Origin of the sequence: Pseudomonas sp. NFX5 (assembly GCF_049132125.1) — a bacterium.
GTDB classification, from domain to species: domain Bacteria; phylum Pseudomonadota; class Gammaproteobacteria; order Pseudomonadales; family Pseudomonadaceae; genus Aquipseudomonas; species Aquipseudomonas marginalis.
Window position 1 is genome coordinate 1 of the sequence record NZ_JAFMZG010000015.1, and the last position, 54363, is coordinate 54363.

Annotated in this window: 66 protein-coding genes (1 of these 66 only partly in view); 15 read left to right on the forward strand and 51 right to left on the reverse strand. The window is 60.3% G+C overall.

Features of this window, described 5'->3' with window-relative positions; genetic code table 11:
• Window positions 1-220: 220 nt before the first annotated feature.
• Window positions 221-2113, forward strand: a complete 1893-nt coding sequence (locus tag J1N02_RS09920) for a TonB-dependent receptor domain-containing protein (protein WP_421147331.1) — start codon at window positions 221-223, stop codon at window positions 2111-2113.
• Window positions 2114-2131: 18 nt separating this feature from the next.
• Here J1N02_RS09920 and J1N02_RS09925 read toward each other — a convergent pair whose 3' ends face one another.
• The 11 genes from J1N02_RS09925 to nrdR all read right to left on the reverse strand — a co-directional run bounded on the left by J1N02_RS09925 (window position 2132) and on the right by nrdR (window position 10339).
• Window positions 2132-2920 (reverse strand): cobalamin-binding protein, encoded by a 789-nt coding sequence (locus J1N02_RS09925; RefSeq protein WP_421147332.1) that lies wholly within the window; start codon window positions 2918-2920, stop codon window positions 2132-2134.
• Window positions 2917-3336 carry a hypothetical protein gene (locus tag J1N02_RS09930; RefSeq protein ID WP_027605198.1) on the reverse strand — a complete coding sequence of 140 codons (420 nt, stop codon included), beginning with the start codon at window positions 3334-3336 and terminating at the stop codon, window positions 2917-2919. Before J1N02_RS09930 ends, J1N02_RS09925 begins: the two co-directional genes overlap by 4 nt.
• Window positions 3333-3950 (reverse strand): GTP cyclohydrolase II, encoded by a 618-nt coding sequence (gene ribA, locus J1N02_RS09935; protein ID WP_027605197.1) that lies wholly within the window; start codon window positions 3948-3950, stop codon window positions 3333-3335. Before ribA ends, J1N02_RS09930 begins: the two co-directional genes overlap by 4 nt.
• A gap of 129 nt (window positions 3951-4079) precedes the next feature.
• On the reverse strand, window positions 4080-4808 hold the full coding sequence (locus tag J1N02_RS09940; protein WP_421147333.1) for a substrate-binding periplasmic protein: 729 nt from the start codon (window positions 4806-4808) through the stop codon (window positions 4080-4082).
• A 64-nt stretch (window positions 4809-4872) separates the two neighbouring features.
• Window positions 4873-5838, reverse strand: a complete 966-nt coding sequence (gene thiL, locus J1N02_RS09945; protein WP_027605195.1) for a thiamine-phosphate kinase — start codon at window positions 5836-5838, stop codon at window positions 4873-4875.
• Window positions 5839-5856: 18 nt separating this feature from the next.
• Entirely contained in the window at window positions 5857-6357 is a 501-nt protein-coding gene (gene nusB / locus J1N02_RS09950) for a transcription antitermination factor NusB (protein ID WP_027605194.1), read from the reverse strand.
• Window positions 6354-6830: a 6,7-dimethyl-8-ribityllumazine synthase gene (ribE, locus tag J1N02_RS09955; RefSeq protein ID WP_003176356.1), complete on the reverse strand. Its 477-nt coding sequence runs from the start codon at window positions 6828-6830 to the stop codon at window positions 6354-6356. Before ribE ends, nusB begins: the two co-directional genes overlap by 4 nt.
• Window positions 6831-6918: 88 nt before the next feature.
• Window positions 6919-8010 carry a bifunctional 3,4-dihydroxy-2-butanone-4-phosphate synthase/GTP cyclohydrolase II gene (ribBA, locus tag J1N02_RS09960; RefSeq protein ID WP_027605193.1) on the reverse strand — a complete coding sequence of 364 codons (1092 nt, stop codon included), beginning with the start codon at window positions 8008-8010 and terminating at the stop codon, window positions 6919-6921.
• Between the two features lie 15 nt (window positions 8011-8025).
• The gene (locus J1N02_RS09965; RefSeq protein WP_065946586.1) at window positions 8026-8688 is read right to left on the reverse strand and encodes a riboflavin synthase; all 663 of its coding nucleotides are present in this window, start codon (window positions 8686-8688) and stop codon (window positions 8026-8028) included.
• Window positions 8689-8735: 47 nt separating this feature from the next.
• Complete coding sequence (gene ribD / locus J1N02_RS09970) at window positions 8736-9872, reverse strand: bifunctional diaminohydroxyphosphoribosylaminopyrimidine deaminase/5-amino-6-(5-phosphoribosylamino)uracil reductase RibD (protein ID WP_065942243.1); 1137 nt, start codon at window positions 9870-9872, stop codon at window positions 8736-8738.
• A complete protein-coding gene (gene nrdR, locus J1N02_RS09975) occupies window positions 9869-10339 on the reverse strand; it encodes a transcriptional regulator NrdR (protein ID WP_027605190.1) in 471 nt (156 codons plus the stop codon). The genes ribD and nrdR overlap by 4 nt, the downstream gene beginning before the upstream one ends.
• A gap of 140 nt (window positions 10340-10479) precedes the next feature.
• Here nrdR and J1N02_RS09980 point away from each other — a divergent pair, with 140 nt between their 5' ends.
• Genes J1N02_RS09980 through trxA form a run of 3 tightly spaced genes read left to right on the forward strand, consistent with a single transcriptional unit; the run spans window position 10480 to window position 12499 of the window.
• Window positions 10480-10935 (forward strand): YbaY family lipoprotein, encoded by a 456-nt coding sequence (locus tag J1N02_RS09980; RefSeq protein ID WP_027605189.1) that lies wholly within the window; start codon window positions 10480-10482, stop codon window positions 10933-10935.
• Window positions 10932-11594, forward strand: a complete 663-nt coding sequence (locus J1N02_RS09985) for a class I SAM-dependent methyltransferase (protein WP_421147334.1) — start codon at window positions 10932-10934, stop codon at window positions 11592-11594. The genes J1N02_RS09980 and J1N02_RS09985 overlap by 4 nt, the downstream gene beginning before the upstream one ends.
• Before the next feature lie 32 nt (window positions 11595-11626).
• Window positions 11627-12499, forward strand: a complete 873-nt coding sequence (gene trxA, locus J1N02_RS09990; RefSeq protein ID WP_421147335.1) for a thioredoxin — start codon at window positions 11627-11629, stop codon at window positions 12497-12499.
• Here the strand turns inward: trxA and J1N02_RS09995 are convergent.
• Entirely contained in the window at window positions 12496-12843 is a 348-nt protein-coding gene (locus tag J1N02_RS09995) for a hypothetical protein (RefSeq protein WP_108574238.1), read from the reverse strand. The genes trxA and J1N02_RS09995 overlap by 4 nt on opposite strands.
• A gap of 131 nt (window positions 12844-12974) precedes the next feature.
• Between J1N02_RS09995 and J1N02_RS10000 the strand changes: the two genes are divergently transcribed.
• The 5 genes from J1N02_RS10000 to J1N02_RS10020 all read left to right on the forward strand — a co-directional run bounded on the left by J1N02_RS10000 (window position 12975) and on the right by J1N02_RS10020 (window position 16884).
• Window positions 12975-13574 carry a DUF2796 domain-containing protein gene (locus tag J1N02_RS10000; protein ID WP_092358196.1) on the forward strand — a complete coding sequence of 200 codons (600 nt, stop codon included), beginning with the start codon at window positions 12975-12977 and terminating at the stop codon, window positions 13572-13574.
• A gap of 6 nt (window positions 13575-13580) precedes the next feature.
• A complete protein-coding gene (locus J1N02_RS10005; protein ID WP_027605184.1) occupies window positions 13581-14291 on the forward strand; it encodes an ABC transporter ATP-binding protein in 711 nt (236 codons plus the stop codon).
• Between the two features lies 1 nt (window position 14292).
• Window positions 14293-15558, forward strand: coding sequence for an ABC transporter permease (locus J1N02_RS10010; RefSeq protein ID WP_092358194.1), 1266 nt, complete (start codon window positions 14293-14295; stop codon window positions 15556-15558).
• 11 nt (window positions 15559-15569) lie between these two features.
• Window positions 15570-16091 (forward strand): DUF3299 domain-containing protein, encoded by a 522-nt coding sequence (locus J1N02_RS10015; protein ID WP_074847751.1) that lies wholly within the window; start codon window positions 15570-15572, stop codon window positions 16089-16091.
• A gap of 94 nt (window positions 16092-16185) precedes the next feature.
• Complete coding sequence (locus J1N02_RS10020) at window positions 16186-16884, forward strand: OmpW/AlkL family protein (protein WP_027605181.1); 699 nt, start codon at window positions 16186-16188, stop codon at window positions 16882-16884.
• 99 nt (window positions 16885-16983) lie between these two features.
• Here J1N02_RS10020 and J1N02_RS10025 read toward each other — a convergent pair whose 3' ends face one another.
• Entirely contained in the window at window positions 16984-17868 is an 885-nt protein-coding gene (locus tag J1N02_RS10025; protein ID WP_027605180.1) for a sugar nucleotide-binding protein, read from the reverse strand.
• A gap of 166 nt (window positions 17869-18034) precedes the next feature.
• Here J1N02_RS10025 and J1N02_RS10030 point away from each other — a divergent pair, with 166 nt between their 5' ends.
• Window positions 18035-22282, forward strand: a complete 4248-nt coding sequence (locus J1N02_RS10030; RefSeq protein ID WP_421147336.1) for an Lhr family helicase — start codon at window positions 18035-18037, stop codon at window positions 22280-22282.
• Between the two features lie 11 nt (window positions 22283-22293).
• Here J1N02_RS10030 and J1N02_RS10035 read toward each other — a convergent pair whose 3' ends face one another.
• Window positions 22294-24399 (reverse strand): mechanosensitive ion channel family protein, encoded by a 2106-nt coding sequence (locus tag J1N02_RS10035; protein WP_027605178.1) that lies wholly within the window; start codon window positions 24397-24399, stop codon window positions 22294-22296.
• Window positions 24400-24587: 188 nt separating this feature from the next.
• On the opposite strand from J1N02_RS10035, the gene J1N02_RS10040 reads away from it, so the two are divergent.
• The 3 genes from J1N02_RS10040 to J1N02_RS10050 are packed head-to-tail and all read left to right on the forward strand — an operon-like array spanning window position 24588 to window position 27572.
• Complete coding sequence (locus tag J1N02_RS10040; RefSeq protein ID WP_421147337.1) at window positions 24588-25367, forward strand: endonuclease/exonuclease/phosphatase family protein; 780 nt, start codon at window positions 24588-24590, stop codon at window positions 25365-25367.
• A complete protein-coding gene (gene clsB, locus J1N02_RS10045) occupies window positions 25364-26626 on the forward strand; it encodes a cardiolipin synthase ClsB (RefSeq protein ID WP_092358188.1) in 1263 nt (420 codons plus the stop codon). The genes J1N02_RS10040 and clsB overlap by 4 nt, the downstream gene beginning before the upstream one ends.
• The gene (locus J1N02_RS10050; RefSeq protein WP_027605174.1) at window positions 26616-27572 is read left to right on the forward strand and encodes a lysylphosphatidylglycerol synthase domain-containing protein; all 957 of its coding nucleotides are present in this window, start codon (window positions 26616-26618) and stop codon (window positions 27570-27572) included. Before clsB ends, J1N02_RS10050 begins: the two co-directional genes overlap by 11 nt.
• 5 nt (window positions 27573-27577) lie before the next feature.
• On the opposite strand, the gene J1N02_RS10055 is transcribed toward J1N02_RS10050, so the two are convergent.
• The 3 genes from J1N02_RS10055 to J1N02_RS10065 form a co-directional block, all read right to left on the reverse strand.
• The gene (locus J1N02_RS10055) at window positions 27578-28333 is read right to left on the reverse strand and encodes an alpha/beta hydrolase family protein (protein WP_027605173.1); all 756 of its coding nucleotides are present in this window, start codon (window positions 28331-28333) and stop codon (window positions 27578-27580) included.
• Entirely contained in the window at window positions 28323-29432 is a 1110-nt protein-coding gene (locus J1N02_RS10060; RefSeq protein ID WP_421147338.1) for a DUF3182 family protein, read from the reverse strand. Before J1N02_RS10060 ends, J1N02_RS10055 begins: the two co-directional genes overlap by 11 nt.
• A 171-nt stretch (window positions 29433-29603) precedes the next feature.
• The gene (locus J1N02_RS10065; protein ID WP_108574233.1) at window positions 29604-30563 is read right to left on the reverse strand and encodes a GlxA family transcriptional regulator; all 960 of its coding nucleotides are present in this window, start codon (window positions 30561-30563) and stop codon (window positions 29604-29606) included.
• Between the two features lie 96 nt (window positions 30564-30659).
• Here J1N02_RS10065 and J1N02_RS10070 point away from each other — a divergent pair, with 96 nt between their 5' ends.
• On the forward strand, window positions 30660-31223 hold the full coding sequence (locus tag J1N02_RS10070) for a cysteine hydrolase family protein (protein ID WP_027605170.1): 564 nt from the start codon (window positions 30660-30662) through the stop codon (window positions 31221-31223).
• 21 nt (window positions 31224-31244) lie between these two features.
• Here J1N02_RS10070 and tam read toward each other — a convergent pair whose 3' ends face one another.
• From tam to J1N02_RS10085, 3 genes are all read right to left on the reverse strand, one after another.
• Window positions 31245-32006: a trans-aconitate 2-methyltransferase gene (gene tam, locus J1N02_RS10075; RefSeq protein WP_169899861.1), complete on the reverse strand. Its 762-nt coding sequence runs from the start codon at window positions 32004-32006 to the stop codon at window positions 31245-31247.
• Window positions 32007-32210: 204 nt separating this feature from the next.
• Window positions 32211-32726 carry a single-stranded DNA-binding protein gene (locus J1N02_RS10080; protein WP_003232445.1) on the reverse strand — a complete coding sequence of 172 codons (516 nt, stop codon included), beginning with the start codon at window positions 32724-32726 and terminating at the stop codon, window positions 32211-32213.
• Between the two features lie 9 nt (window positions 32727-32735).
• Entirely contained in the window at window positions 32736-34130 is a 1395-nt protein-coding gene (locus J1N02_RS10085) for an MFS transporter (protein WP_421147339.1), read from the reverse strand.
• A gap of 178 nt (window positions 34131-34308) precedes the next feature.
• Between J1N02_RS10085 and uvrA the strand changes: the two genes are divergently transcribed.
• Window positions 34309-37143: an excinuclease ABC subunit UvrA gene (uvrA, locus tag J1N02_RS10090; protein WP_421147340.1), complete on the forward strand. Its 2835-nt coding sequence runs from the start codon at window positions 34309-34311 to the stop codon at window positions 37141-37143.
• Window positions 37144-37206: 63 nt separating this feature from the next.
• On the opposite strand, the gene bfr is transcribed toward uvrA, so the two are convergent.
• The 31 genes from bfr to tuf form a co-directional block, all read right to left on the reverse strand.
• Window positions 37207-37671, reverse strand: coding sequence for a bacterioferritin (gene bfr / locus J1N02_RS10095; protein WP_017525959.1), 465 nt, complete (start codon window positions 37669-37671; stop codon window positions 37207-37209).
• A gap of 155 nt (window positions 37672-37826) precedes the next feature.
• On the reverse strand, window positions 37827-39275 hold the full coding sequence (locus J1N02_RS10100; protein ID WP_146477732.1) for a catalase: 1449 nt from the start codon (window positions 39273-39275) through the stop codon (window positions 37827-37829).
• Between the two features lie 237 nt (window positions 39276-39512).
• Entirely contained in the window at window positions 39513-39899 is a 387-nt protein-coding gene (gene rplQ / locus J1N02_RS10105) for a 50S ribosomal protein L17 (RefSeq protein WP_003176402.1), read from the reverse strand.
• 41 nt (window positions 39900-39940) lie between these two features.
• Window positions 39941-40942, reverse strand: a complete 1002-nt coding sequence (locus tag J1N02_RS10110; RefSeq protein ID WP_003176403.1) for a DNA-directed RNA polymerase subunit alpha — start codon at window positions 40940-40942, stop codon at window positions 39941-39943.
• Window positions 40943-40964: 22 nt separating this feature from the next.
• Complete coding sequence (gene rpsD / locus J1N02_RS10115; protein ID WP_003176404.1) at window positions 40965-41585, reverse strand: 30S ribosomal protein S4; 621 nt, start codon at window positions 41583-41585, stop codon at window positions 40965-40967.
• A gap of 18 nt (window positions 41586-41603) precedes the next feature.
• A complete protein-coding gene (rpsK, locus tag J1N02_RS10120; RefSeq protein ID WP_002555466.1) occupies window positions 41604-41993 on the reverse strand; it encodes a 30S ribosomal protein S11 in 390 nt (129 codons plus the stop codon).
• 30 nt (window positions 41994-42023) lie between these two features.
• A complete protein-coding gene (gene rpsM, locus J1N02_RS10125; protein ID WP_024077676.1) occupies window positions 42024-42380 on the reverse strand; it encodes a 30S ribosomal protein S13 in 357 nt (118 codons plus the stop codon).
• A 129-nt stretch (window positions 42381-42509) separates the two neighbouring features.
• Window positions 42510-42626 carry a 50S ribosomal protein L36 gene (gene rpmJ, locus J1N02_RS10130; RefSeq protein WP_002555468.1) on the reverse strand — a complete coding sequence of 39 codons (117 nt, stop codon included), beginning with the start codon at window positions 42624-42626 and terminating at the stop codon, window positions 42510-42512.
• Window positions 42627-42653: 27 nt separating this feature from the next.
• Window positions 42654-43982, reverse strand: a complete 1329-nt coding sequence (gene secY / locus J1N02_RS10135) for a preprotein translocase subunit SecY (RefSeq protein WP_003176406.1) — start codon at window positions 43980-43982, stop codon at window positions 42654-42656.
• On the reverse strand, window positions 43983-44420 hold the full coding sequence (rplO, locus tag J1N02_RS10140; protein WP_003176407.1) for a 50S ribosomal protein L15: 438 nt from the start codon (window positions 44418-44420) through the stop codon (window positions 43983-43985).
• A gap of 3 nt (window positions 44421-44423) precedes the next feature.
• Window positions 44424-44600 (reverse strand): 50S ribosomal protein L30, encoded by a 177-nt coding sequence (gene rpmD, locus J1N02_RS10145; protein ID WP_003176408.1) that lies wholly within the window; start codon window positions 44598-44600, stop codon window positions 44424-44426.
• A 2-nt stretch (window positions 44601-44602) separates the two neighbouring features.
• Window positions 44603-45103 (reverse strand): 30S ribosomal protein S5, encoded by a 501-nt coding sequence (rpsE, locus tag J1N02_RS10150; RefSeq protein WP_003186035.1) that lies wholly within the window; start codon window positions 45101-45103, stop codon window positions 44603-44605.
• Between the two features lie 3 nt (window positions 45104-45106).
• Entirely contained in the window at window positions 45107-45457 is a 351-nt protein-coding gene (gene rplR / locus J1N02_RS10155; RefSeq protein ID WP_003186037.1) for a 50S ribosomal protein L18, read from the reverse strand.
• Between the two features lie 10 nt (window positions 45458-45467).
• Window positions 45468-46001, reverse strand: coding sequence for a 50S ribosomal protein L6 (gene rplF, locus J1N02_RS10160; protein ID WP_003176412.1), 534 nt, complete (start codon window positions 45999-46001; stop codon window positions 45468-45470).
• 12 nt (window positions 46002-46013) lie between these two features.
• Window positions 46014-46406, reverse strand: a complete 393-nt coding sequence (rpsH, locus tag J1N02_RS10165) for a 30S ribosomal protein S8 (protein ID WP_003176413.1) — start codon at window positions 46404-46406, stop codon at window positions 46014-46016.
• 206 nt (window positions 46407-46612) lie between these two features.
• A complete protein-coding gene (gene rpsN, locus J1N02_RS10170; RefSeq protein WP_003176414.1) occupies window positions 46613-46918 on the reverse strand; it encodes a 30S ribosomal protein S14 in 306 nt (101 codons plus the stop codon).
• Between the two features lie 13 nt (window positions 46919-46931).
• Window positions 46932-47471 carry a 50S ribosomal protein L5 gene (rplE, locus tag J1N02_RS10175; RefSeq protein ID WP_003194642.1) on the reverse strand — a complete coding sequence of 180 codons (540 nt, stop codon included), beginning with the start codon at window positions 47469-47471 and terminating at the stop codon, window positions 46932-46934.
• A gap of 22 nt (window positions 47472-47493) precedes the next feature.
• Window positions 47494-47808: a 50S ribosomal protein L24 gene (gene rplX / locus J1N02_RS10180; RefSeq protein WP_003176416.1), complete on the reverse strand. Its 315-nt coding sequence runs from the start codon at window positions 47806-47808 to the stop codon at window positions 47494-47496.
• 11 nt (window positions 47809-47819) lie between these two features.
• Window positions 47820-48188, reverse strand: a complete 369-nt coding sequence (gene rplN / locus J1N02_RS10185) for a 50S ribosomal protein L14 (RefSeq protein ID WP_002555479.1) — start codon at window positions 48186-48188, stop codon at window positions 47820-47822.
• A 23-nt stretch (window positions 48189-48211) separates the two neighbouring features.
• Window positions 48212-48478: a 30S ribosomal protein S17 gene (gene rpsQ / locus J1N02_RS10190; RefSeq protein ID WP_003176419.1), complete on the reverse strand. Its 267-nt coding sequence runs from the start codon at window positions 48476-48478 to the stop codon at window positions 48212-48214.
• Window positions 48479-48480: 2 nt separating this feature from the next.
• The gene (gene rpmC, locus J1N02_RS10195; protein ID WP_002555481.1) at window positions 48481-48672 is read right to left on the reverse strand and encodes a 50S ribosomal protein L29; all 192 of its coding nucleotides are present in this window, start codon (window positions 48670-48672) and stop codon (window positions 48481-48483) included.
• Window positions 48672-49085 carry a 50S ribosomal protein L16 gene (gene rplP / locus J1N02_RS10200; RefSeq protein ID WP_003232424.1) on the reverse strand — a complete coding sequence of 138 codons (414 nt, stop codon included), beginning with the start codon at window positions 49083-49085 and terminating at the stop codon, window positions 48672-48674. Before rplP ends, rpmC begins: the two co-directional genes overlap by 1 nt.
• A gap of 12 nt (window positions 49086-49097) precedes the next feature.
• Entirely contained in the window at window positions 49098-49784 is a 687-nt protein-coding gene (gene rpsC, locus J1N02_RS10205) for a 30S ribosomal protein S3 (RefSeq protein WP_003176422.1), read from the reverse strand.
• A 13-nt stretch (window positions 49785-49797) separates the two neighbouring features.
• Entirely contained in the window at window positions 49798-50130 is a 333-nt protein-coding gene (gene rplV, locus J1N02_RS10210) for a 50S ribosomal protein L22 (protein ID WP_003103908.1), read from the reverse strand.
• Between the two features lie 11 nt (window positions 50131-50141).
• Window positions 50142-50417, reverse strand: coding sequence for a 30S ribosomal protein S19 (gene rpsS / locus J1N02_RS10215; protein WP_003232420.1), 276 nt, complete (start codon window positions 50415-50417; stop codon window positions 50142-50144).
• Window positions 50418-50433: 16 nt separating this feature from the next.
• On the reverse strand, window positions 50434-51258 hold the full coding sequence (gene rplB, locus J1N02_RS10220) for a 50S ribosomal protein L2 (protein ID WP_003210080.1): 825 nt from the start codon (window positions 51256-51258) through the stop codon (window positions 50434-50436).
• A gap of 14 nt (window positions 51259-51272) precedes the next feature.
• Window positions 51273-51572 (reverse strand): 50S ribosomal protein L23, encoded by a 300-nt coding sequence (gene rplW / locus J1N02_RS10225; protein ID WP_002555488.1) that lies wholly within the window; start codon window positions 51570-51572, stop codon window positions 51273-51275.
• Window positions 51569-52171, reverse strand: a complete 603-nt coding sequence (gene rplD / locus J1N02_RS10230; protein ID WP_003176424.1) for a 50S ribosomal protein L4 — start codon at window positions 52169-52171, stop codon at window positions 51569-51571. Before rplD ends, rplW begins: the two co-directional genes overlap by 4 nt.
• A 12-nt stretch (window positions 52172-52183) precedes the next feature.
• On the reverse strand, window positions 52184-52819 hold the full coding sequence (gene rplC / locus J1N02_RS10235) for a 50S ribosomal protein L3 (RefSeq protein ID WP_007253310.1): 636 nt from the start codon (window positions 52817-52819) through the stop codon (window positions 52184-52186).
• 81 nt (window positions 52820-52900) lie between these two features.
• Complete coding sequence (gene rpsJ / locus J1N02_RS10240; protein WP_003186070.1) at window positions 52901-53212, reverse strand: 30S ribosomal protein S10; 312 nt, start codon at window positions 53210-53212, stop codon at window positions 52901-52903.
• 157 nt (window positions 53213-53369) lie between these two features.
• On the reverse strand, window positions 53370-54363 hold the 3' portion of the coding sequence (gene tuf, locus J1N02_RS10245) for an elongation factor Tu (RefSeq protein ID WP_027605166.1). Its footprint extends 200 nt past the window's final position; 994 of the gene's 1194 nt are visible here — the last part of the coding sequence; the start codon falls outside the window, past its right edge; the stop codon is at window positions 53370-53372.

Genomic DNA, 54363 nt, shown 5'->3' on the forward strand with positions numbered 1-54363 from the left:
CCTGTGTGATTATCCCTTGGGGAGGCTTGGACGAGGTATGACCCGCGTCCAGGCCTCAAATGTGTAAACGATGTCCCCGGTTTCAGATGTAAACGATGTCTACGGTTCTACACCCCGATAGCGGTGGATCAGTTACAGCTACTGAGACTGACACACTGCAATCGGGGGCAAGCCCCCTCCCACATTTGATTGTGCCATCTTCAAACGCTATGGACAGCCCATGAAACACCTGTACCTTGCCCTGCCGCTTCTTTTGCCCTCCCCTGAATTGCTCGCCGACACCCGCGACAACGCCCTGAAACTCCCCGACGTCGTCATCAGCGCCAACCGCCAGGTCCAGGCACGCAACGACAGCAGCGCCGCCAACACCGTGTTCACCCGCGACGACATCGACCGCCTGCAACCCACCAGCCTCACCGACCTGCTCAGCCGTGTGCCCGGCGTACAAGTCGCCCCCTCCGGTGGCCGTGGCAGTTTGCCGGGCATCTACCTGCGGGGCACCAAGTCCGCCCAAAGCCTGGTGTTGGTCGACGGCCAGCGCATCGCCAACACCACCTCCGGCGACAGCGGCCTGCAATACCTCAGCGTCGACCAGATTGAGCGGGTGGAAGTGCTGCGCGGCTCGCGCTCGGTGATCTACGGCAGCGACGCGATCGGCGGCGTGATCCAGGTATTCACCCGGCGCAATGCCGCGCAAGGCGTGCAACCGCGGGTGAAACTCGGGTTCGGCAGCCACAACACCTGGGAGCGCAGCCTTGGCCTTTCGGGCGGTGACACACAGACGCGCTTCAACCTGGGCGCGAGCCTGGATGACACGGCCGGCATCAACTCAACCCGCCAGTCGTTCCCCAGCGACGGCGACCATGATGCTTATCGCAACCAGTCCGTGAGCCTGAACCTCAGCCACTCCTTCAGCGATGAACTGGAGGTGGGCTTCAATCTGTTGGATAACCGTGGCAAGTCGGAGTACGACAACAGCTTCGGCCGCTACGCCGCCGCCACCGGGCAAACCGTCGGCCAGAAACCCTACACCGACTACGCCGTGAGCAGCGCCAGCGGCTATGTCGACGCCACGCTCAATGAGCACTGGCAATCGCGCCTGGAGCTGGGCCACAGCGAGAATCGCGACACCAAGCGCGACACCCTCAGCGATGATTTCAGCGTATTCAACACCTACCGCGACTCGGTCAACTGGCAGAACGACCTGACCCTGGACGATCAAAACAACCTGATCCTCGGCGGCGACTGGTACGAAGACCGCTTCCACGGCTCCACCACCTTTACCGAAAACAGCCGCTGGAACCGCGCCGCCTTTGTGCAGCATCGCTTTCACAGCGCGTGGTTTTCCACCGAACTGGGCCTGCGTCACGACCAGAACCAGCAGTTCGGCGGGCAGAACAGCTGGAGCGGCACCCTGACCTTGCCGGTCAACCCCGACAATGACCTGCTGCTGAGCTACAGCGAAAGCTTCCGCGCGCCGACCTTCAACGACCTCTATTATCCGGACACGAAGTACAGCAACCCCCACCTGCAGCCCGAAACATCAAAGAGCTACGAACTGCAGTGGCGCAGCCAGTTGAGTGACAGCACGCGCCTGGAAGCTTCGCTGTACCGCACCGATTTGAGCGATGCGATCATTCTCGACCAAACCGGCAAGCCGCAGAATGTGGCGTCGGCACGCATCAACGGTGTTGAGACGGCGCTCAAGCAGGACCTGTTCGGCTGGCAAGGCAACCTCGGGCTGTCGATCATCGACCCCCGCGACCGCGACAGTGGCCACACCCTGGCCCGCCGGGCGCGGCGGACGTTGAGCCTGGACCTCGACCGGCAATTCGACCAGGTGGGCGTGGGCGCCAGTTGGCAGGCGATCAGCCACAGCTATGACGATGAAGCCAACACCCAGCGCCTGGGCGGCTATGGGTTACTCGGGCTGCGCGGCAGTTGGGCGGTGACACGGGAAGTGGGGCTGTCGCTGAAGGTCGACAACCTGCTGGACAAGTCTTATGCGCGGGCGCGCTACAGCTACAACGATCCGGCATTCGTCAACAATCACGATTACCGTGAAGAAGGCCGGATGTGGATGTTTGGCGTGACCTGGACACCTGAAATCTGATTGTGGCCTGGACCGGCCTCAGCGGCTCGGAGCAATCACCTGACACAGCCGCGCCAGCGCTTCCAGCATCTGCCCGCTGGGCCGTTCCAGGCCTTTATCCGGAACCAGCCGTACCCGCACCGCCATGGTTGGCCAGACCGTCCAGGCTTCCTTCTGAGCCTGATCGCCCACCAGGATCATCTCGGGATTGCGCTGCAATACCGCCTCGATGCTGACCTGCGGCGCGGGCAGCTTCAGGTCGTCAAACACATTGCGCGCACCGCACACGCTCAGCGCGTCGCTGATGATCTGGCCGCCGCCCACGGTGTACAGCGGCTGGTTCCACACCTGGTAGAACACCCGCAACGGTTCGGCCCGCTGATAACGCTGACGCAACTGCGCCAGGCGCTGGCGCAGGTGCGCGGCCAATTGCCGGCCGGCGTCGGCACGGCCCAATTGCTCCGCGATGGCCTGGACCTGGGTGGTGAGTTGTTCGAGGCTATGGGGTTCGGCGACGTACACCGGGATATTCAGGCGCTGCAGCTGCTCGCGCTGGGCGGGGCCGACGCTGCCGGGCCAGAGCAGGATCAGGTCGGGCTTGAGGCTCAGCAGGCGCTCCATGTCCAACTGCCCATAACGCCCAACCGACGGCACGTCCGCCAGTGCCACCGGCCGGTCGCCGCCATCGAGCACGCCCACCAGCAGGTCGGCAGCACCCAGCTCAGCCACGATTTCAGAAAGTGAAGGCGCCAGACTGACGACACGTTCGACCGCCAGGCCCTGGGCACTGAATGCCAGCAGCAGCATCGCCAGCCAGCGGCGCATCATCCCAACTGACGCGGGATGCGGTAGAGGTAAAACAACACCGTCGTCGACAGCGCCAACAGGAAAAGCGGCACCGCTTCCAGCCCGACGAACACCGCCAGTGCGCCCACCCAGGCCGGCACGGCCGCCACCATCAAGGCCGTGCGCCGACGCGCCGCCAGGGTGATCCAGGCAGCCGGTTCTTCAGCGGTATCGAGGGCTTTGGAGGTGGCGATCAGGGCGTGTTTATAGCCGTTGAAGTAGCGCAGGCTGAGGAACATCGACGCCACGCCGGCGATAAAGAACGGCATGGCCAGCACTGGCAGCAAGGGCTCGGCCTGGCCAAACACCAGGTTGATCACGAACAGCGGGAGCAGCGCCAGGGCCAGATACTGCCACCAGCTGAAGGACAGTCGCCGTTTCACCTGGCCACGGGTCACGCGCGGTCGACCTCGCCTTGATGCTCATTGCCCATCATGTGGTCGAGCTTGCTGGCCTTGGTCGCCAGGTAGAGTTTGTTATGCGGGTTATGCCCGGTGTGCAGCGGTACGCGCTCGGCCACGGCGATGCCCATCTCGGTCAAGGCCTTGACCTTGCGCGGGTTGTTGGTCATCAGGCGCAGGGACTTCACGCCCAGGTGTTCCAGCATCGGCAGGCAGATCGCGTAGTCACGCTGGTCGGCGGCGAAGCCCAGGCGCTCATTGGCCTCGACGGTATCGGCGCCGCCGTCTTGCAGCTCGTAGGCGCGAATCTTGTTCAGCAGGCCAATGCCACGGCCTTCCTGACGCAAGTACAACAGCACACCACGGCCTTCACGGGCGATGGCGCGCATCGCGGCTTCCAATTGCGAGCCGCAGTCACAGCGCTGGCTGAACAGCGCATCGCCGGTCAGGCACTCGGAGTGCACGCGACCGAGAACCGGTGCGCCATCGGCGATATCGCCGAGGCTGAGCACAACGTGCTCGCGCCCGGTGGCTTCTTCGAGAAAGCCGCTCATGGTGAACGTGGCAAAAGGGGTAGGCAGCTTGGAAGCAGCGACGAAAACGACGGGCACCGTGTGCTCCTGATTTCAGATTTCACAGAGGCGGGCATTGTAACAGCAGGTTCCTACAGACGCTTAAGCTGAATTATCGCTGATAAAGATCAATCGGTTTGATTGGCCTTCGTCCCGGTTCTATGCAGGTCAGAACGGATACGGCAGTTTCCAGCGCAGGAAAATCGGCTTCAGTTCGCCGCTTTTCACCAGGACCGCCATGCGCTGGTCAAACACGGTGCGTAATGCCCGCCCACGCTCGGTATCGGCAAACCCCACGTCGAGCGGCAGGTCGATGATGTGGGTGAGCCGGAACTGGGACGGGGCGTCCGCCTGACTGAGAACGTATCGGGCTTCGGTGAGCGCATCAATGTAGAAGTCGGCACGACCATGCTGCAGCATCGGCAAGATGCCATCGCGCCGCTGGATCTGATTGAAACGGCGCACATGGGGCAAATACGCCTCGTACTTGTAGCCCCGCACCCAGGCCAGGCGATAATCCCCCAGCGTCGCGGCGCTCGGTATCGGCGAGGTCGCCAGCCCAAGGGCGTAGATGGGGTCGGAATCGAAGTTCCAGTGCGGGTAGAGCACACCCTTGACTTCATCGCGGTAGGAACCGACCCAGCCATCCACTTCACCGCGCTGGGCCAGGCCGACCGAGCGGGTATAGGGCTCAATGCGGGTTTGCAGGGTGATCCCGACCGGTTCGAAGACGTGCCGCAACACATCCCAGGCCAGGCCGCTGCCGTCGGCATTGGTGTAGTCGTCCCAGGCCTCGCTGGCCAGCATGACCTTGCCGGGCACCACCGGCACCTCCTGCGCCTGGGCCCATGCCGGAAGGACACACAGCAGCATCAGCAGCCAGCGGCGTACATCCATGGCGATGATCTCCTGCAAATCCAGCATCCAGAACGACGTAATAGAGCGTAGCGCAGCACGCGATTCAGGGTGCCGGACAAAAATGTTGATAGCCACGGATGGCCGGGGTGATGTCTTGCCCGAGAGCGTCAAGCAGCGTTACGCCCTGCCCCGCCTGGACCTGGCCGATAACATGCACCGGCCAACCGTCAGCCAGCAACGGCGCCAACTCGACGGGCGGCAGGGTGAACACCAGCACGTAGTCATCGCCGCCGCTCAATGCGGCGACCCGCGCCTCGTCATCACCGACAAACGCCAGCAACGCGTTGGACAGCGGCAGCTTCTGGCGCTCGATCAACAGGCTGACAGCCGAGGCCTTGGCGATATGCCCGCAATCGGCCAGAAGACCGTCAGAAATATCCATCGCCGATGTGGCCTTGCCCCGTAGAGCCAGGCCCAGGGCCAACTGCGGTTGTGGCGACCAGTAATGGGCCAGCAGCGGGTCGGCAATCGCAGCATCGGCGCTGCGCTGCCCCAATACCAGCGGCAAGGCACCGGCGGCATTACCCAACTCGCCGCCGACACACAAGAGATCGCCCGGCTGTGCGCCGCTGCGGGTCAACGCTTGACCGGCCGGGACACGTCCAAACACGGTCAGGGTCAGGCTCAGCGGACCGCGCGTGGTGTCGCCGCCCACCAGGCCCACACCGCAGTTTTGCGCCATGGCGTTCAACCCCTGGGCATAGCGTTGCAGCCAATCGGCATCGACGGTCGGCGTAGTGAGTGCGAGGGTAAACGCGAGGGGGTGGGCGCCCATGGCGGCCAGGTCGCTGACCGCCACGGCCAGCGAGCGCTGGCCGAGCAGGAACGGGTCACAGGGGTCGGCAAAGTGCACGCCGGCCACCAAGGTATCGGTGGAAATTGCCAGCTGCTCCCCGGCGGGGAGCGCCAGCAGGGCACAGTCGTCGCCGATCCCCAGGGCAATGCCCTCGCCGCCCTGTGCGCACGGCGCGGCGGCGAAGTACTGGTGGATCAGCTCGAACTCGCCCATTCAGGACTCAAGCGCAGGTTAGCGCTTGTACGCCTTCACTTCGGCTTCACGCAGGCGCGGGGCCAGCTTGTCGAGCACACCGTTGACGAACTTGTGACCGTCGGTCGAACCGTAGACTTTCGCCAGTTCGATGCCTTCGTTGATCACCACGCGGTACGGCACGTCGACGCGCTTGAGCAGCTCCCAGGTGGACAGGCGCAGTACGGCCAGTTCAACCGGGTCCAGCTCTTCGAGGGTCAGGTCCAGGCACGGCGTCAATGCCGCATCGATCTCGGCCAGGTTGGCCGGAACGCCGTGCAGGATGTCGTGGAAGTAGCTCTGGTCGGCAAACGTGAAGTCGTTATCGACGCGAAACTGCGCTTCGATCTCGTTCAGCGAGGTGCCAGCCATGTGACGCTGGTACAGCGCCTGGGTGGCGAGCTGGCGGGCAGCACGGCGCTTTTCGCTTTTCGAAGGCTTGCCGGCGTCCGCTGGACGCTCGTCGCGCGGGTTGAAGCAATCGCTCTCGTCGGAAATCACTTGGCCTCCAACTGCGACAGCAGGCTGACCATTTCCAGGGCGGACAAGGCAGCTTCAGCGCCTTTGTTGCCGGCCTTGGTGCCGGAACGCTCGATGGCTTGCTCGATGGAATCCACGGTCAGTACGCCGAAAGCGACTGGCACGCCGAACTCCATGGACACCTGGGCCAGGCCCTTGGTGCATTCGCCGGCCACGTATTCGAAGTGCGGAGTACCGCCACGAATGACCGCGCCCAGGGCGATGATCGCCGCGTATTCACCCTGCTGAGCAACTTTTTGCGCAACCAGTGGAATTTCGAAGGCGCCAGGGGCGCGGATGATAGTGATGTCGCTCTCGCTCACACCGTGGCGAACCAGGGCATCCACGGCACCGCTTACCAGGCTTTCAACCACGAAGCTGTTGAAGCGGCCAACCACCAGGGCATAGCGGCCTTTGGGGGCGATGAAGGTACCTTCGATGGTCTTCAGGGTCATTCGACAAATCTCTTAAAGAGCCGGGACGCGAAAAGTGCGTCCCTCAGTGATGATTTAACCGCGAACAAGGGGCAAAAAGCGCCGGCCTTTATTCGGAGGGCACGTATTCTACAACTTCCAGATCGAATCCGGATATCGCATTAAATTTCATCGGTGCGCTCATCAGGCGCATTTTGCGCACACCGAGGTCACGCAGGATCTGCGAACCGGCACCGACGATGCTGTAGGTGGTCGGCGTTTTCACCTGGGTCTGCTCGGCGGTTTCGCGAATATGCGCGAGCAGCACGTCGCCATCCACCGGGTTACCCAGCAGCAGCACCACACCGCTGCCGGCCTCGGACACCGCAGCCATGGCGGCGCGCAGGCTCCAGCGGCCCGGTTGCTTGACCATCAGCAGGTCGCGCAGCGGGTCCATGTTGTGCACGCGCACCAGGGTCGGCTCGTCGGCGCAGATGGTGCCCAGGGTCAGGGCCATGTGCACGTCGCCTTCCACCGAATCACGGTAGGTCACCAAATTGAATTGGCCCAGTTCGCTGTCCAGTGGCTGCTCGGCAATCCGCTGAACGGTACGTTCGTGGATCATCCGGTAGTGAATCAGGTCGGCAATGGTGCCGACCTTGATGTTGTGTTCGGCGGCAAAGGCTTCGAGTTCGGCGCGGCGGGCCATGGTGCCGTCGTCGTTCATCACTTCGCAGATCACGCCACAGGGCTCGAAACCGGCCATGCGCGCCAGGTCGCAGGCGGCTTCGGTGTGGCCGGCGCGAGCGAGGGTGCCGCCCGGTTGAGCCATCAACGGGAAGATGTGGCCGGGGCTGACGATGTCTTCGGCCTTGGCGTCCTTGGCGGCAGCGGCTTGCACGGTGCGGGCACGGTCGGCGGCGGAAATGCCGGTGGTGACGCCGGTGGTCGCTTCAATCGATACGGTGAACTTGGTACCAAACCCTGAACCATTGCGCGGCGCCATCAACGGCAGCTTGAGCAGCTCGCAGCGCTCGCGGCTCATGGGCATGCAGATCAAGCCACGGGCGTGCTTGGCCATGAAGTTGATGTGCTCAGGCTTGCAGGCCTCGGCGGCCATGATGATATCGCCTTCGTTTTCGCGGTCTTCGTCATCCATCAGGATGACCATCTTGCCTTGGCGGATGTCTTCAACCAGTTCTTCGATGCTATTGAGCGCCACAGGGCACCCCCTTGGTCAGGATTTCAGGTAGCCGTTAGCGGCCAGAAAACTTTCGGTGATGTTACCGGCGGCAGGCTCTGCGGCCTTATCGCCCATAAGCAGGCGCTCCAGGTAACGGGCAAGCAAGTCGACCTCCAGGTTCACCCGGCGACCAGGCTGGTACGACGCCATGATGGTCTCGCTCAGGGTGTGGGGAATGATGGTCAGTTCGAATTCGGCGCCATTCACGGCGTTCACGGTCAGGCTGGTGCCGTCGACGGTGATCGAGCCTTTGTGGGCAATGTACTTGGCCAGCTCCTTGGGCGCGCGGATGCGGAATTCCACGGCGCGCGCATTTTCGCTGCGGGCCACCACTTCGCCGACGCCGTCGACGTGGCCACTGACCAGGTGGCCGCCCAGGCGAGTGGTCGGGGTCAGGGCTTTTTCCAGGTTGACCGGGCTGCCGGCCTTGAGGTCGTTCATCGCGGTGCAGTCCAGGGTTTCCCGGCTGACGTCGGCGGCAAAGCCGTTGCCCGGCAGTTCGACGACGGTCAGGCACACGCCGCTGACAGCGATGCTGTCCCCCAGCTTGACGTCGCCGAGGTCGAGCTTGCCGGTTTCAACCAGCAGGCGCACGTCGCCGCCCTTGGGGGTCATGGCGCGGATGCTGCCGATGGATTCGATAATGCCGGTGAACATGGCCTTCTCCTGGAAAACGGTGCGGGCACTTGAGCGCCCGGTCAGAATTATACGCTCGCTGCTGGCACAGGGATGGCAGTGACTCGCCAGTCGTCGCCTACAGCGCGCATTTCAGTGATCTTGAGTTGGGGAGCGTCGGCCAGCTTCTCAAGTGGCCAGTCCAGCAAAGGCCGGGCAGCGGAGCCGAGGAACTTGCCGGCGACGAAAATCACGTATTCGTCCACCAGGCCCTGCTGGGCAAACGCGCCCGCCAGGCTAGGGCCGGCTTCCACCAAGACGTCGTTGACGCCACGGGCGGCCAGCGCCACCAGCGCCGAGCGCAGGTCGACCTGGCCGTCCACGCCCGGCACCACCAGGCATTCGGGGCCACGGGGGAACTGGTTTTCCGCGGTGACGCAGGTGATGACCAGCGCCGGGCCGGCCTTGAAGAACGGTGCGTTGAGCGGCACGCGCAAACGGCCGTCGATCAGCACACGCAGCGGCGGGCGCGACATGGCCAGGGCCGTGGTGGCGTCGTCCAGGCCGAGTTCGGCGGCGCGGACGGTCAGGCGTGCGCCGTCGGCCAATACGGTGTCGGCACCGGTCAGCACCACGCTGGCCTCGGCGCGCAGGCGCTGCACGGCGGCGCGGGCGGCGGGGCCGGTGATCCATTGGCTTTCGCCGCTGGCCATGGCAGTGCGGCCGTCCAAACTCATCGCCAGCTTGACCCGCACAAACGGCAGGCCATGCTCCATACGCTTGAGGAAGCCCTTATTCAGGGCCCTGGCTTCACCTTCCAGCACGCCGCTGCGCACCTCGATTCCGGCCTGGGCCAGGCGCTGCATGCCGCGCCCGGCGACTTCCGGGTTGGGGTCCTGCATCGCTGCGACCACCCGCGCCAGCCCGGCACTCACCAGCGCATCGGCGCACGGCGGGGTGTGGCCGTAGTGGCTGCAGGGCTCGAGGGTTACGTACGCCGTGGCGCCGCGCGCCTTGTCACCGGCAGCCCGCAAGGCATGCACTTCCGCATGGGGCTCGCCGGTGCGCACATGCCAGCCTTCGCCGACAATCTGCCCAGCGCGGACAATCACGCAGCCCACACGCGGGTTGGGGTGGGTGGTGTACAGGCCGTTGCGCGCCAGTTCGAGGGCGCGGGCCATGTAATGGGCGTCCAGCACAGCCTGTTCAGCAGAAAGTGGGTTCATTCTTTGACCGGCTCACGGGCCAGGCGGTCGATCTCTTCGCGGAACTCGTTGAGGTCCTGGAAGCGTCGATACACCGAGGCGAAACGGATATAGGCGACTTCGTCGAGCTTTTGCAGCTCGCCCATCACCAGCTCTCCCACCACCAGGCTCTTGACCTCGCGTTCGCCGGTGGCGCGCAGCTTGTGCTTGATATGCGCCAGCGCCGCCTCCAGCCGCTCGACACTCACCGGGCGTTTTTCCAGGGCGCGCTGCATACCGGCGCGCAGTTTTTCTTCGTCGAAGGGCTGGCGGCTGCCGTCGGACTTGATCAGGCGCGGCAATACCAGTTCGGCGGTTTCGAAGGTGGTGAAACGTTCACCGCAGCCAGAGGCCAGGCATTCGCGCCGGCGACGCACTTGATCGCCCTCGGCGACCAGACGCGAGTCAATGACCTTGGTGTCGTTGGCACCGCAGAAGGGACAGTGCATGGTGGCAGGCAACAAAAAAAGGGAGGGCCATGGTAGCGCATCCCTGTGGCAAGACAAGCCATAGCCTTTACGGTATATAGGCAGGCCTATATGTTTCTTATATTTCAAGCCACGGATTTTGTCCTTTTCTGGAGCCGTACATGCAGTTACGACCACTTGTTTTGCTCACCGTGTTCAGTGTCCTGGTCGCCTGCAGCAGCGAAGCCCCCAAGCCGGCCGCCCCTCAACCGACGCCTGCACAAGAGAAAAAAGTCCCCGGCATTGAAGACCTCGGTCCCCTGCCCGCCTATCAACGCGAAATCAGCGGCAGCCTCACCAACGTACCGGCCGGCGCCGAAGTCGAGATGGCGCTGCTGGTGATCGATGACCGTTCGCGCCCGCAACAACTGTTGGCGAGCAGCGTCTTGACCGGCAACGGCAAGCCCCTGGCCTTCCGCCTGCGCTACAACCCCGAGGCGTTCCCAGCCGGTGCGCGGGTTGAATTGCGTGGCCGTGCCAGCCAATCCGGCCAGTTGATCCTGCACCTGCCTGCCGTGCGCATCACCCAGGCGATCACCCAGACCACCGGCCCTCTGGAACTCGTCAAGGCGCCATGACGCCGCCGCTGGACTTGCAGCGCGCCCTGAGCGCGCTGATCGGCGACGCCCAACTGGTGCCCTGCCCGCTGCCGGGTACTGCGCTTTCATTGTGGCTGCTGGATGCGGACAACATGGACCGCGCCTTCAGCCCCGAGGAAACCCGACGCATCCTGCATGAACCGCCCTACTGGAGTTTTTGCTGGGCCAGCGGCTTGGCGCTGGCGCGGTATCTGGCGGCGAACCCGCAATGGGTGAAAGGCAAGCGCGTGCTGGATTTCGGCGCGGGCTCCGGTGTGGCCGGGATTGCCGCGGTCAAAGCCGGCGCGCTGGAAGTGGTGGCCTGCGACCTGGACCCGCTGGCGTTAGCGTCCTGCCGGGCGAATGCCGAACTCAACGGTGTGGAACTGAGTTACTCGGCGGACTTTTTCGCCGAAGCCGACCGCTTCGACCTGATCCTGGTCGCCGACGTGCTCTACGACCGCGCCAACCTGCCGTTGCTCGACCACTTCCTCAGCCGAGGCCGCGAAGCGCTGGTGGCGGACTCGCGCGTGCGGGACTTCCAGCACCCCGCTTATCGGCGGCTGGAGATACTCGATGCACTGACGTTGCCGGACTTGGCCGAGCCTTGGGAGTTTCGCAAGGTGAGCCTGTACCATTCGCGGCGCCAGCCCTTATAGTTGCCCCATTCCCGCTTTATTCGAGACGCCCCATGAGTGAACCCACGCCGTACATCTTCGACGTCACCAGCGCCAATTTCGACCAGGCCGTGATCCAGAACTCCTTCGAAAAACCCGTGCTCGTGGATTTCTGGGCCGAATGGTGCGCGCCGTGCAAGGCGTTGATGCCGATGCTGGCGCAGATTGCCCAGAGTTATCAGGGTGAGCTGCTGCTGGCCAAGGTCGATTGCGAGGCGGAGCAGGACATCGTCGCGCGCTTTGGCATTCAAAGCCTGCCGACGGTGGTGCTGTTCAAGGATGGCCAGCCGGTGGATGGGTTTGCCGGGGCGCAGCCGGAGTCGGCGGTGCGGGCGCTGCTGGAGCCTCACGTGAAGATGCCACCACCGGCGGCGGCTGACCCGCTGGAGCAGGCCCAGGCGCTGTTTGCCGATGGCCGCATCAGCGACGCCGAGGCCGTGCTGGTGGCGCTGCTGGGTGAAGACAACACCAACGCCACCGCGTTGATTCTGTACGCCCGTTGCCTGGCCGAACGCGGTGAGTTGGGTGAAGCCCAAACCGTGCTCGATGCGGTGAAGAGCGATGACCACAAAGCAGCGCTCGCCGGCGCCAAGGCGCAAATCACCTTCCTGCGCCAGGCCGCCGACCTGCCGGACGCCGCCGAGCTGAAAAGCCGCCTGGCGCAAAACCCGCAGGATGACGAAGCCGCCTATCAACTGGCGATTCAGCAACTGGCGCGCCAGCAGTACGACGCGGCGCTGGAAGGCTTGCTCAAGCTGTTTATCCGCAACCGCAGCTACAGCGAAGGCCTGCCGCACAAGACCTTGCTGCAGGTATTCGAACTGTTGGGCAATGATCACCCGCTGGTGACCGTGTACCGCCGCAAGTTGTTCGCCGCGCTGTACTAATCGCCGATCCAACTGTACAGCGGCGTATCCCCGCCGCTGGCCACCTTGACCTTGGCGCTATGGCGCAGGCGCACCAACAGGCGCTTGCCCGCCGCGGCATCCCCCGCCAAACCTTCCAGTCGATCAAGCAGTTCCAGGCCACTGAGTTGCCCGGCGTTGCGCAACAGGTCCTGGGCGTTCTGCCACAGATCATCGTTCGGCTTGACCGGCGCTGCCGGCGCGGCGGGCGCACTTGCCATGGGCGTTGCCTGCAACTGCGCGCCGAGTCGTGCCCAATCGCCGTCGTCCAGCTCCAGGGTCAAGTCCACCGGCAGGTCGCCGATGGTTCCACGAATTCGCAACATCGTCCTTACTCCTGCATTTTTTCTGACGAGCATGCTCCCATGCGGCTTGCGCAACGCCAAGCGGGCGGGCAAACTCTCGGCACTATTGTTATAAGATCACATAACAAAACTTTCATCTCTGGAGCTTTCCCATGCGCCGTCTGTTGCTTGCTTTGCCGTTTGCCCTGTTGCCACTCGCCATCGCTCAAGCTGCCGACGAGCATGACCACGATCACGAACACGGCAGCCTCGGCGCCCACGAACATGGCGTCGGCCGCCTTAACGCGGTACTCGACGGCCAGGCCCTGGAGCTTGAACTGGACAGCCCGGCGATGAACCTGGTGGGCTTCGAACACCTCGCCACCAGCGCAGCCGACAAAGCCAAGGTCGCCGCTGCACGCAAACAACTGGAGAACCCACTGGCGCTGTTCAACCTGCCCAAGGCCGCCGGTTGCGTGATCAGCTCCCAGGAACTCAACAGCCCGCTGTTCGGCGACAAACCGGAAGCCGACCACGACGACGATGATGACCACGACGCCAAAGACGGCGCCCACGAGCATCATCACGATCACAGTGAAATCCACGCCCACTACCAATTCACCTGTGCCACGCCGACCGCCCTGGGCAACCTGGACCTGACCCAGGTGTTCAAGACCTTCCCCGCCACCCAGAAAATTCAGGTACAACTGATCGGCCCGAGCGGCCAGCAAGGTGTTGAAGCGACCGCCACCGCAGCCACCCTGAAGTTCTGAGTGCCCATGACCCACCCATTGATCGAACTGTCTGACCTGGGCTTCAACTGGCCCGGTCACCCACAGTTGCTGGACATCCCCGCGTTCCGCCTGGAAGCGGGGGAAACCCTGTTTCTCAAGGGGCCGAGCGGCAGTGGCAAAACCACCTTGCTCGGCCTGCTCGGCGGTGTGCAGAAGCCCAGCCAGGGCAGCATCCGCCTGCTCGGCCAGGAGTTGACCGAACTCTCGGCCGGCGCCCGGGACCGCTTTCGCGTTGACCACACCGGCTATATCTTCCAGCAGTTCAACCTGCTGCCGTTCCTGTCGGTGCGCGAGAACGTCGAGCTGCCCTGTCACTTTTCCAAGCTGCGCGCGCAACGGGCGATCCAACGCCACGGCAGCGTCGACCAGGCCGCCGCGACCTTGCTGGCGCACCTGGGTTTGAAGGACAAAGACCTGCTGGAGCGCCGTGCCGACTCGTTGTCCATCGGCCAACAGCAACGGGTGGCCGCCGCCCGTGCACTGATCGGCCAACCGGAGTTGGTGATCGCCGACGAGCCCACTTCCGCCCTGGACTACGACGCCCGCGAAGCCTTCATTCGACTGCTGTTCGCCGAATGCCGCGAAGCCGGCGCCAGCCTGTTGTTTGTCAGCCATGACCAGAGCCTGGCGCCGCTGTTCGACCGCAACCTGTCGCTGGCCGAACTCAATCGCGCCGCCACGCCCGCAGAGGTTTGAGATGTATCTGTTTCGTCTAGCCATGGCCAGCCTGGCTAACCGCCGCTTTACCGCGATCCTCACCGCCTTCGCCATCGCCTTGTCGGTGTGCCTGCTGCTGGCGGTGGAACGCGTGCGCGTTGAGGCCCGCAACAGTTTCGCCAGCACCATCAGCGGCACCGACCTGATCGTCGGCGCGCGCTCCGGTTCGGTCAACCTGCTGCTGTACTCGGTGTTCCGCATCGGCAACGCCACCAACAACATTCGGTGGGACAGCTACGAGCACTTCGCCGCCAACCCCCAGGTGAAATGGGCCATCCCGATTTCCCTCGGCGACTCCCATCGCGGTTACCGGGTGATGGGCACCAACGAGTCGTACTTCGAGCACTACCAGTACGGGCGCAAACAGAACCTGGAACTGGCCAGCGGCCGCGCCTTCGCCACCGACCCGTTCGAAGTGGTGCTCGGCGCCGAAGTCGCCGATGCCCTGCACTACAAGCTCGGCGACAAGCTGGTGCTGGCCCACGGCGTGGCGGTGGTCAGCCTGGTAAAACACGATGACAAACCGTTCACCGTGGTCGGTATTCTCAAGCGCACCGGCACGCCGGTGGACCGCACGCTGCATATCAGCCTCGGCGGCATGGAGGCGATCCATATCGACTGGCACAACGGCGTACCGGCCCAGGGCAAAGGCCGCATCAGTGCCGACCAGGCGCGCAACATGGACCTCACCCCGCAAGCCATCACGGCCTTTATGCTCGGCCTGAACAACAAGATTTCCACCTTCGCCCTGCAGCGGGAGATCAACGAATTCCGTGGCGAACCGATGCTGGCGATCCTGCCCGGCGTGGCGCTGCAAGAGCTGTGGAGCATGATGGGCACCGCCGAAAAAGCCTTGTTCGTGATCTCGCTGTTCGTGGTGCTGACCGGTTTGATCGGCATGCTCACCGCGATCCTCACCAGCCTCAACGAACGCCGCCGCGAAATGGCGATCCTGCGCTCGGTGGGCGCGCGGCCGTGGCATATCGCAACCTTGCTGATTTTCGAAGCCTTCGCCCTGGCCCTGTCCGGGGTGATCGCAGGCGTGGGCTTGCTGTATGTGTGCATCGCCGCATCGCGCGGGTATTTGCAGGCCAATTACGGCCTCGACCTGCCGATGTCGTGGCCCAGCGAATATGAATGGACCCTGCTCGCCGGTATCCTGGCGGCAGCGCTATTGATGGGCAGCGTGCCCGCCTGGCGCGCCTACCGACAATCCCTGGCCGATGGGCTGTCCATACGTTTATGAGGAAGGCTTCGATGCGTCGCGCTCTGTTTGCGTTATTGCTGCTGGTGGCCGTGCCGGCCTGGGCGGAGGACCAGCCCAGGGATTTGTCCTGGCAGGAGATGATCCCGCCGGACGCGCCGCCGGAAATCCCCAACATGAAACCGCTGCACGACCTGTCGAACATGGCCGATGCCTTGTCCGTCGAAGCGGCGCCAGCAGCCAAGCAGGATCTGCCCAATGCGCCGGTGGTGCAGAGTCTCGATGGCCAGCACATCCGCCTGCCCGGGTATATCGTGCCGCTGGAAGTCAGTGAAGAAGGGCGCACCACCGAGTTCCTGCTGGTGCCGTATTTCGGCGCGTGCATCCATGTGCCGCCGCCGCCATCGAATCAGATCGTGCACGTGAAAAGCGAACTCGGCGTGAAGCTCGATGAGCTCTACCAGCCGTACTGGATCGAGGGGGCGATGCAGGTCAAACCGTCCACCAGTGAACTGGCCGACGCCGGCTACCAGATGGATGCCGAGAAAATTTATATCTACGAACTGCCGGAATAACGCTGATCGCCCTTTCATTGAGCTGAGTCAAAAGACCGGACGGAACGATCTTTACCATTGGACGTACAACTTCTAAACGTCCTCTGGAGCTCCCATGAACAAGTCTCTGCTCGGCGCGTCCCTCTTCGCCCTCGCACTCGCCGCCCCTGCCGTCCACGCTCACGAAGCGGGCGACATTCTGATTCGTGCCGGTGCAATCACCGTGAACCCGAAGGCAGACAGCAGCACCGTCAAAGTTGACCAGGGCCCACTGGCCGGCGCCAACCTGGGCGGCAAGGCGACCATGAGCAGCGACACCCAGCTGGGCTTGAACTTCGCCTACATGCTCACCAGCCATGTCGGTATCGAACTGCTGGCGGCCACGCCGTTCGAGCATGACGTGAAGATCAAGGGCACCGCCCTCGGCGCCGCCAACGGCAAGCTCGGTACGCTGAAACACCTGCCGCCGACCCTGAGCGTCGTGTACTACCCGCTGGACAATAAATCCCCGTTCCAGCCGTATGTAGGCGCCGGTATCAACTACACCTGGATCTACGACGAACACGTCGGCAGCCGCGCCTCCGAAGCCGGCTTCAGCAACTTCAAGGCCGAGAACTCCTGGGGTTGGGCTGCGCAGATCGGCGCGGACTACATGATCAACGACAAGTGGATGATCAACGCCCAGGCCCGCTACATCGACATCAGCACCAAGGCCACCGTGGAAAACAACGCCGTGGCGCCTGGCACCCGGGCCAAGGTCAATGTGGACGTGGACCCGATGGTTTACATGGTGGGTATCGGCTACAAGTTCTAAGCAACACTGCATAACCAATGTGGGAGGGGGGTTGCTGTGGTGAGGGACAAGTCCCCATCACCACAGCAACCCCCCTCCCACATTTTGCTTTGTGTCGTGTCAGCTATGGCGGTAGAACCGGTCCAGCAACGCCGGTAACCCCGCTCGCCACGCCCGCGGCTTGATGCCGAAGGTGTGGAGGATTTTCTTGCAGGCCAGCACCGCATGCTGCGGTTCGTCTGCCGCATCCGGCCGTGCCGCGTGGGCCTGGGCGGTGGGCGCTTCAATGGCCAGCGCGTGGTAGCTGCGCGCTTCGGTGAGGATCGCCTGGCCCAGCGCCAGCGGCGTGGTCGCCTCATGCCCGGCGTAGTGGTAAGTGCCCCACAGCGGCGCCGCGCAATCGAGTTGCTTGAGCACCGAGATGATCACCCGCGCGGCATCGTCCACCGGCGTCGGGTTGCCGCGACGGTCGTCGGCCATCAGCAATTCATCCGGTTTCTCGGCCCGGGCCAGGAAGCGCCCGAGGGTGCCGTCGACGCTGTCATCCAGCAGCCAGCCAAAACGCAACAGCACATGTTGCGGACACGTCGCGCGCACGCTCTGTTCGATCCGCCATAACGCCTGGCCCCGCAGGCCCAGGGGCACCGGCTCGTCCTTTTCGCTGTAGGCGGTGGCGCGGGAGCCATCGAACACGCGGTAGCTGGACGGTTGCAGCAAGGTAATGTTGTGGTGCTGGCACAGTTCGGCCAGGCGCTCGATGGCGAACTCCTGGGCGGCCAGGCGGGTTTCGCTGACGGCTTCGGCCTGGAACCAGTCGAAATAGTAGGCGAGGTTGATCAACGCATCGGGACGGGTGTCGTCGAGCAATTGGGTGAGGCTTGCGGCATCCCAGCCGTCTTGGGGCGGTTTGGGTGCGAGGAAACCAATGTCTTCCTCTGCACCGAGGCGAATCAGCGCCTGCCCGAGGGCATTCCCGCCGCCCAGTAACATAAGGCGCATTCGCATAGATTGAGCAGGCCCGGTCTGTTTGGAACGATGGTTATGGTCGGCAAGCCCGTGAGGCGTGCCGTAGGTTTATTCCAGAATCGTTGCATTTTGCGGGTTTGTAGCGCAACCGTCACGGATAAAGTGCGGGGTTGCAACTTGTTGGAGCGGGCCGCATAACTTAGGCATGAACCTTCCTGAATCAACCGACACGGTATTGAACGGCTTCCACCCCGCCGTCAGCACCTGGTTCCGCCACACCTTCCCTTCGGTGACCAGCGCCCAGGCCCAGGCGTGGCCGCTGATCCGCCAGCGCCGCTCGACGCTGATCGCAGCGCCCACCGGCTCCGGCAAGACGCTGACGGCGTTCCTCGCGGTGCTCGATGACCTGGTTCACCAGGGCCTGGCCAACGGCGGGCAACTGCCGGACGAGACGCTGGTGGTGTATGTGTCGCCGCTCAAGGCGCTGTCCAACGATATCCAGATCAACCTGCAAACCCCGCTGGCCGGGATCACCGAGCATTTGCAGCGCCTGGGCCTGCCGCCACTGGTGATCCGCACCGCCGTGCGCACCGGCGATACCCCGCAGAAAGACCGCGCACAGATGCGCAAGCGCCCGCCGCATATCCTGGTGACCACACCGGAATCGCTCTACGTGCTGCTGGGCTCGGACTCCGGCCGGCAGATGCTGGCCAGCGCGCGCACGGTGATCGTCGATGAAATCCACGCCATCGCCGCCAGCAAACGCGGCAGCCACCTGGCCCTGAGCCTGGAGCGTCTGCAAGGCTTGTGCGCCGAGCCGCTGACCCGCATCGGTCTGTCGGCCACGCAAAAACCCATTGAAGCCGTGTCGCGCTTTCTGGTGGGCACTGAGCGAACGTGCGACATCGTCGACATCGGCCATGCCCGCCCCCGCGACCTGGATATCGAAGTTCCGCCGGTGCCGCTGTCGGCGGTGATGGCCAACGATGTCTGGGAGCTGGTCTACGACCGCCTCGCCGCCCTTGCCCGTGAGCACCGCACCACGCTGATCTTCGTCAACACCCGGCGCCTGGCCGAACGCCTGGCTCGGCACCTGAGCGAGCGCCTGGGCAAGAGCGCCGTGGCCGCCCACCACGGCAGCCTGGCCAAGGAAATGCGCCTGGATGCCGAGCAACGGCTCAAGGCCGGCGAGTTGCAAGTGCTGATCGCCACCGCGTCACTGGAGCTGGGGATTGATATCGGCGATGTCGATTTGGTGTGCCAGATCGGTTCGCCGGGCTCCATCAACGGCTTTCTGCAACGGGTGGGCCGCTCCGGGCACCAGGTCGGCGGCACGCCCAAGGGGCGCCTGTTCGCCACCACCCGCGACGATCTGATCGAATGCGCCGCCCTGCTCGATTGTGTGCGGCGGGGAGAACTGGACACCTTGCAGATCCCGGTGGCGCCCCTGGACGTGCTGGCCCAGCAGATCATCGCCGAGGTCAGTGCCCAGGAGTGGCCGGAGCAGGCCCTGCTTGACCTGATCCACCGCGCCGCGCCCTACGCCACCCTGGATGAACGCCACTACCAGGCGCTGCTGCAGATGCTCGCCGACGGCTACAACGGGCGCCAGGGTATCCGCAGCGCGTACCTGCACCGCGATGCCCTGACCCGCACCCTGCGCGGTCGCCGTGGCGCCAGGCTGACCGCCGTGACCAGCGGCGGCACCATCCCCGACAACGCCGACTACAGTGTGTTGCTCGAACCCCAGAGCCTGAACATCGGCAGCGTCAACGAAGACTTCGCGGTGGAAAGCATCGCCGGGGATATCTTCCAGCTCGGTAATACGTCCTACAGGATCCTGCGGGTCGAAGCCGGCAAAGTGCGGGTCGAAGACGCCCATGGCCAGCCGCCGACCATTCCGTTCTGGCTCGGCGAAGCGCCGGGGCGCAGCAATGAGTTATCCGCCGCGGTCGCGCGTTTGCAGGGGCAACTCGACACCCTGCTCAGCGCCAGCCCCGGCGACCTGCAACCGGCGCAAGAGTGGCTCACCGGCACCCTTGGCCTGAACCGCGCCAGCACCGAACAGATCCTCGATTACCTGGCCCGCGCGCGCCTGGCCCTCGGCGCGTTGCCGTCCCGGGACACGTTGATCATGGAGCGGTTTTTCGACGAATCCGGCGGCACCCAGTTGATCATCCACACGCCGTTCGGCAGCCGCATCAACCGGGCCTGGGGCCTGGCCTTGCGCAAGCGTTTTTGCCGCACCTTCAATTTCGAATTGCAGGCGGCAGCCAGCGAAAATGCGATCGTGCTGTCGCTATCCACCAGCCACAGTTTCGAGCTGGATGAGGTGTGGCGTTACCTCAACAGCCACAGTGCTGAACACCTGCTGATCCAGGCGGTGCTGGATGCGCCGCTGTTCGGCGTGCGCTGGCGCTGGAACGCCGGCGTGGCCCTGGCGCTGCCGCGCTTTACCGGCGGACGCAAAGTGGCGCCGCAGCTGCAGCGTATGAAGAGCGAAGACCTGATCGCCAGTGTGTTCCCCGACCAGATCGCCTGCCTGGAAAACCTCGCCGGCGAACGCGAAGTGCCCGAGCACCCGCTGGTGGAACAAACCCTCGATGACTGCCTGCACGAAGCCATGGACAGCGACGCCTGGCTTGCCTTGCTGCGGCGCATGGAGCGCGGCGAAGTGCGCTTGATCAGCCGCGACCTGCCGGCGCCCTCGCCCATGGCCGCCGAAATCCTCAGCGCGCGCCCCTACACCTTTCTCGACGATGCACCGCTGGAAGAACGCCGCACCCAGGCCGTGCTCAACCGCCGTTGGAGCGACCCGCAGAGCACCGACGACCTCGGCGCACTGGATGCGGACGCCATCGCCGGCGTGCGCGAAGAGGCCTGGCCGGCGCCCCATGGCGTGGATGAAATGCATGAGGCGCTGATGAGCCTGGCGTGCATCGCCAGTCACGAAGTCACGGTGCCATGGGCCGAGTGGCTGAACGCCTTGGCCAAGGCTGGCCGCGCCTTTCAATTGTCCAATGGCCTGTGGGTCGCGGTGGAGCGCCTGGGGTGTTTGCAGGCGATCTACCCCAACAATTTGCCGTTGCTCCCCGGCTTCGATGAGCCCTGGACCTTTGACGACGCGCTGGTGGAACTGCTGCGTGCGCGCCTGGGTGGCTTCGGCCCGCAGAGCATTATCGAGATCGCCGCGCCACTGGCCCTCCCGCTGGCCGACGTTACCCAGGCGCTGGCCCGCCTGGAGCAGGAAGGCTACGTGCTGCGCGGTCGCTTCAGCCCCGGCGCACTCGAGGAACAATGGTGCGAACGGCATCTGCTCGCCCGCATTCATCGCTACACGGTCAAGCGCCTGCGCCGGGAAATCGAGCCGGTGGCTCTGCAGGATTTCATGCGCTTCCTGTTCGATTGGCAGCATCTGTCCGACAGCACGCGGGGCCAGGGCAACGCGATGCTGCCGCAGATTGTAGGCCAGTTCGAAGGCTACGCCGCCGCCACGTCGGCCTGGGACAGTGACCTGCTCAGTGCACGGCTCAAGGATTACTCATCGACCTGGCTCGACGAGCTGTGCCGCAGCGGCAGGCTGGTGTGGACGCGCTTGAGCAACAAGTCCGGCGCCATCGCCCTGCGCAGTACGCCGGTGGTGCTGTTGCCGCGCAGCCAGGTGGCATTGTGGAGCGGGCTCACCGAACCCACCGACAGCACGACGCTGTCGCCCAAGGCGCAGAAAGTCCACCTGGCCTTGCGCGAACACGGCGCGCTGTTTTTCGATGAGCTGGTGCACGAAGCCCATCTGCTGCGCAGCGAACTGGAAACCGCCTTGCAGGAACTGGTCGGCGCCGGCCTGGTGAATGCCGACAGTTTTGCCGGGTTGCGCGCACTGACCACCCCGGCCAGCAAGCGCCAGGCGCGCAGCAGTCGGCGCGGGCGTGGGGCGTTTATCGGCGGCATGGACGATGCCGGGCGCTGGGCGCTGATTCGCCGCCCCTCGACCGCCGCCGGCCCGCACTCGGCCGAAACCCTGGAACATGTGGCGATGACCTTGCTGCGCCGTTATGGCGTGGTGTTCTGGCGCTTGCTGGAGCGCGAGGCGGATTGGTTGCCGAGTTGGCGCGAACTGCTGCGCACATTCCATCGGCTGGAAGCCCGGGGTGAGATTCGCGGTGGGCGGTTTGTCAGCGGGCTGGCGGGTGAGCAGTTTGCGTTGCCGGAGGCGATCCCGTTGCTGCGCGAGGTGCGGCGCCGCCCCCATGACGGGAGTTTGATCGCCGTGTGCGGGGCTGACCCGCTGAACCTGGTGGGCACATTGTTACCGGGCAGCAAGGTGCCGGCGGTGAGTGGGAATCGGGTTGTGTATCGGGATGGGTTGCCGGCGGCGGTGATGGTCGCCGGCAAGCAGCAGGTGTTGCTGGAGGTGGATCAGCAGGCGGTGCAGGAGAAGTTGATCAGGCATTGAATTTGAGGGCCTCATTGAGGCCTGGGCTGCTCCGTCAACACCACCGACGCCGGCACCTCTTCATCCGGCTCATCCACCTGGGATGTACGCTTGGGCAACAAAACCTGCTGTGGATAAGTCTGCGCGAAGTGCACCGCATCACAGTTATCCACAAGCTTTTTCAAACGCTGGTTGAACGCACGGCTCACCGCGTATTGCCCACCCGACACAGTACGAAACTGCGCCGTGAGCACCACGCCATTGAGGTCCATCTTGTCGACGCCAAACACCTCCAGCGGCCCTTGCAGGTTGTACTTGAGGAACACATCGTCGCGGATCGACTGCCCGGCCTCGCGGATCAGCTCCACGGCCTTGTCCACATCGGTGTCGTAGGTGAACTGCACCGAGAAGAACGCATAGGCAAATTGCCGCGACTGGTTGGTGACCGCCTTGATCTGCCCGAACGGCACCGAATGCACGAACCCCTTGCCATCGCGCAGGCGCAGGGTGCGGATGGTCAGGCCTTCGACGGTGCCGGCGTGGCCGGAATCAAGCACCACCCAGTCGCCGATGGACAAGGTGTCTTCGATGATGATGAACAGGCCGGTGATCACGTCCTGCACCAATTGCTGGGAGCCGAAACCAATCGCCAGGCCGACCACACCGGCCCCCGCCAGCAACGGCGCGACGTTGATGCCGAGGTTGGCCATGGTGGTAATTGCGCAGATCACCACCAGGATGATTTTGATCGCATTGCGCAGCAGCGGCAGGATGGTCTTCACCCTTGTGCTGGGCTGGCGATTGGAGCGTTTGTTCACCGGCGGTTTCAGCGCTTCCTGGATCGCCGTGTCGAGTACGACCCAGAACAACCAGGTCATCAACAGGATCAGGCCGATGCTGCTGAGGGAGTCGCTGATCGCACGGCCTACCGAGTTGCGCTGGGCAAATTCGAACAGCGATACGCCCCAGATGCGCCCGAGGATCTCGATAAAGGCGATGGCCATGACGATACGCAGGATCGCGTGCAAGAGGCTGAGAAAACGCTCCTTGTAGGCACTGCTGCGCTGGATCGCCACTTGGCTGCGGGACTTGAACAGGTGTTGCAGCACCGTGCTCAGGAATACCGTGCCGATCAACAGAATCGTGGTGAACAGCGCGCAGCGCAGGGCTTTCTGGTTGTCGTCGCCGGCGCCGATCAGGTTGATCGCCGAGACCAGCACCATCAACAGGATGGGCCAGTACCAAAGGCCGGAAAATACCCGCAGCGACTGCTGCAACGCCGGGTGTTTCAGGCGCTGGGCCAGCGGTCGATTACGGATCAGGTGGGCCACCGGGCGGCGCAGGCGCACCACCAGCACGCCAAAGATCACCGCCGCGAACAGGCCGGTAAACACCGCGATACTGCTGGTGATATTGCCGCCGAGCTGGCGGGCGATCTGTGGACTGGTCAGGGCGTCGCTGAGGGCGGCGAGGAAGCCGATCAGAAACAGCGGCTTGGGGCAGTAGTCGCGAATGATCTGCACCGCCGGCCGCTTATGGCCGACGTTGAACATCACAATCACGCACAGCAGCATCGACGTGGAGAAGATGCCGCTGCTGGTCGCATAGGCAAAGCACAGCGCCAGGGCGCGGCCTATGGACGTGGGCAGGAAGTGACTGACATAGAGCGTCAGCGGCAGGCAGATCAGCGCCGGGATCGTGTAGGGCACCACATAACCCAGTACGCCTTGCAGGCGCCCGCGGCGTTCGACGAACGGGCGCCGGTTCAAGCGCCGCACGATAAAGCGCCCCAGCAACGTCAACAGCGCGAAGGCGCCAATCCACACACTGGACAGCAGCAGGAAGTCGCCGGCCACGCTCCACGGCGAACGCTCCGACGTCTGGTCAACCAACCGGCCGACTTCATCCGCCGCGCGATCCGCGCGTAAACGCCAGGCATCAACGAGGTTCTGATTGAGGTCGAGCTTGTTCTGCACATCATCGATGCTGGAACTGATGGCACCGAGCAATCCACCCTCCACCAGCAACTCCGGCTTTGCCGGCGCCTCGGGCTCCGGCGCGGTGGCCGCGGCGTACAGTGCGCCGCTGCCGCAGAACAGCAGCGCGCCGAGCAGTAATGCAGTCTTTAGATTCAGCAAAACACCGGGCTCCTTCAGAAGGGTCTGTAAGGAACTGACGGATTTGAGCACTGATCGTTCCCCTGCTTATTGCCGGACACCGATCCAAATGGGTTTATGCCGCCTGTAGGACAGTGGAAACTTTCGGCCAAAAATCGCAGTCAGCCATAAACGGGGGTCAGGCCCCTCACTCTTTCACAGGAGCAATCATGGCTGCGATCCCCGACTGGGTGCCCATCACCCCTAGCGTCGCCATCACTCGCTTCACGGTGCTGACGGTCAATATCCACAAGGGCTTCACCGCCTTGAACCGACGTTTCATCCTGCCGGAACTGCGCGAAGCAGTGCGCAGTGTGGGCGCTGATATGGTGTTCCTGCAGGAAATCCACGGCACCCACGAGCGCCATCCCCAGCGCTACAGCGACTGGCCGAACATGCCGCAGTACGAGTTCCTCGCCGACAGCATCTGGCCGCAGTTCGCCTACGGGCGCAACGCGGTCTACCCCCATGGCGACCATGGCAATGCGTTGCTGTCGAAATTCCAGATCGTGCGCTACGACAACCTCGATATCTCCCAAAGCGGCCATGAAAACCGTGGCCTGTTGCATTGCGTGCTGCGCTTGCCTGGCACCGGACAGGAAGTGCATGCGATCTGCATCCACCTGGGCCTGCGCGAGGTGCATCGCCAGCAGCAATTGCGCTTGCTGGAGCAGCGTATCAGCGAGATCCCGGCGGATGCGCCGTTGGTGGTGGCCGGCGATTTCAATGACTGGCGCCAACGCGCCGACCTCAGCCAGAGCGGCCTGCAGGAAGTCTTCATGCAGACCCACGGCAAACTCGCACGCACCTTCCCGGCGCGCTTGCCGCTGCTGGCACTGGACCGCATCTATGTGCGCAATCTAAAGATTCATAACCCCAAGGTGCTGACCACCCGCCCCTGGTCCCATCTGTCAGACCACGTGCCCCTGTCGGTGGAGATTGAACTATGAACATTGCCGTTGAGCACATTGCTACCGACCAGCCGCCGGATGAAGCCAAGGCCCGCGACCTCGATTACGGCTGGCAGCCTGACAACCGGCTCGCGTTGCTGGAGAACGGCGAGGCCTACTTTCCCAAAGTGTTCGACGCCTTGCGCGGGGCACAGCGGGAGATCCTGCTGGAGACCTTTATCCTCTTCGAAGACAAGGTCGGCCATGAGCTGCAACGCATCTTGATCGACGCGGCGCAGCGTGGGGTCAAGGTGGTGGTCAGCCTGGATGGCTTTGGCTGCGGCGAACTGAGCCCCGCTTTTCTCGGCGAATTGGCCCAGGCCGGGGTGGCCGTGCAGATGTTTGATCCGGCGTCCAAGACCCTGGGTATTCGCACCAACTGGTTTCGCCGCCTGCACCGCAAGATCGTGGTGGTGGATGCCGCCGTGGCGTTTATCGGCGGGATCAATTTTTCTGCCGATCACCTGGGGGATTTCGGCCCCGAGGCCAAGCAGGATTACGCGGTGCAGGTGATAGGCCCGGCGGTGGCCGACCTGCATCATTTCGCCCTCGCCCAAAGCGGTCGCCAGGTGCGCACGCGGCGCGGTTGGCGACGGCGCCAGCAACGGCCATCGCCTTGGCCGACCGATACAGGCGACGGCCTGGTGCGCCTGATTTACCGCGACAATCTGCAACACCGCGACGACATTGAAGAGGCCTACATCCATGCCTTGAGCAAAGCCCGGGAACGCGCGGTGATTGCCAATGCCTACTTCTTCCCCGGTTACCGCCTGCTGCGCGAGATCCGCAATGCGGCGCGCCGTGGCGTGAAGGTGCAATTGATCATGCAGGGCCAGCCCGATGTGCTGCTGGCCAAGCTGGCCGCGCGCATGCTCTACGACTACTTGCTCAAGGATGGCGTGGTGATTCATGAATATTGCCAGCGCCCGCTGCACGGCAAGGTTGCGCTGGTGGATGACGAGTGGAGCACCGTGGGTTCGAGCAACCTCGACCCGTTGAGCCTGTCGCTGAACCTGGAGGCCAACGTGCTGATTCGTGACCGGGCGTTCAATCAGCAACTGTACGAACGCCTGGACGCACTCGCCAAGGAGCATTGCCAGACCATGCCGGAAAACCGCAAGCCGCGCCTGTGGCTATGGCGATTGACCGTCGGTTTCCTGGTGTTCCATGTGATGCGCCACTTCCCCGCGCTGACCGGCTGGTTGCCGGCGCACAAGCCACGGTTGAAACCCTTCGAGGCTCGCACCCATGACATCTGAAGCCAGCGATTCACGCTTCAAGCGCTGGAAGAAACCGCTGACCGTGGCGTTCTTCCTGTTGCTGATCGTGCTGTTCACCCTGCTCGCAAGGCGTATCGACTGGAGCGAAGTGTTTCAGACCCTGGGCGATTTCAAGCTGCGCACCCTGCTGATCGCGGGCACGCTGACGTTGTGCAGCTTTATCGTCTACGCCTGCTTCGACTTGATCGGCCGCACCTACATTCGCCAACCGCTGCGCTGGAAGCAGATCCTGCCGGTCGGCATCATCAGCTATGCGTTCAATCTGAACCTGAGTGCCTGGGTCGGCGGAATCGCCATGCGCTATCGGCTGTATTCGCGGCTGGGGGTGAGCACCGGCAATATCGCCAAGATTCTCGGGCTGAGCCTGGCCACCAATTGGTTCGGCTATATGGCATTGGCCGGGGTGGTGTTCAGCAGCGGCCTGGTGACCATGCCGCCGGGCTGGAAGCTCAGCAGCGGCGCCCTGCAGGGCGTGGGTGTGCTGTTGGTGCTGGCCAGCCTGGGCTATCTGGCGGCGTGCCAATTCTCGACAAAGCGTGCATGGTCGATTCGCGGCATCGAGATCAACCTGCCGTCGCTGCGCATGGCGTGCCTGCAGTTGGCATTGGGCGCGTTGAACTGGTCGCTGATGGCCGCGGTGATTTTCACCTTGTTGCCCGCCAAGCTGGACTACCCGCTGGTGCTGGGCGTGCTGTTGATCAGCGCGATCGCCGGTGTCATCACCCATATCCCCGCCGGGCTCGGGGTACTGGAAGCGGTGTTTATCGCACTGCTGCAACATGAAGCGTCGCGCGGCAGTTTGCTGGCCGGGCTGATCGCCTATCGGGCCATCTACTTTATCCTGCCGCTGCTGATCGCCCTGGTGATGTACCTCGGTGTCGAGGCCAAAGCCAAGGCGCTACGGGTGAAGAAAACACCGGCATGACCGCGTTACTGGGACTGGATGATGCTCAACCGTTCCCCCACCACCATCTCGGTGATCCAGTCCACCAGGATCGAGGTATAGGCCTGTTGTGACACTGGATCGCTCAGGGAGTGGTCGGCACCATCGATGATGCGGTGCGTCAGGGAGTGCGTGTGCTGGCACGCCGCGCGGTAGCTCATGATGGTGGCGTGGGGCACATGGTCGTCGGTTTCCGATTCGACAATCAGCACATCACCGGTAAATTGCGCGCAGGCCTGCAGCGCGCGGTTGGTTTCGGCGTGCACCAGGGTGCTGCGGTAATCCATCAGGTCGGCCTTATCGAGGTCACGCTTGGGCTTGAGCCATTCCTGGTCGCGGTACAGCGCCGGCACGCGCAGCGCCAGCCAGCGCACCGGGCGCAATGAGGTGAGAATCGCCGCCAGGTAGCCGCCATAGCTGGTGCCCACCACCGCCACCGCCGAGGTGTCGATGGCCGGGTGCGAGAGCAGTCGGTCGTAGGCCGCCAGCAGATCGCGCAGGTTGTCTTCCCGGGTGACGCGGGACAACGGGATACCTGTGCCCGCGTGGCCACGCAGATCGAACGTCAGGCACACGCATCCCAGGCCGGCGATACCTTTGGCGCGCTCCAGGTCGCGCTCCTGGCTACCGCCCCAGCCGTGCACGAATAACACCCCCGGCACCTTCGATTTGGGGCTGAGGAACGTGCCGCTCATCTGTTCGTCGTCGATGTCGATCGCAATGCTTTCGCTTCTAGCCGTCATAAGATTTGACCGTCACGTACTTGAGAAGAAAGTCGCTGTTTTCCGCCGGGCCTCGGTACACCTCGATAGCATCCGCGGGCAGCGCCTGGTCCACGTAGGTTTCTACCGAAGACACCTGAATGGCCTTGAGGCCCGGGTGGTTGATAAAGCTCTGCAGCGCCGCGACTTCCGCGCTGCTGGCGCCACCCATGCGCCAGGATTGTTCAAGCACACCACTGCGCCGCTGGCCGTCGCTGTCGAGGCCCTGGGCGATATCGTAGTTGCGCCGGGACGCGTAGAAACCCGGGTAAGCCTCATCGGCGGCCGCGTCGAAGACCTGGGCTTGCTCGATGGCTTGGCGCACGTCGCCGGGCAGCTTGAGCTTGAGCAAATCGTCATAACCGCCAGGCACCACCAACAGGTTGGAGCCACCGTAGACTTCCTCGCCCTGTCCGTCCTGGGTCAGGTATTGCTCGCCGCAGTAGCTGATGACGTGATCGCCGATAAAACTCTGGCCCACACTATGGGTGACCACATCGTGCAGGTCTTGTTCCAGCACGACGCCTTCGCTGAACATCCGGGCCGCTTCGGGGCGCGCCAGCACGGCCTCGAACTCATCCAGGCTGTGGATAACCTCTTGGCCGCGCCCGGCGCAGGCATGCACCGGCTTCAGGCGGATCGGCCCGCTGTAGAGCAGGCGTTTGGCGGCTTCCCGTGCATCGTTGAGCGCAAATACGCTCAGGCCGTCCAGCACAACGTCGCGCACGCGCTCGCAGAACAAGGGCGACCAGCCTTCGGGGGCCGCGGCGTCCGGCCCCAGCAGGCCGTGACTGATGGCTTTGGTGCCGATGAAATCATGCTCCACATAACCGCCCCACAGGTCTTCGGGACCCTTGATATCAAGGGCCAGCGCCTGTGCAGGGCCAATCAGTGTTTGCGTGGGAAGCAGGTAGCGTTCACGGCCGGCGTGTTTGCGTGGATCGTAATCACCGCCGTACTTGAGCCCAAGGATTTGCGCCAGCCAGCGCGCAAGGGCTCGGTTGGTTTCGACTTCATGCCGGGGAGCGCCCTCTCGCGTGGAGTGAGCGACTACCCATTTCTTGCGTTGAGTCGGGGTCATGCATCCCCCTTGGCCATCCCGCCATGTGTGTGGGTGGAAGGTTGCAGGGATCAGGCCAAGGCAGGTTCAAAAGTGAGGGGTTTGAAATCAATCACTTGCGCAAAAAGCGATAGCAGTTGGCCTGTATTATTCTGCACGACACCCCCTTGACCGTGGGGCGTTCTGCACGATTCACACGCCAAAACGGCTGCGGTAATCACTGGGGGCCAAACCGGTGATCTTCTTGAAGGTGGCGCGAAACGCACCAGGGTCCTGATACCCCACGGTCCAGGCGATGTGGTCGATGGTGGCGGTGGTGAACTCCAGCATTTGCCGCGCTTTGCCGACGCGCAAATGCTGGCAGTATTCGGTGGGTTTCAATCCCGTGGCACTGCGAAAACGCCGTAGGAACGTGCGCTCTTCCAGCCCCGCCTCTTGCGCCATGGCGGCCACGGACACATCCACCGCGCCACTGGCTTGCAACCAATGCTGGACCTTGAGGATGGCCACATCGCCATGGCTGAGGATCGGCGCAAAGTTGCTGCCGCACTGGCTGGCACTGTCGCTGTGCTCGATCACCAGGAAACGCGCGGTAGCGGCGGCGACGCTGGGGCCCATCAGGCGGTCGACCAGGCGCAGGCCCAGCTCGGACCAGGCCATCAGCCCGGCGGTGGTGATCAGGTCGCCGTCATCGACGATCGGTTTATCCGCCTCAAGGCGTACGGCCGGATAACGGGTCGCGAAGGATTTGGCTGAGGACCAATGGGTGGTGGCGCTGCGCCCGTCCAACAGACCGCTGCGCGCCAGCAGGATCGAACCGATGCACACGCCACCGAGCACGGTGCCCGCAGCGTGTTGCTGGCGAATCCACTCGAGCAGCGCGGGCGGCGCCTGGTCTTCGGTGAACTCGCCGATTGAAGGCGGCACCAGCACCGCCATCATCGGTTGCTCAGGCCCTGGGTGGCTGTCGAATACCCGCGTGGGTATACCATCGCCATCCACCAGCCAGTGGCTCACCCGCAGCAACGGCAGCTGTGCGGATTGATGCTCGGCGGCGATCCGGTTGGCGACACCAAACAGATCGGTCAGCCCATGCACCGCTGCCAACTGCGCACCGTGGTAGATCAACACGCCCAGCTCAACAACCGCCATTGTCAGTTTTCCCCCTGTTATTGTCGGTGCAGCCAATCCCCCGCCCCGGCGCCAGCTAACATACTGGCCCCATCAACCCATCACGAGGCAATACCCATGGCCAAACAAGCGCTCATCCTAATCGATATCCAGAACGACTACTTCCCTCAAGGCAAGTGGCCGCTCGATGGCGTGGAAGCCGCCGCAGACAAGGCTGCGCAGGTGCTCCAGGCGTTTCGCCAGAACGGGGAGGCAGTGATTCATGTGCGCCATGAGTTCACGTCCGAGGATGCACCATTTTTCACGCCGAACTCTGAGGGCGCCTATTTGCACCCCAAGGTGCTGAACGAGGGCAGCGAGCCGGTGGTGCTTAAACATTTCGTCAATGCGTTCCGCGAAACCCCTCTACGCGCCCTGCTGGAACAGCGCAGCATCACCGAACTGGTGGTGGTCGGCAGCATGAGCCATATGTGCATCGATGCGGTGGTGCGGGCCGCAGCGGACCTGGGCTACAAGGTCACGGTGATTCATGACGCGTGTGCCACCCGCGATCTGGAATTCAACGGGCAGGTGATTCCGGCGGCGCAGGTGCATGGCGCGTATATGGCGTCGTTGGCATTTGGCTACGCGGGCGTAGTGTCGGCGGATGAGTATTTGAAGGCGCAAGCAGCAGCGGCGTAAGCGCTGCTTGCTTCTGTGCCGTCAGCGGGTCGCGATGATAAACAGGCGCGGGAAGGGCAGTAATACGGCGCCATTACCTAGTGCTGGATAAGCCTGTGTAATCCGCGCCTGGTATTCCTGTAGGAAAGCGGCTTTTTCGCTATCGGTCAGTGGCGCGAGAAAGGGTCGCAAGCCCGAGCCCTTGAACCACTCCACCACAGCGGCATGATCCGACAGCGGGTGCTGGTACGTGGTGTGCCACACATCCACGGTACTGCAGTGTTGGCTCAGCAACTCGTAGTAGTAGCTCACCGAGTGGCGCTCATTGTGTTGGAACGCGCCGATCTTTGCCGCCCATGGGCCATCTGCCGCCACTTCGCGCGCCAGCCGGTGGGCGGGTTCATTGAGGTTGTCCGGGGTTTGTACGGCGAGCGTGCCGCCAGGCGTCAACTGGTCGACCAGATGCGGATAGAGCGTGGCGTGGTTTGGCAGCCATTGCAGCGAGGCGTTGGCAAGGATCACGTCGAATGGCTGCGACGGACTCCAGGCACCGATGTCCGCCAGCTCAAAGTTCAGCGCGGGCAGGCGCTTGCGGGCGTCGACCAGCATATCCTCGGAACTGTCCAGGCCCGTCACCTGCGCCTGCGGGAAACGCTCGGCCAATACCTGGGTGGAGTTGCCGGGGCCGCAACCCAGGTCCACCGCTGTGTGCACCGCGGTATTCGGAATGGCCGCGACCAGGTCACGTACCGGACGAGTGCGTTGTTGTTCAAACATCGTGTATTGCTTGGCAGACCAGGTCATCGCGGCTCTCCTTGTTCTGTGGAAGTGGGTTACAGCCTAAATCGAGTGGCCCCTGAGGACAAATGTCGGGGCCGGCGATCGTCCATCCCATCATTTAATCCGTTGCGGGTGCAGCTTCATGCATCACGAAATTACAAAAAAGCCCCGAGAGCAGGGCTCACGGGGCTTTTTGGGAAAGCTATACGGATTGCGCCGAGCGATATCCTAGAACGGAATATCGTCATCAAAGCTGTCGAAATCCGGAGCTGGCTGCGGAGCGGCCTGTTGCGGCGCTGGACGCGACTCACGCTGTGGCTGCTGGCTTGGCTGCGGACGCGACTGCTGTGGACGCGGTGCCGAGTTGGACATACCGCCCTGGCCTTGTTGGTCACCCTGTGGACGACCGCCCAGCAGTTGCATGGTGCCTTGCATGTCGACCACGATTTCAGTGGTGTAACGCTTGATGCCGTCTTTTTCCCACTCGCGGGTTTGCAGCTTGCCTTCGATGTAGACCTGCGAACCTTTGCGCAGGTATTCACCGGCGATCTCTGCCACCTTGCCGAACATCGACACACGGTGCCATTCGGTTTTCTCGACCTTCTGGCCGGTCTGCTTGTCGGTCCACTGTTCGCTGGTCGCCAGACTCAGGTTGGTCACGGCGTTACCGTTAGGCAAGTAGCGAACTTCGGGATCCTGGCCGCATGTACCGACCAATATGACTTTGTTAACCCCACGGGCCATAACGTTCTCCTATGCTGGGCGCGCTGTCGGCACTGGGTTGACCAGTTGCTCGAGCGTCGCGCGATCCAATAATTCGGTGTCCAATTTGATGTAAATGGCCGCCTCTTCCGCGACCACGACAGCATCCGTTACCCCTACGACGGCCTTCAGGCGCTCTACCAGGCCGCTTTCACGGATCGCCTCAGGCGATAGCGGCAAACGCAGGCTTGTGACGTAGGGAGGTTCGCGCATGGTAACAGCAAAGGCCAACCAAAGTGCAGCCAGCCCGGCGCATCCAAGGAACACAACCGACAAACCGCCATGCTGGAACATCCAGCCGCCCATGATGCCGCCCAACGCCGAACCCAGGAACTGGCTGGTGGAATACACCCCCATTGCCGTGCCCTTGCCACCGGCCGGTGAAACTTTACTGATCAGCGAAGGCAACGAAGCTTCCAGCAAGTTGAACGCGGTGAAGAACACCACCGTACCGATGACCAGCGCCCGTAGGCTGTCGCCGAACTGCCAGAAGAATAGTTCAGTGAGCATCAATGTCGCGACGGCGCCGAGCAAAACTCGTTTCATTTTGCGTTTCTTCTCGCCATAGATAATGAACGGGATCATGGCGAAGAACGAAATCAGCAGTGCCGTGAGGTAGACCCACCAGTGCTGTTCCTTGGGCAGCCCGGCTTTTTCCACCAGCGCCAGGGGCAAGGCGACGAAGCTGCACATCAGCATTGCGTGTAATACGAAGATACCTAAATCCAGGCGCAACAGGTCCGGGTGCTTGAGCGTCGGCAACAGGGCCTTGCGTGCGACGCCCGACTCACGGTGCTGCAACGTGCCGGTGGAGCGCGGCACCATGACGGCCACGATCACGATCCCGAACAACGCCATGCCGCCGGTGGCAAGGAACAGGCTGTGCAAGCCAAAGGCGCGCGTCAGCAACGGGCCCACGACCATGGCCACGGCGAACGACAGACCGATGGTCATGCCGATCATGGCCATGGCCTTGGTGCGGTGTTGCTCACGAGTCAGGTCGGACAGCAGCGCCATGACGGCAGCAGAAATCGCCCCGGCACCTTGCAGGATGCGTCCGGCGATCACGCCCCAGATCGAATCGGATTGTGCCGCGAGCACGCTGCCGAGGGCGAAGACAATCAGCCCGAGGTAAATCACCGGACGCCGGCCAATCCGGTCGGAAATGATTCCGAACGGAATCTGAAAAATCGCCTGGGTCAGGCCATAGGCGCCAATCGCCAGGCCGATCAGCGCGGGGGTCGCGCCTGCCAGATCCATTCCATAGGTCGCCAGCACCGGCAACACCATGAACATGCCAAGCATACGGAACGCGAACACCAGGGCCAGACCGCTTGCTGCTCGGGTCTCGCCGCTACTCATGCGTTCGCTGTGGGGATCGTGCATGGAAAAACCTCGTGTGAACCGGCGGCGATTCTACCAGTCCCATCGATTGAGAGGGTATATGCGGCGCTTTGCCGCGCAGCTTTCATGTAAGGCTGCACCCGGCACTTTGACAGTGTATATTCATCCAGTCTTTATCCGTATACTCCTGCATTATTTACGCCCGCCGTGCGAGGCCATCTTGGACAAGATCCTGATTCGTGGGGCTAGAACCCACAACCTGAAGAACATCGACCTGACCCTGCCCCGGGACAAACTGATCGTCATCACCGGCTTGTCCGGCTCCGGCAAATCGTCCCTGGCGTTCGACACGCTGTATGCCGAAGGTCAGCGGCGCTATGTGGAATCGCTGTCGGCCTATGCCCGTCAGTTCCTGTCGATGATGGAAAAGCCGGACGTCGACACCATTGAAGGCCTCTCGCCGGCGATTTCCATTGAGCAGAAGTCGACCTCCCACAACCCGCGTTCCACCGTGGGCACCATCACCGAAATCTACGACTACCTGCGCCTGCTGTACGCGCGGGTAGGCATTCCGCGCTGCCCGGACCACGACATTCCGCTGGAGGCCCAGACCGTCAGCCAGATGGTCGACCTGGTGCTGGCCCAACCGGAAGGTGCCAAGCTGATGCTGCTGGCGCCGGTGATTCGCGAGCGCAAGGGCGAACACCTCTCTGTATTCGAAGAGCTGCGTGCTCAAGGTTTCGTACGTGCGCGTATCAACGGCAAGCTGTATGAGCTGGACGAAGCGCCGAAACTCGACAAGCAGAAGAAGCACTCGATTGATGTCGTGGTCGATCGCTTCAAGGTGCGGTCCGACCTGCAGCAGCGTCTGGCGGAATCGTTCGAGACCGCGTTGAAGCTGGCGGATGGCATTGCCCTGGTGGCGCCGATGGATGACGAGCCGGGTGAAGAGATCATCTTCTCCGCGCGCTTTGCCTGCCCGATCTGTGGCCACGCCATCAGCGAGCTGGAGCCCAAGCTGTTCTCCTTCAACAACCCGGCCGGTGCCTGCCCGACCTGCGATGGCCTGGGCGTGAAGCAATTCTTCGACATCAAGCGCCTGGTCAACGGCGACCTGACATTGGCGGAGGGCGCGATACGCGGCTGGGACAGGCGTAACGTCTACTACTTCCAGATGCTCGGGTCGTTGGCGGCCCATTACAAGTTCAGCCTTGAAGTACCTTTCAACCAACTGCCAGCAGACCAGCAGAAAGTCATCCTTAATGGCAGCGGCTCGCAGAACGTCGACTTCAAGTACTTGAACGACCGTGGCGACATCGTCAAGCGCTCCCACCCGTTCGAAGGCATCGTGCCGAACCTGGAGCGGCGCTACCGCGAGACTGAATCGGCGAGTGTGCGCGAGGAGCTGGCAAAATTCCTCAGCACCCAACCGTGCCCGGATTGCCGGGGCACTCGCCTGCGCCGTGAGGCGCGGCATGTATGGGTGGGTGAGAAGACGTTGCCGGCGGTGACCAACCTGCCGATCGGCGATGCCTGTGAATACTTTGGTGTACTGCAGCTCACCGGACGCCGTGGGGAAATTGCCGACAAGATCCTCAAGGAGATCCGCGAGCGCTTGCAGTTCCTGGTTAACGTTGGCCTGGACTATCTGTCGCTGGATCGCAGCGCGGATACGTTGTCCGGTGGTGAAGCGCAGCGAATTCGCCTGGCCAGCCAGATTGGTGCCGGCCTGGTGGGGGTGTTGTACATCCTCGATGAGCCTTCGATTGGCCTGCACCAGCGGGATAACGATCGCCTGCTGGGCACGCTGAAGCACCTGCGGGATATCGGCAATACGGTGATCGTGGTCGAGCACGATGAAGACGCGATTCGCCTGGCGGACTATGTGGTGGATATTGGCCCAGGCGCCGGCGTACATGGAGGACATATTGTCGCCGAGGGCACGCCTGCCGAGGTAATGGCGCATCCCGACTCGTTGACCGGCAAGTACCTGTCCGGCCGCGTGAAGATCGCAGTGCCAGCCAAGCGTACACCGCGCAACAAGAAGATGGCATTGCACCTCAAGGGCGCGCGTGGCAACAACTTGCGCAATGTTGACCTGGAAATACCACTGGGCCTGCTGACCTGCGTGACCGGTGTTTCCGGCTCAGGCAAGTCGACGCTGATCAACAACACGCTGTTCCCCTTGAGTACCACCGCCTTGAACGGCGCCACCACCCTGGAAGCCGCCGCGCACGACAGCATCAAGGGCCTGGAACACCTGGACAAGGTGGTCGATATCGACCAAAGCCCGATTGGCCGCACACCGCGCTCCAACCCGGCGACCTACACCGGGCTGTTCACGCCTATTCGTGAGCTGTTTGCTGGCGTGCCGGAATCCCGTTCACGGGGCTACGGGCCAGGCCGCTTCTCGTTCAACGTCAAGGGCGGTCGCTGCGAAGCGTGCCAGGGCGATGGCCTGATCAAGGTGGAAATGCACTTCCTCCCGGACATCTACGTGCCGTGCGATGTGTGCAAGAGCAAGCGCTACAACCGCGAAACCCTGGAGATCAAGTACAAGGGCAAGAGCATCCACGAAACCCTGGAGATGACCATCGAAGAAGCGCGGGTGTTCTTTGATGCGGTTCCGGCGCTTGCGCGCAAGCTGCAGACGCTGATGGATGTGGGCCTGTCATATATCAAGCTGGGGCAGTCGGCGACCACGCTGTCCGGTGGTGAGGCGCAGCGGGTGAAGCTGTCTCGCGAGCTGTCCAAACGCGATACGGGCAAGACCTTGTATATCCTGGACGAACCGACAACCGGCCTGCACTTTGCTGATATTCAGCAATTGCTGGATGTGTTGCACCGCTTGCGTGATCACGGCAACACCGTGGTGGTGATCGAGCACAACCTGGATGTGATCAAGACGGCCGACTGGCTGGTGGATCTAGGGCCGGAAGGCGGATCCAAGGGCGGCCAGATCATTGCGGTGGGTACGCCGGAGCAGGTCTCCGAGATGCCACAATCGCATACGGGTTACTACTTGAAACCATTGCTGGCGCGCGACCGGGCCTGATTTATCAGGCTCAATAAAAAGCCCCTGTCACTGCTGAGGTGACAGGGGCTTTTTTGTAGGAAATCAGAACTGCGATTGCAGGTAGTTTTCCAGGCCAATCAGCTTGATCAAGCCCAACTGCTTTTCCAGCCAGTAGGTGTGATCTTCTTCGGTATCGTTCAACTGCACGCGCAGGATTTCCCGCGTGACGAAGTCGCTGTGCTGTTCGCAGAGCTCGATGCCCTTGCAGAGAGCGGCACGCACCTTGTATTCAAGACGAAGATCGGCTGCAAGCATGTCAGGTACGCTGGTACCCACATCCAGATCGTCGGGACGCATACGTGGCGTACCTTCGAGCATCAGGATACGACGCATCAGTGCATCGGCGTGCTGTGCCTCTTCTTCCATTTCGTGGTTGATACGCTCGTAGAGTTCGGTAAAACCCCAGTCTTCGTACATGCGCGAGTGGATGAAATATTGATCACGAGCTGCCAGTTCGCCCGTCAGCAACGTGTTGAGGTAATCGATTACGTCGGGGTGACCTTGCATCGCCCTACATCTCCCTGCTTGAAAGTCTGTAGTTTGAACCATGCTGACTCGGAGGTCACGGGACTAACGGCAGAAAAGTGAAGATTTCCGCAGAAAAGTAGCTGAAATAACGCAAAAACCGCCCAAATGAGGGCGGTTCTGCTTATCGTTTAGAGTCAGTTAAGCGATACACCCAGTGCCTTTGCGATTGCGTCTCCATAAGCAGGATCTGCCTTATAGAAGTGCTGCAGTTGACGCTGGACCACATCACTGGAGACACCGCTCATTGCGCCGGCGATGTTATTGATGAGCAGTGCTTTCTGCTCATCATTCATCAGGCGGAACAGCGCACCTGCGTGGCTGTAGTAGTCGGTATCTTCACGGTGATCGTAACGATCAGCCGCACCGCTCAAGGGCAATGCAGGCTCGGCGTACTGTGGCGCTTGCTTCGGAGCTTCGGCGTAGCTGTTCGGTTCGTAGTTCGGAGTCGCACCACCATTGCTGCCAAATGCCATCGAGCCATCACGCTGGTAGCTGTTGACCGGGCTGCGCGGAGCATTCACCGGCAATTGCTGGTGGTTGGTACCCACACGGTAGCGGTGAGCATCTGCGTAAGCGAAAACCCGACCTTGGAGCATACGGTCTGGCGACAGGCCAACGCCTGGAACCATGTTGCTTGGGCCAAATGCAGCCTGCTCTACTTCAGCGAAGTAGTTCTGCGGATTGCGGTTAAGTTCCAGCTCACCCACTTCAATCAACGGGAATTCTTTCTGCGACCAGGTTTTGGTCACATCAAACGGATTCTCGTAATGGGCGTTCGCCTGGGCCTCGGTCATGATCTGGATGCAGACCCGCCATTTCGGGAAGTCACCGCGCTCGATCGCACCAAACAGATCACGCTGGGCGTAATCAGGATCAGTACCGGCCAGGCGGGCCGCCTCAGCCGGCGCCAGGTTCTTGATGCCTTGCTTGGTTTTGTAGTGCCACTTCACCCAGTGCCGCTCACCGCGGGCGTTAATCAAGCTGTAGGTGTGGCTGCCAAAGCCATGCATATGACGGTAGCCATCGGGAATACCACGATCCGAAAACAGAATGGTGACCTGGTGCAGCGCTTCTGGAGAGTGCGACCAGAAGTCCCACATCATTTGCGCGCTTTTCAGGTTGCTTTGCGGTAACCGCTTCTGAGTGTGGATGAAATCGGGGAATTTCAGCGGATCGCGTATGAAGAACACCGGTGTGTTGTTACCCACGATGTCCCAATTACCTTCTTCGGTGTAGAACTTCAAGGCAAAACCACGGGGATCGCGCTCGGTGTCTGCGGAACCACGCTCACCGCCCACAGTAGAGAAACGCAGGAACGTTGGAGTTTGCTTACCAACGGACTCGAACAATTTGGCGCTGGTGTAGTGGGTGATGTCCCGGGTGACCGTGAACGTCCCGTAGGCACCCGACCCCTTGGCGTGTACGCGACGCTCAGGGATGTTTTCACGGTTGAAATGGGCAAGTTTCTCGATCAGGTGAAAATCGTCAAGAAGCAGCGGGCCGCGCGGGCCGGCTGAACGGGAATTCTGGTTATCCGCAACGGGAGCGCCGCTGGCGGTGGTAAGGATTTTATTCTGGCTCATGCTCAATTTTCCTCAGGTCGGACTTGGAACTGCCGGCTAATCGGCTTGGAGGGAGTATTGACCATCAACATGACACCTACAAATTCATTAAATCGTAAGCTTCAATAGAAAATAACTAACAATACCCCCGCCCACATAGTGCTGAGCGCTGTCTGAGGAAGCTTGTACACATCGCGCTTTTGTTACGCGCACAAAAAACCGGGCACTAGGCCCGGTTCTTCGTTACAGCTTGTCGTCTTACTCGGCGCTTACAGCTTCGCCGGCAGTAGCACGATCAACCAACTCGACGTACGCCATAGGCGCGTTGTCGCCAGCGCGGAAACCGCACTTGAGGATGCGCAGGTAGCCACCCTCACGGGTAGCGTAACGCTTGCCCAGGTCGTTGAAGAGCTTACCAACGATAGCTTTCGAACGAGTACGGTCGAAAGCCAGACGGCGGTTAGCCAGGCTGTCTGTCTTGGCCAAAGTGATCAGCGGCTCAGCAACGCGACGCAGTTCTTTAGCTTTCGGCAGTGTAGTTTTGATCAGCTCGTGCTCGAACAGCGACACCGCCATGTTTTGAAACATGGCCTTGCGGTGCGAGCTGGTACGGCTCAGGTGACGACCACTTTTACGATGACGCATGGTTCATTCCTTACCAAACTCACGTTCGGTGATTACGACGATCAGGCAGTCGCCTTGTCGTCCTTCTTAAGACTTGCAGGCGGCCAGTTGTCGAGGCGCATGCCGAGGGACAGACCGCGGGAGGCCAGAACGTCCTTGATTTCAGTCAAGGATTTCTTGCCCAGGTTCGGAGTCTTCAACAGTTCTACTTCGGTACGCTGAATCAGGTCGCCGATGTAGTAAATGTTTTCCGCCTTAAGGCAGTTAGCCGAACGTACAGTCAGTTCCAGATCGTCAACCGGGCGAAGCAGGATCGGATCGATCTCGTCTTCCTGCTCGATTACCACTGGTTCGCTGTCACCTTTGAGGTCGACGAACGCAGCCAACTGCTGTTGCAGAATGGTTGCAGCGCGGCGGATAGCCTCTTCAGGATCCAGAGTACCGTTGGTTTCCAGATCAATAACCAGCTTGTCCAGGTTAGTACGCTGCTCGACACGGGCGTTTTCCACCACGTATGCGATACGGCGAACCGGGCTGAACGAAGAGTCAAGCTGCAAGCGACCAATGCTGCGGCTTTCGTCTTCATCGCTCTGACGCGAGTCGGCCGGTTCATAACCACGACCACGAGCTACGGTGAGCTTCATGTTCAGGGCGCCGTTAGACGCCAGGTTAGCGATTACGTGATCGGGGTTAACGATCTCGACATCATGATCCAGCTGAATATCGGCAGCGGTAACCACCCCCGAACCCTTCTTCGACAAGGTCAGCGTAACTTCGTCACGGCCGTGCAGCTTGATAGCCAGACCTTTAAGGTTCAACAGGATTTCAATTACGTCTTCCTGTACACCTTCGATGGCGCTGTACTCGTGGAGCACACCGTCAATCTCGGCCTCGACTACTGCACAGCCGGGCATTGAGGACAACAGGATGCGTCGCAGCGCGTTGCCCAGGGTGTGGCCAAAACCACGCTCGAGAGGCTCGAGAGTGATCTTGGCGCGGGTTGGACTGACAACCTGCACATCAATGTGGCGGGGTGTCAGGAACTCATTTACCGAAATCTGCATGGATGCACCTATTTTCTAGCCCTTACTTGGAGTAGAGCTCGACAATCAGGCTTTCGTTGATGTCGGCGGACAGATCACTGCGAGCAGGAACGTTCTTGAAAACGCCCGACTTCTTCTCAGTGTCTACTTCTACCCATTCTACGCGGCCACGTTGGGCACACAGATCGAGAGCTTGGACAATGCGAAGTTGGTTTTTTGCTTTCTCGCGAACTGCGACCACGTCACCAGCACGAACCTGGTAGGACGGAACGTTTACGGTTTGACCGTTAACGCTGATCGACTTGTGCGATACCAGCTGACGGGATTCGGCACGAGTCGAACCAAAGCCCATACGGTATACAACGTTGTCCAGACGGCATTCGAGCAGTTGCAGCAGGTTTTCACCGGTTGCACCTTTCTTGCCAGCAGCTTCTTTGTAGTAGCCGCTGAACTGACGCTCGAGAACGCCGTAGATACGACGGACCTTCTGCTTTTCACGCAGTTGGGTGCCGTAATCGGACTGGCGACCGCGGCGTTGGCCGTGGATACCAGGTGCTGCTTCAATGTTGCACTTCGATTCGATCGCGCGCACGCCGCTCTTCAGGAAGAGATCGGTGCCTTCGCGACGAGCGAGTTTGCATTTTGGACCAATGTAACGAGCCATTCTTTACAATCTCCTGGATTACACGCGGCGCTTCTTCGGCGGACGGCACCCGTTGTGCGGGATTGGCGTCACGTCGGTGATGCTGGCGATCTTATAGCCACAGCCGTTCAAAGCACGGACAGCAGACTCACGACCTGGACCTGGACCTTTGACGTTAACGTCGAGGTTTTTCAGGCCATATTCCAGCGCAGCTTGACCAGCACGTTCAGCAGCTACTTGAGCAGCAAACGGCGTGGACTTGCGGGAACCGCGGAAACCCGAACCACCGGAGGTAGCCCAAGAAAGCGCGTTACCTTGACGGTCGGTGATGGTCACGATGGTGTTGTTAAAAGATGCATGGATGTGGGCGATGCCATCAACCACTGTCTTTTTAACTTTTTTACGAGGACGAGCAGCAGGTTTTGCCATGATAATTTTCCTGTCGATTCGCTGGGGCGATTACTTGCGGATCGGCTTACGCGGACCTTTACGGGTACGCGCGTTAGTCTTGGTACGCTGACCGCGCACTGGAAGACCACGACGATGACGCAGACCGCGATAGCAACCGAGGTCCATCAAACGCTTGATTTTCATGTTGATTTCGCGACGCAGGTCACCTTCAGTGGTGAACTTCGCCACTTCGCCACGCAGCAATTCAATCTGCTCGTCGCTCAGATCCTTGATCTTAGCGGCTGGGTTTACCCCAGCAACCGCGCAAATTTTCTGCGCAGTAGTGCGACCAACACCATAGATGTAGGTCAGCGAGATAACAGTGTGCTTGTTATCTGGAATGTTAACGCCTGCAATACGGGCCATTCAGTGGGACTCCAATTGACAGCTACCTACGCCCCGGAAGCCAAGAAATAGGGCGCGAGATAATATCGCTGTAATAACAAATAATCAACCCGGCAGCGCACTAGCTGCCGGGCTTCAAGCGGATCACACTCAGCCTTGGCGCTGTTTGTGACGCGGTTCCGCGCTGCAAATTACTCGAACAACACCTTCGCGGCGAATAATCTTGCAGTTACGGCACAGCTTTTTCACCGATGCACGAACTTTCATCACCAACTCCTCGAACCTTATGGGTACTCAGCGCAACATGCCGCTGCCGTAACCCTTCAGGTTGGCTTTCTTCATCAGGGATTCGTACTGGTGCGAAACGAGGTGCGATTGTACTTGGGACATGAAGTCCATCACAACCACGACCACGATCAGCAACGAGGTCCCGCCAAGGTAGAACGGAACGTTTGCTGCAACCACCAGGAACTGGGGCAACAAGCACACGGCCGTCATATATAGAGCACCGAACAGGGTCAAACGAGTCAGAACGCCATCAATGTAGCGTGCCGACTGCTCACCTGGACGAATACCCGGAATAAAGGCACCGGACTTCTTCAGGTTTTCCGCTACGTCTTTCGGATTGAACATCAACGCCGTATAGAAGAAGCAGAAGAAAATAATCCCTGCACTAAACAGCAGAATATTCAACGGCTGACCAGGAGCGATCGACTGAGAGAGGTCCTGCAGCCAGCCCATATTTTCAGACTGACCAAACCAGGTACCCAACGAAGCCGGAAACAGCAAAATGCTGCTCGCGAAAATTGCCGGAATAACACCGGCCATATTCACTTTCAGCGGCAAGTGGCTGGTCTGCGCAGCAAAAACCTTACGGCCCTGCTGACGCTTGGCGTAGTGAACAGCAATACGACGCTGGCCACGCTCAATGAACACCACAAAACCGATAATCGCTACTGCCAGCAAACCGATGGCAACCAGGGCGAAGATATTGATATCACCCTGACGTGCAGACTCGAAAGACTGCCCGATTGCTCTCGGAAGACCGGCGACGATACCTGCGAAAATCAACATCGAGATACCGTTACCAACACCACGCTCAGTAATCTGCTCACCCAGCCACATCATGAACATCGCACCAGCCACAAACGTGGATACCGCGACGAAATGGAAGCCAAAGTCACCAGTGAACGCAACACCCTGCCCAGCCAGGCCAACGGACATGCCGATAGCTTGGACCAGGGCGAGGATGACAGTGCCGTAGCGGGTGTACTGGCTAATCTTGCGACGGCCAGCTTCACCTTCCTTCTTCAACTGCTCCAGCTGCGGGCTGACGGCGGTCATCAGTTGCATGATGATCGATGCCGAGATGTACGGCATGATCCCCAGTGCAAAAATGCTCATCCGTTCCAGCGCACCGCCAGAAAACATGTTGAACAAGCTAAGAATGGTCCCCTCATTCTGTCGAAACAGGTCTGCGAGTCGGTCCGGGTTGATACCTGGAACCGGGATGTGTGCGCCTATTCGGTAGACGATAATCGCCAGGAACAGAAAACGCAGACGAGCCCAAAGTTCAGACATACCGCCTTTGCCGAGCGCTGAGAGAGCACCTTGCTTAGCCATTTATTCCTCGAACTTGCCGCCAGCTGCTTCGATAGCCGAACGCGCACCTTTGGTGGCGCCGATTCCCTTGCCGATAGTGACAGCGCGAGTCACTTCACCGGACAGCATGATTTTCACACGCTGTACGTTGACGTTGATCACGTTGGCATCTTTCAGGGTCTGCACAGTAACGATGTCGCCTTCCACTTTAGCCAGCTCGGACAGACGCACTTCTGCGCGGTCCATGGCCTTCAGGGAAACGAAGCCGAACTTAGGCAGGCGACGATGCAGCGGCTGTTGACCGCCTTCAAAGCCTGGAGCAATGGTGCCACCGGAGCGGGAGGTTTGACCTTTGTGGCCACGGCCACCAGTCTTACCCAAACCGCTACCGATACCACGGCCCGGACGATGCTTTTCGCGACGGGAACCCGGCGCTGGACTCAGATCATTGAGTTTCATCGATTAACCCTCGACACGCAGCATGTAGTAAGCCTTGTTGATCATCCCGCGATTCTCGGGAGTATCCTGGACTTCTACAGTGTGACCGATGCGACGCAGACCCAAACCCTTAACGCACAATTTGTGGTTAGGGATGCGGCCGGTCATGCTTTTGATCAGCGTTACTTTAACGGTAGCCATGATCAGAAGATCTCCTTGACGCTTTTGCCACGCTTGGCGGCAATGGATTCAGGAGATTGCATAGCTTTCAAACCCTTGAAAGTGGCGTGAACCACGTTTACCGGGTTAGTCGAGCCATAGCACTTGGCCAGAACGTTCTGAACGCCAGCAACCTCGAGGACAGCACGCATAGCGCCGCCAGCGATGATACCGGTACCTTCAGAAGCAGGCTGCATGTACACCTTCGAAGCGCCGTGAGCGGACTTCATTGCGTACTGCAGCGTGGTGCCGTTCAGATCAACTTGGATCATGTTGCGACGAGCAGCTTCCATTGCCTTCTGGATCGCAGCAGGCACTTCACGTGACTTGCCACGGCCGAAGCCAACGCGCCCTTTACCATCACCCACCACGGTCAACGCGGTGAAAGTGAAGATACGGCCGCCTTTAACGGTTTTGGCTACGCGGTTAACTTGAACCAGCTTCTCAATGTAGCCTTCGTCGCGCTTTTGGTCGTTATTTGACATAACTTAGAACTCCAGCCCAGCTTCACGAGCAGCATCAGCCAGCGCTTTAACGCGGCCGTGGTACTTGAAGCCAGAGCGGTCGAAAGCCACTTGCGAGACGCCAGCGGCCTTAGCACGCGTAGCGACCAGCTGGCCAACCTTTGTGGCCGCGTCGATGTTGCCAGTGGCACCATCACGCAGTTCTTTATCCAAAGTCGAGGCGCTGGCCAGGACTTTGTTGCCGTCGGCCGAGATGACCTGGGCGTAGATGTGCTGCGACGAGCGGAACACGCAGAGACGCACGACTTCGAGTTCGTGCATTTTCAGGCGTGCTTTGCGAGCGCGACGCAGTCGAGTAACTTTTTTGTCGGTCATTTGCTATGCCCTACTTCTTCTTGGCTTCTTTACGACGGACGACTTCGTCCGCGTAGCGCACACCTTTGCCTTTGTACGGCTCTGGTGGACGGAAGTCGCGGATCTCAGCAGCCACTTGACCTACCAGTTGCTTATCGATGCCCTTGATCAGGATATCGGTCTGGCTAGGAGTCTCAGCGGTGATGCCTTCCGGCAGTTCGTAATCCACTGGGTGCGAGAAGCCAAGGGCCAGGTTCAAAACCGTGCCTTTTGCTTGCGCTTTGTAACCAACACCGACCAGCTGGAGCTTACGCTCGAAGCCTTGGCTTACGCCTTGGACCATGTTGTTTACCAACGCACGCGTGGTACCAGCCATTGCGCGAGTTTGTTGATCGCCATTGCGAGCAGCGAAACGCAGCTCACCAGCTTCTTCAACGATCTCAACGGACGAATGGATATTCAGTTCAAGAGTGCCCTTGGCACCCTTCACCGAAAGCTGTTGGCCTGCGAATTTGACTTCGACACCGGCTGGCAGCTTAACGGGGTTCTTAGCGACGCGAGACATGCTTATCCCCCCTTAGAACACAGTGCAAAGAACTTCGCCGCCGACACCGGCAGCGCGCGCAGCACGATCCGTCATCACACCTTTGTTGGTGGAGACGATAGACACGCCCAGACCGCCACGAACTTTCGGCAGATCTTCAGCGGACTTGTACTGACGCAGGCCTGGACGGCTAACGCGCTTCACTTCCTCGATGACCGAACGGCCTTCGAAGTACTTCAGCTCGATGGACAGCAGTGGTTTGATCTCGCTGCTGATCTGATAACCCGCAATGTAGCCTTCGTCTTTCAGGACTTTGGCAACAGCAACCTTCAACTTGGAAGACGGCATGCTTACGACGGACTTTTCAGCCATCTGGGCATTACGGATACGAGTTAGCATGTCCGCTAACGGGTCCTGCATACTCATGGGCTAGACGCTCCTAATACAAAAAAATTAGCCTTGCGGCTACATATGTCGCTGAGAACTTCCGGGTAAAAAACACGGGCTCAGGCGAGCCGCGTATTTTAGACACACTCCGGAAATGAAACAAGCCCCAAAAGGGGCTTGTTCCAGATTCAAGGTCACCGGCGGTCAGTATCTTTCGATTCAGACCACCTGGACGCTGAAAGTACTTACCAGCTGGCTTTAACCAGACCTGGTACGTCACCACGCATTGCCGCTTCACGCAGTTTGTTACGGCCGAGGCCGAACTTGCGGTAAACGCCGTGTGGACGACCGGTCAGGCGGCAGCGGTTACGCATGCGCGAAGCGCTTGCGTCACGTGGCTGCTTCTGCAGGGCAACTGTAGCTTCCCAACGCGCTTCTGGACTTGCGTTCAGATCAACGATGATTGCTTTCAGTGCTGCACGCTTCTTGGCGTACTTGGCAACCGTGAGCTGACGCTTCAGCTCGCGGTTTTTCATGCTCATCTTGGCCATGGTCCTACTCCAATCAGTTGCGGAACGGGAATTTGAAAGCACGCAACAGGGCGCGACCTTCATCATCGTTCTTGGCAGTGGTGGTCAGGGTGATGTCCAGACCGCGGAGAGCATCGATCTTGTCGTAGTCGATTTCCGGGAAGATGATCTGCTCTTTCACGCCCATGCTGTAGTTACCACGACCATCGAAGGACTTGGCATTCAGGCCGCGGAAGTCGCGAACCCGAGGCAGGGAGATCGACAGCAGACGATCCAGGAATTCGTACATACGCTCACGGCGCAGAGTCACTTTGACGCCGATCGGCCAACCTTCACGGACTTTAAAGCCAGCGATGGATTTGCGAGCGTAGGTCACAACGACTTTCTGGCCGGTGATCTTTTCCAGGTCAGCAACAGCGTGCTCGATGACTTTTTTGTCACCGATCGCTTCGCCCAGACCCATGTTCAGGGTGATTTTGGTAACGCGCGGAACTTCCATCACGTTCCCAAGCTTAAGTTCTTCCTTAAGCTTAGGGGCGATTTCCTTCCGGTAAATCTCTTGTAGTCGTGCCATGGTCTAATCTACCTAGCAGTGTTCAAGCATCAACCGCTTTTTGGGTCGACTTGAAGACACGAATTTTCTTACCGTCTTCTACTTTGAAACCAACGCGGTCAGCCTTGTTGGTTTCGCCGTTGAAGATGGCGACGTTAGAAGCGTCCAGCGGAGCTTCTTTCTCGACGATACCGCCCTGCACGCCCGACATCGGGTTAGGCTTGGTATGACGCTTGACCAGGTTCAGACCACCGATAACCAGACGGTTATTAGCGAGAACCTTAAGCACCTTACCGCGCTTACCTTTGTCTTTGCCGGCGATCACGATGATCTCGTCGTCACGACGAATCTTTTGCATGTCGGATCTCCTTACAGCACTTCTGGGGCGAGCGAGACGATCTTCATGAACTTCTCAGTACGAAGTTCACGGGTCACTGGCCCAAAGATACGGGTGCCGATCGGCTCTTGCTTGTTGTTCAGAAGAACAGCAGCGTTGCCATCAAAGCGGATAATGGAGCCATCTGCACGACGTACGCCGTGACGAGTGCGGACTACAACAGCAGTCATCACTTGGCCTTTTTTCACTTTACCGCGAGGAATTGCTTCCTTGACGGTAACCTTGATGATGTCACCGATACCAGCGTAACGACGATGGGAGCCACCCAGCACCTTGATGCACATAACACGGCGAGCGCCGCTGTTATCGGCCACATCGAGCATGGATTGAGTCTGAATCATATAATTTCTCCGACCCCTAGTCCTTAGACTTCCACAGCGCGTTCGAGAACATCAACCAATGCCCAAGACTTGGTCTTGGCCAGCGGACGAGTTTCACGAATAGTGACTTTGTCGCCGATGTGGCACTGATTGGTTTCGTCGTGCGCGTGCAGCTTAGTCGAACGCTTAACATATTTACCGTAGATCGGGTGCTTAACGCGACGCTCGATCAAAACGGTGATGGTTTTGTCCATCTTGTCGCTGACAACACGGCCAGTCAGCGTACGGACAGTCTTTTCGGCTTCAGCCATGATCACTTACCTGCCTGCTGGTTGAGCACAGTCTTCACGCGAGCGATGTCACGCTTAACTTGCGAGAGCAGATGAGACTGCCCCAACTGGCCAGTTGCTTTCTGCATACGCAGATTGAACTGGTCGCGCAGCAGGCCGAGCAGTTGCTCGTTCAGCTGCTGTGCGGATTTTTCACGAAGTTCATTCGCTTTCATCACATCACCGTCCGTTTAACAAAGGCGGTGGCGAGCGGCAGCTTTGCAGCAGCCAGGGCAAAAGCCTCACGCGCCAGCTCTTCAGTTACACCCTCGATTTCATACAGGACTTTGCCTGGCTGAATCTGGGCTACCCAGTATTCCACGTTACCCTTACCTTTACCCATCCGAACCTCGAGAGGCTTTTTGGAGATCGGCTTGTCCGGGAATACACGGATCCAGATCTTGCCGCCACGTTTAACGTGACGGGTCAGTGCACGACGCGCTGACTCGATCTGACGAGCGGTGAGACGACCACGAGCTACAGACTTCAGCGCGAACTCGCCGAAGCTGACTTTGCTACCGCGCTGAGCCAGACCACGGTTGTGGCCTGTCATCTGCTTGCGGAACTTCGTACGCTTTGGTTGCAACATTTGGCGTACCCCTTACTTAGCAGCTTTTTTACGAGGCGCTGGTGCTTGTGGTTTCAGTTCTTCTTGGCGACCACCAATTACTTCGCCTTTGAAGATCCAAACCTTTACACCGATCACACCGTAAGTGGTGTGAGCTTCGTAGTTGGCATAGTCGATGTCGGCACGCAGGGTGTGCAGTGGCACACGACCTTCGCGATACCATTCAGTACGTGCGATTTCAGCACCGCCGAGACGACCGCTCACTTGGATTTTGATGCCTTTGGCACCAATGCGCATGGCGTTCTGTACGGCGCGCTTCATAGCGCGACGGAACATTACGCGACGCTCCAGCTGCTGAGCTACGCTCTGCGCAACCAGCATACCGTCGAGCTCCGGCTTGCGGATCTCTTCGATATTGATGTGCACAGGCACACCCATTTGCTTGGTCAGGTCCTGACGCAGTTTCTCAACATCTTCACCTTTCTTCCCGATAACGATACCTGGACGAGCGGTGTGGATGGTGATACGTGCAGTTTGCGCCGGACGATGGATATCGATACGGCTTACGGACGCGCTTTTTAGTTTGTCTTGGAGATACTCACGCACCTTCAGATCAGCGAACAAATAGTCCGCATAAGTCCGACCGTCTGCGTACCAGACGGAGGTGTGCTCCTTGACGATTCCCAGGCGAATGCCAATGGGATGTACTTTCTGACCCATCTCTTCGACTCCGTTACTTGTCAGCAACCTTGACAGTGATATGGCAAGACCGCTTGACGATGCGATCAGCACGGCCTTTGGCACGCGGCATGATGCGCTTCAGCGAACGCCCTTCGTTGACGAAAACGGTGCTGACCTTCAGGTCATCAACGTCTGCGCCTTCGTTATGCTCGGCGTTGGCTACGGCCGACTCCAGCACTTTCTTCATGATCTCGGCGGCTTTCTTACTGCTGAAAGCCAACAGGTTGAGCGCTTCGCCCACCTTCTTCCCGCGGATCTGGTCGGCGACCAAGCGGGCTTTCTGGGCGGAGATTCGAGCGCCCGACAACTTAGCGGCTACTTCCATTTCCTTACCCCTTAACGCTTGGCTTTCTTGTCTGCCACGTGCCCACGATAAGTGCGGGTACCGGCAAACTCGCCTAGTTTGTGGCCGACCATGTCTTCGTTAACGAGAACTGGGACGTGCAGACGACCGTTGTGTACAGCGATGGTCAGACCGACCATTTGTGGCAGGATCATCGAACGACGCGACCAGGTCTTAACTGGTTTGCGATCGTTCTTTTCCGCCGCCACTTCGATCTTCTTCAGTAGGTGAAGATCAATAAAAGGACCTTTTTTCAGAGAACGTGGCACTGTCGTATCCCTCTATTTACTTGCGACGACGGACGATCATTTTGTCGGTACGCTTATTACCACGAGTCTTCGCGCCCTTAGTCGGGAAGCCCCATGGCGATACCGGATGACGACCACCAGAGGTACGACCTTCACCACCACCGTGTGGGTGGTCAACCGGGTTCATGGCAACACCACGAACGGTTGGGCGAACGCCACGCCAGCGTTTGGCACCAGCTTTACCCAGCGAACGCAGGCTGTGCTCGGAGTTCGAGACTTCACCCAGGGTCGCGCGGCATTCAGCCAGCACTTTACGCATCTCACCAGAACGCAGACGCAGGGTCACGTAGACACCTTCACGAGCGATCAGCTGAGCCGAAGCACCAGCGGAACGAGCGATTTGCGCGCCTTTACCTGGCTTCAATTCGATGCCGTGTACGGTGCTACCAACTGGAATATTACGCAGTTGCAGAGCGTTGCCCGGCTTGATCGGTGCCAAGGCACCTGCGATCAGCTGGTCGCCAGCACTCACACCTTTAGGCGCGATGATGTAGCGACGCTCGCCATCTGCGTACAGCAGCAGAGCGATGTGAGCAGTACGGTTTGGATCGTATTCGATACGCTCGACAGTGGCAGCGATGCCATCTTTGTCGTTGCGACGGAAATCGACCAGACGATAATGCTGCTTATGGCCACCACCAATGTGACGAGTGGTAATACGACCATTGTTGTTACGACCACCAGTCTTCGATTTCTTCTCGAGCAGCGGTGCGTGAGGAGCGCCTTTATGCAGCTCCTGGTTGACCACCTTGACCACAAAACGGCGGCCAGGGGAAGTCGGTTTGCATTTAACGATTGCCATGATGCACCCCTTCCTTACTCAGCACTGCTGCTGAAATCGAGATCTTGGCCTGGCTGAAGGGAGATAACTGCCTTCTTCCAGTCATTACGCTTGCCCAGACCGCGAGCAGTGCGCTTGCTCTTACCCAGAACATTCAGGGTAGTAACACGCTCAACTTTCACGCTGAACAGGCTTTCGACGGCCTTCTTGATTTCCAGCTTGGTTGCGTCAGTTGCAACCTTGAAAACGAACTGGCCTTTCTTGTCAGCCAGAACCGTAGCCTTTTCGGAAACGTGCGGGCCAAGCAGAACTTTAAATACGCGTTCCTGGTTCATCCCAGCAGCTCCTCGAATTTCTTCACGGCCGACACGGTGATCAACACCTTGTCGTATGCGATCAGACTAACTGGATCGGAACCTTGCACGTCACGCACATCAACGTGTGGCAGGTTACGAGCAGCCAGGTACAGGTTCTGATCAACAGCTTCAGACACGATCAAAACGTCGGTCAGGCTCATGTTGTTCAGTTTGCCCAGCAGATCTTTGGTTTTTGGACTTTCAACAGCGAAGTCCTGAACCACGACCAGGCGATCAGTACGCACGAGTTCAGCAAGGATGGAGCGCAGTGCTGCGCGATACATCTTCTTGTTGAGCTTCTGAGAGTGATCCTGCGGACGAGCTGCGAAAGTGGTACCGCCGCCACGCCAGATTGGGCTACGGATAGTACCGGCACGAGCACGGCCAGTACCTTTCTGACGCCAAGGGCGCTTACCGCCACCACGAACGTCGGAACGGGTCTTTTGCTGCTTGCTACCTTGACGGCCGCCGGCCATGTAGGCCACGACTGCTTGGTGAACCAGCGTCTCGTTGAATTCGCCGCCAAATGTCAGTTCGGAAACTTCGATCGCTTGAGCGTCATTTACATTTAATTGCATGTCAGCTTCCCCTTAACCGCGAGCCTTGGCCGCTGGACGTACAACCAGGTTGCCGCCAGTAGCGCCAGGAACAGCACCCTTGACCAACAACAGATTGCGTTCAGCGTCGACGCGCACTACTTCGAGGGACTGCACGGTCACGCGCTCAGCGCCCATATGACCGGACATTTTTTTGCCCTTGAATACACGACCAGGAGTCTGGCACTGGCCAATAGAGCCCGGGACGCGGTGGGAAACGGAGTTACCGTGAGTGTTGTCTTGACCACGGAAATTCCAACGCTTGATCGTACCCTGGAAGCCTTTACCCTTGGACTGACCGGTTACATCAACCAGTTGACCAGCGGCGAAGATTTCAGCGTTGATCAGATCGCCAGCCTGGTAGTCGCCTTCTTCAAGACGGAACTCCATGACAGTACGACCAGCTGCAACGTTTGCTTTAGCGAAGTGACCTGCTTGAGCAGCAGTCACACGCGAAGCGCGACGCTCGCCGACAGTGACTTGCACTGCACGATAGCCATCGGTTTCTTCAGTTTTGAACTGGGTGACGCGATTCGGCTCGATCTCAATGACCGTAACCGGAATGGAGACACCTTCTTCGGTGAAAATACGGGTCATACCGCATTTACGACCGACTACACCAATAGTCATGTTGTAAACCTCATGAGTGTACGGGGCTTTCACCCGCTATGGCCGCCCATTTCAGAGCGTTACACGACTAAGACCCAAGTCTTAGCCGAGGCTGATCTGTACTTCCACACCGGCCGCCAGATCGAGCTTCATAAGAGCATCAACGGTTTTATCCGTTGGCTGGACGATGTCCAGTACGCGCTTATGAGTACGGATCTCGTACTGGTCACGCGCGTCTTTGTTGACGTGCGGGGAGACCAGAACGGTGAACCGCTCTTTACGGGTAGGCAGTGGAATTGGACCACGCACTTGAGCACCAGTACGTTTCGCGGTTTCCACGATTTCCTGGGTGGATTGGTCGATCAGGCGATGGTCAAAAGCCTTCAACCTGATACGGATTTGCTGATTTTGCATTGGATTTCAGACTCCGGCTGCTATTCCCAGCGAGCGCAATACGCCCGTTAAAAGGAGGCGCAATTCTATAGACGCCCTAGATAGGTGTCAACCCAATAAAAAAGCCCCCGCTGAGCGGGGGCTTTTCAAAGCATCGAAACTATCTCAGAAGAGACGCTTACTCGATGATTTTAGCTACAACACCAGCACCAACGGTACGGCCGCCTTCACGGATAGCGAAGCGCAGACCGTCTTCCATTGCGATGGTCTTGATCAGGGTAACTTCCATTTGGATGTTATCGCCTGGCATTACCATTTCAACGCCTTCTGGCAGCTGGCAGTTACCAGTCACGTCAGTAGTACGGAAGTAGAACTGTGGACGGTAGCCTTTGAAGAACGGAGTGTGACGACCGCCTTCTTCCTTGCTCAGAACGTAAACTTCTGCGGTGAACTTGGTGTGCGGCTTAACCGAACCTGGCTTAACCAGAACCTGGCCACGCTCAACGTCGTCACGCTTGGTACCACGCAGCAGAACGCCGCAGTTCTCGCCAGCACGACCTTCGTCGAGCAGCTTGCGGAACATTTCAACACCAGTGCAGACAGTGTTGGTAGTGTCACGCAGACCAACGATTTCCAGCGCATCTTGAACGCGAACGATACCGCGCTCGATACGACCAGTCACAACAGTACCACGACCGGAGATCGAGAATACGTCTTCGATTGGCATCAGGAACGGCTTGTCGGTCAGACGAACTGGTTCTGGGATGTAGCTGTCCAGGGTTTCAACCAGTTTACGAACGGCAGTGGTGCCCATTTCGTTATCGTCTTTGCCTTCCAGCGCCATACGAGCAGAACCGATGATGATCGGAGTGTCGTCGCCTGGGAAGTCGTAAGTGCTCAGCAGATCGCGCACTTCCATCTCAACCAGTTCCAGCAGCTCAGCGTCGTCTACCAGGTCAGCCTTGTTCAGGAAAACCACGATGTACGGAACGCCTACCTGACGGGACAGCAGGATGTGCTCACGGGTTTGTGGCATCGGACCATCAGCGGCCGAGCAAACCAGGATCGCGCCGTCCATCTGGGCAGCACCAGTGATCATGTTCTTCACATAGTCAGCGTGACCTGGGCAGTCAACGTGAGCGTAGTGACGGATCTTCGAGTTGTACTCGACG

What these genes read in the sequence shown, in the direction of transcription:
- J1N02_RS09985 (WP_421147334.1), top strand. Translation starts at nt 10,932, where the DNA reads ATGACGCCGCCGCTGGACTTGCAGCGCGCCCTGAGCGCGCTGATCGGC.
- rplB (WP_003210080.1), bottom strand. Translation starts at nt 51,258, where the DNA reads ATGGCAATCGTTAAATGCAAACCGACTTCCCCTGGCCGCCGTTTTGTG.
- rpsE (WP_003186035.1), bottom strand. Translation starts at nt 45,103, where the DNA reads ATGTCAAATAACGACCAAAAGCGCGACGAAGGCTACATTGAGAAGCTG.
- J1N02_RS10060 (WP_421147338.1), bottom strand. Translation starts at nt 29,432, where the DNA reads ATGACCCCGACTCAACGCAAGAAATGGGTAGTCGCTCACTCCACGCGA.
- rpsQ (WP_003176419.1), bottom strand. Translation starts at nt 48,478, where the DNA reads ATGGCTGAAGCCGAAAAGACTGTCCGTACGCTGACTGGCCGTGTTGTC.
- rplV (WP_003103908.1), bottom strand. Translation starts at nt 50,130, where the DNA reads ATGGAAGTAGCCGCTAAGTTGTCGGGCGCTCGAATCTCCGCCCAGAAA.
- rpsD (WP_003176404.1), bottom strand. Translation starts at nt 41,585, where the DNA reads ATGGCTCGTTACATTGGTCCAAAATGCAAACTCGCTCGTCGCGAAGGC.
- rplN (WP_002555479.1), bottom strand. Translation starts at nt 48,188, where the DNA reads ATGATTCAGACTCAATCCATGCTCGATGTGGCCGATAACAGCGGCGCT.
- bfr (WP_017525959.1), bottom strand. Translation starts at nt 37,671, where the DNA reads ATGCAAGGTCACCCCGACGTAATCGATTACCTCAACACGTTGCTGACG.
- rpsC (WP_003176422.1), bottom strand. Translation starts at nt 49,784, where the DNA reads ATGGGTCAGAAAGTACATCCCATTGGCATTCGCCTGGGAATCGTCAAG.
- trxA (WP_421147335.1), top strand. Translation starts at nt 11,627, where the DNA reads ATGAGTGAACCCACGCCGTACATCTTCGACGTCACCAGCGCCAATTTC.
- J1N02_RS10040 (WP_421147337.1), top strand. Translation starts at nt 24,588, where the DNA reads ATGGCTGCGATCCCCGACTGGGTGCCCATCACCCCTAGCGTCGCCATC.
- rpmD (WP_003176408.1), bottom strand. Translation starts at nt 44,600, where the DNA reads ATGGCTACCGTTAAAGTAACGCTGATCAAAAGCATGACCGGCCGCATC.
- ribE (WP_003176356.1), bottom strand. Translation starts at nt 6,830, where the DNA reads ATGACCCTGAAGACCATCGAAGGTACCTTCATCGCCCCCAAAGGCCGC.
- rpsK (WP_002555466.1), bottom strand. Translation starts at nt 41,993, where the DNA reads ATGGCAAAACCTGCTGCTCGTCCTCGTAAAAAAGTTAAAAAGACAGTG.
- rplC (WP_007253310.1), bottom strand. Translation starts at nt 52,819, where the DNA reads ATGACTATTGGTGTAGTCGGTCGTAAATGCGGTATGACCCGTATTTTC.
- thiL (WP_027605195.1), bottom strand. Translation starts at nt 5,838, where the DNA reads ATGGGCGAGTTCGAGCTGATCCACCAGTACTTCGCCGCCGCGCCGTGC.
- tam (WP_169899861.1), bottom strand. Translation starts at nt 32,006, where the DNA reads ATGACCTGGTCTGCCAAGCAATACACGATGTTTGAACAACAACGCACT.
- J1N02_RS10080 (WP_003232445.1), bottom strand. Translation starts at nt 32,726, where the DNA reads ATGGCCCGTGGGGTTAACAAAGTCATATTGGTCGGTACATGCGGCCAG.
- J1N02_RS10030 (WP_421147336.1), top strand. Translation starts at nt 18,035, where the DNA reads ATGAACCTTCCTGAATCAACCGACACGGTATTGAACGGCTTCCACCCC.
- rplX (WP_003176416.1), bottom strand. Translation starts at nt 47,808, where the DNA reads ATGCAAAAGATTCGTCGTGACGACGAGATCATCGTGATCGCCGGCAAA.
- J1N02_RS10085 (WP_421147339.1), bottom strand. Translation starts at nt 34,130, where the DNA reads ATGCACGATCCCCACAGCGAACGCATGAGTAGCGGCGAGACCCGAGCA.
- rpsJ (WP_003186070.1), bottom strand. Translation starts at nt 53,212, where the DNA reads ATGCAAAATCAGCAAATCCGTATCAGGTTGAAGGCTTTTGACCATCGC.
- rplP (WP_003232424.1), bottom strand. Translation starts at nt 49,085, where the DNA reads ATGTTGCAACCAAAGCGTACGAAGTTCCGCAAGCAGATGACAGGCCAC.
- J1N02_RS10070 (WP_027605170.1), top strand. Translation starts at nt 30,660, where the DNA reads ATGGCCAAACAAGCGCTCATCCTAATCGATATCCAGAACGACTACTTC.
- J1N02_RS10065 (WP_108574233.1), bottom strand. Translation starts at nt 30,563, where the DNA reads ATGGCGGTTGTTGAGCTGGGCGTGTTGATCTACCACGGTGCGCAGTTG.
- J1N02_RS10055 (WP_027605173.1), bottom strand. Translation starts at nt 28,333, where the DNA reads ATGACGGCTAGAAGCGAAAGCATTGCGATCGACATCGACGACGAACAG.
- J1N02_RS10000 (WP_092358196.1), top strand. Translation starts at nt 12,975, where the DNA reads ATGCGCCGTCTGTTGCTTGCTTTGCCGTTTGCCCTGTTGCCACTCGCC.
- rpmC (WP_002555481.1), bottom strand. Translation starts at nt 48,672, where the DNA reads ATGAAAGCGAATGAACTTCGTGAAAAATCCGCACAGCAGCTGAACGAG.
- rpsM (WP_024077676.1), bottom strand. Translation starts at nt 42,380, where the DNA reads ATGGCCCGTATTGCAGGCGTTAACATTCCAGATAACAAGCACACTGTT.
- J1N02_RS09995 (WP_108574238.1), bottom strand. Translation starts at nt 12,843, where the DNA reads ATGTTGCGAATTCGTGGAACCATCGGCGACCTGCCGGTGGACTTGACC.
- rplE (WP_003194642.1), bottom strand. Translation starts at nt 47,471, where the DNA reads ATGGCACGACTACAAGAGATTTACCGGAAGGAAATCGCCCCTAAGCTT.
- rplO (WP_003176407.1), bottom strand. Translation starts at nt 44,420, where the DNA reads ATGAAACTCAATGATCTGAGTCCAGCGCCGGGTTCCCGTCGCGAAAAG.
- rpsH (WP_003176413.1), bottom strand. Translation starts at nt 46,406, where the DNA reads ATGAGTATGCAGGACCCGTTAGCGGACATGCTAACTCGTATCCGTAAT.
- rplF (WP_003176412.1), bottom strand. Translation starts at nt 46,001, where the DNA reads ATGTCTCGCGTCGCTAAGAACCCCGTTAAGCTGCCAGCCGGTGTCGAA.
- rpmJ (WP_002555468.1), bottom strand. Translation starts at nt 42,626, where the DNA reads ATGAAAGTTCGTGCATCGGTGAAAAAGCTGTGCCGTAACTGCAAGATT.
- J1N02_RS09920 (WP_421147331.1), top strand. Translation starts at nt 221, where the DNA reads ATGAAACACCTGTACCTTGCCCTGCCGCTTCTTTTGCCCTCCCCTGAA.
- J1N02_RS10025 (WP_027605180.1), bottom strand. Translation starts at nt 17,868, where the DNA reads ATGCGAATGCGCCTTATGTTACTGGGCGGCGGGAATGCCCTCGGGCAG.
- rpsN (WP_003176414.1), bottom strand. Translation starts at nt 46,918, where the DNA reads ATGGCCAAGATGAGCATGAAAAACCGCGAGCTGAAGCGTCAGCTCACG.
- nrdR (WP_027605190.1), bottom strand. Translation starts at nt 10,339, where the DNA reads ATGCACTGTCCCTTCTGCGGTGCCAACGACACCAAGGTCATTGACTCG.
- rplR (WP_003186037.1), bottom strand. Translation starts at nt 45,457, where the DNA reads ATGACCGACAAAAAAGTTACTCGACTGCGTCGCGCTCGCAAAGCACGC.
- J1N02_RS10015 (WP_074847751.1), top strand. Translation starts at nt 15,570, where the DNA reads ATGCGTCGCGCTCTGTTTGCGTTATTGCTGCTGGTGGCCGTGCCGGCC.
- ribD (WP_065942243.1), bottom strand. Translation starts at nt 9,872, where the DNA reads ATGAACCCACTTTCTGCTGAACAGGCTGTGCTGGACGCCCATTACATG.
- J1N02_RS09940 (WP_421147333.1), bottom strand. Translation starts at nt 4,808, where the DNA reads ATGGATGTACGCCGCTGGCTGCTGATGCTGCTGTGTGTCCTTCCGGCA.
- secY (WP_003176406.1), bottom strand. Translation starts at nt 43,982, where the DNA reads ATGGCTAAGCAAGGTGCTCTCTCAGCGCTCGGCAAAGGCGGTATGTCT.
- J1N02_RS10020 (WP_027605181.1), top strand. Translation starts at nt 16,186, where the DNA reads ATGAACAAGTCTCTGCTCGGCGCGTCCCTCTTCGCCCTCGCACTCGCC.
- J1N02_RS10110 (WP_003176403.1), bottom strand. Translation starts at nt 40,942, where the DNA reads ATGCAGATTTCGGTAAATGAGTTCCTGACACCCCGCCACATTGATGTG.
- rplW (WP_002555488.1), bottom strand. Translation starts at nt 51,572, where the DNA reads ATGAACCAGGAACGCGTATTTAAAGTTCTGCTTGGCCCGCACGTTTCC.
- J1N02_RS10100 (WP_146477732.1), bottom strand. Translation starts at nt 39,275, where the DNA reads ATGAGCCAGAATAAAATCCTTACCACCGCCAGCGGCGCTCCCGTTGCG.
- J1N02_RS09980 (WP_027605189.1), top strand. Translation starts at nt 10,480, where the DNA reads ATGCAGTTACGACCACTTGTTTTGCTCACCGTGTTCAGTGTCCTGGTC.
- J1N02_RS09925 (WP_421147332.1), bottom strand. Translation starts at nt 2,920, where the DNA reads ATGATGCGCCGCTGGCTGGCGATGCTGCTGCTGGCATTCAGTGCCCAG.
- J1N02_RS10010 (WP_092358194.1), top strand. Translation starts at nt 14,293, where the DNA reads ATGTATCTGTTTCGTCTAGCCATGGCCAGCCTGGCTAACCGCCGCTTT.
- rplD (WP_003176424.1), bottom strand. Translation starts at nt 52,171, where the DNA reads ATGCAATTAAATGTAAATGACGCTCAAGCGATCGAAGTTTCCGAACTG.
- J1N02_RS10050 (WP_027605174.1), top strand. Translation starts at nt 26,616, where the DNA reads ATGACATCTGAAGCCAGCGATTCACGCTTCAAGCGCTGGAAGAAACCG.
- J1N02_RS09965 (WP_065946586.1), bottom strand. Translation starts at nt 8,688, where the DNA reads ATGTTCACCGGCATTATCGAATCCATCGGCAGCATCCGCGCCATGACC.
- clsB (WP_092358188.1), top strand. Translation starts at nt 25,364, where the DNA reads ATGAACATTGCCGTTGAGCACATTGCTACCGACCAGCCGCCGGATGAA.
- rplQ (WP_003176402.1), bottom strand. Translation starts at nt 39,899, where the DNA reads ATGCGTCATCGTAAAAGTGGTCGTCACCTGAGCCGTACCAGCTCGCAC.
- J1N02_RS10005 (WP_027605184.1), top strand. Translation starts at nt 13,581, where the DNA reads ATGACCCACCCATTGATCGAACTGTCTGACCTGGGCTTCAACTGGCCC.